This is a genomic window from Williamsia sp. z34 (assembly GCF_059553395.1).
In genome coordinates, this window is sequence record NZ_JCANWW010000001.1 from 1 (window position 1) to 56,697 (window position 56,697).

Below are 56,697 nucleotides of genomic sequence, written 5' to 3' on the forward strand. Positions count from 1 at the left end.
CGCCAAAAGTTGCTCCTATGTCAAGCGGCGGCGGTCTGAATGGCTCGTGGTTGGGGCGCAGTGTCGGTGATCAGGCGTTGATAGACGGTGCGGACCAGGCGGCGTCGGAGTGCTCGGAGGGCTGCGGTGGTGGAGTCGCCGGCGGCGCGGCGTTTGCGGTAGTAGGTGTAGCCGTCGCTGTCTTCGAGTCGGGTTTGGGTCAGGGCGATGCGGTGCAGGGCGGTGGTGAGTTGTCGGTTGCCGCAGCGCGGTAGCCGGACGCGGCCGGCGGTGTTGCCGGACCAGACCGGGATGGGGGCGGTGCCGGCGTAGTTGGCGTAGGCGTCGGCCGAGTGGAAGCGGGCGATGCCGGCGGTTTCGCCGACGATTTTGGCTGCGGTGAGTTCCCCGCAGCCGGGTAGCTGTAGTAGCGAGGGAACCAGTTCGCGGACTCGTTTGCCGATCTCGGTGGCCGTGGTGTTGATCCGGGTGGTCAGGGAGATGATCTCGTCGAGTTCTTCGCGGGCGATGTCGGCCAGCAGTCCGGTCTCGGTGGCCAGCTGTGCGGCGAGGATCTGTTGGTGTTTGTGCATGCTCAGCGAGCGTGGTTTGGGGGCGTAGGCGGGGTTGATTTCATGGACTCGCCACAGCAGTCGGTTGATTGTTGAGGTGCGTTGTGCGACAAACACTTCGCGTCGATCGACTAGTAGACGTATCTCGCGGGATCGGGGGTCGGCGCCGGCGGCGGGCAGGTTCGGTTCGCGCAGCACTGCCCGCGCGACGGCCAGAGCGTCGATGGGATCTGATTTGCCGCGGGTACGTGCCGAGGCACGGGTGTGGGCCATCATTTTGGTGGGTACCCGCACGGCGGTCTGGCCGGCGGTGAGTAGGTCGCGTTCGAGGCGGGTCGACATCTGTCGGCAGTCTTCGATGCCCCAGAGCAGGTCGGTACCGAACTGGGTGTGGGCCCATCGCATCGCGGCATGATGGCCGGCGGTGGTGGCCGGGGCGGTGAGTTGGCCTAGCTTTTTGCCGACGGGATCGACGGCAACAAATGTGTGTGAGCTCTTGTGTACATCGACTCCAACTACAACCATGGTGGTTGCCTCCTGATTTCAGAAACAGGGACCAGGGACGGTTGGGCCGGTCGGTGGGCAATCCTCAGTTGGGGGCGTTGCCACGCTCCTATCAAGCCACATCGGCCGGTCCTTCCCACCTGGTGTTGGCATAACTTTTGCAAGACCAGACATGCGCATCAATGCGATGCCGGCAGGCACATCAAGAGCCAAACACCAGGTGACCAGGACCCAACCACCGCTCAGGCGGCAACACAAGAGTCACACTGAGGGCACATCATCGGGGGGCGGGGTCAGGATGTGTAGTACGGGTCGCCGCGTCGCATCGTGGTGGACGGGAAATCATCGGCCACGGTCGCAGCCATCTCCACCAGTGCGCGACGGGTGTCCTTGCCCAGGAGGTCGAGATCGACCTCAGCGCCCTCGGCGAGGTGATCGTCGAACGGGATCTGCTGTACTGCACGGCATCTGGTGAGGAAGTGGGCGCTGAGCTGATCGGTGTCGATGGTCGACGCGCCGGGTCGTGCCGAGCTCAGCACCACCACCGCCCCCGACACCAGGTGCCCGAATCCGTGGGCACCGAGCCAGTCCAGTGTCGCTGCCGCGCTGCGTGCCCCGTCGATGGCGGGGGAGGTGACCAGGATCAGCGAGTTGGCCATGTCGAGCACACCGTTCATCGCCGAATGGCTCAGTCCGGTTCCACAATCGGTGATGATGATGTTGTAGAAACGCTGCAGCACCGTCATCACGCCGCGGTAGTCCGCTTCGCTGAACGCCTCGGCCTTGGCCGGATCCCTTTCGGATGCAAGGACTTCCAGGCGACTCGGCGCCTGCGAGGTATGTGCCCGGACATCGGAGTAGCGATAGATGGATTCATCGGCGAGCAGGTCGCGAACCGTCGATCGTGTCTGCTGCGGAATGCGCTGCGCGAGAGTGCCCAGGTCGGGATTGGCGTCGACGGCGATGACCCGATCGCCGCGTAGTGATGCGAACGTGGAGCCCAAACCGACTGTGGCCGTGGTCTTTCCGACGCCACCCTTGAGGGACAGGACGGCGATTCGGTAGTCGCCGCGGACGGGCTGATTCACGCGTTCGAGAAGTTGCTTGTACACCAGGTCGTCAGGCGACTCGCCGGGATTGATGGTCCCCGCCGACAGCTTGTGTACCGTCCGTCGCCATCCGCTGGCCGGTGCGCGACGGGCCTTCCGGAGCAGTGCCACCTCGTCGAGGCTGGACGGTGCGGGTGCCGGCGGTTGCGCGGGGGCGTACTGCTGGTGCGCGGGCATCGGCTGCTGACCCGGGAAATATCCGGGCGGTGGCATCTGGTTGCCCTGCGGTGGGATTCCGGCAGGCGGAAAGCCCTGGGGCGGAATCGATTCACCGTACGGATTGGTACCCCCGTAGGGGCCCGGTCCGGTCGGATGGCCGGGTGTGGGCGGTTGTTGATGCGGCGCCGGGGGCGGATGACCTCCGGCAGCGGGGGCCCAGAACTGCGGCTCGACCGGATGCTGTTGGCCGACCGTGGCCGCCGGTGTGGGTGGGGGCTGTGGTGGTTCGGTGTCGAAGGAAGCGGGGGCGTGGCCGTGACGGCCGGTGTGCGCCGGTGCCCTGTCGGGGTCCGGTGCGTTCTCCGGTGGCGTCGCAGCCTCGGGTGGTGCCGGTCGCTGAGGTGGCGGTGTCTCGGAGACCGATGGCGTCGGCGGTGTGTCCGGAGACGTGGGCGCCGTTGGTGTTTGATTCGGGCGCTCGAAAGATGCGACGTCGACGTCCGCCGCGGTCTGAAGCCACGGTGGTGCCGCCGGCACGTCGGCATTGTTGTAGCTCACAGAACAGCCCCCCGTTGTTGCACTTCGTCTGACCGGTTGCAGGTGGTCTTGCCAGTGGTTGACGCCCCAGGTGTTTCCCTTATCGAACCACCCCGCCACCCCCGAATACGGCGATGATAGACCACCATGATCGCCCGTGGTCGGGTGGAGCGGATGTCGACTCCGGTGCTGCGACCCCGCAGTGTCGCAAGTTGTGGGTACTATCTGTCGCCAAGGGGAGTTCTTGAGGGGGAACCATGGCCACTGCTGCATCTCGCACCGGAGGCCTGTCCGTCGTCACGACGGAACAGGGCCTACCGCTCTCTGTACGGATCGAACCCGCCGAATTGCACAAAGATCCGGCTGTTCTCGCCGCCGAGATACTCCGGTTGTGTCGGCAGGCGGCGATGCACGCCGGGGTCGCGCGCCGGGAGGAGTTGCGCGCTGCGGGGGTCGGCGCGGACATCATCGAACAGATGAATCTGCCGCGGCCCGATGATCTGGCCCGGGCGGAATACGAGGACGACGTCGCTGCGGGCGCACCGGGCAGCTGGATGAGGTCGGTATGAGCTCGGCGATGGATGAACTCGAGGCCAGGGCCCGGACTCAGCTCGACCGGTTGCGCGAGGTCAACGAACGATTGGCCGCCGTCTCGGCGCGCGAGACCTCACCAGGCGACCACGTCACCGCGGAAGTGAACGGTGTCGGCGAGCTCACCGGATTGTGGTTGGCCCCAACGGCTCCCCGCCTCGGGGCCGGTCCGCTCTCGGATCTGATCGTCACGACGGCCGGCGTCGCGGCCGGCCGCGCATTTGCACGCCGCGGTGAGATCGTCGCGGAATTCAACGAATCTTTTGCCGATCTGGTGAACAGCCGGCCGACATGACCATGTCGTCGGCCGGTTCTCCGCAACCGGAGGGAACCATCTCCCTGCGATAGGCGTCCTATCGTCGGACCGGGGGAGTGACGGGGTTGCCAGGGTCGGCTACCCGAGGTTTGGGGCTGTACGCATGTTTTCGAACAAACGGGGGAAAAATGTCTGAGGTCACAGCGGTACCGGCGGCTATCGAGGCGTACGGCGACACGGCCGCATTGATGTCGGCGGCGGTTGCCAGTGCCGGTTCCATCAACGCCGCCGCGAACATCGCTCAGATGGTGCCGGTATTCGGGTTGATCGGCCAAGAGTTCCTGCTGGCCTTCGCCCAGGCGCAGGCAAGTCATCTGTTCGGGGTCGGGCAACTCGCCGCGGTCCACGCCGGCAGTGCGGCAGCCGCGTTCGCCACGGCGGCCCAGCTCGCCGAGGCAGACGATGGCAGCGGCCGAGGTTTTGCCGCCGTGCAGGCCGCGCTGTAGTCACCGGCAGCCCAGCCACGTGAGTTTTCCGACGATGCCATCGGCCGCGCCACCGCCGCTCGATCCCACCATTCGGCAACTGGTCGAATCGAGTCCGCTCGGGCCGATTCTCGACACCCCGGTCAGCCAGGTCCTCAAAGACCTTGGCCTACCCGGGCTGCCGGCTCTCCCGGGCATGCCGCCCTTGCCCGATCTGCCGCCACTACCGCCACTGGATCTCGACCTCCTGCTCAAACCGCTGACCGATCTGCTGGGTGGTTTCGGATCGGGCAATCTGGGTGGCGGTGACTTCGACCCCACCATGATATTTGAGGCGCTCTCGCAGATTCTGGACACATCGATGTCGATGGGTTCGGGTGCGTTGAAGGTTCTCGATCAGGTGTGGAGCGGGCAGTCCGCCACGGCGGCGACCGTCAAAGGTGTTCAGGCGGGCACCGATACCGCGGCCCTGTCGACGCAGGGCACGACGATGTCGGCCGACACACAAGGGGCTGCGGCGATCGTTGGCGTCGGTCTCGGACTGGTCCAGGGGATCATCGCGAAAACCGTCGGCATCATCACCGCCTCGGCGCCATTCCTCGTGACACCACCCGGACAGGCCGTTGCGTTGGCTGCGGCCGCCGATGGTCTGGCCGAGGCGACCGCGGTGGTTGCGGCCACCCGAGCACAGTTGCTGGCACCGACAACACACATGATGGCGACCGGACAACCGGTCCCGGTGACAGGTGCCCCCGCGGCGGGCGCATCCCCGTTCTCGATCGCCAGTACGGTGCTCGACTCGGTGGGCAAACCGATGCTGACGGGTGTCGGCCAGCTCGGCACGATGTCGTCCAAGGCCGCGACCGAACTCATGAAAACGCATCAGGCCCAACTACAAACCGCATACGAGGGCGAAGACATCGATGACGCCAAGACCGTGCCGGCCGCACTCGGTGGTGCGATGGCCGCGGGCCGTGGGGGCGGCGGCGCAGGAGGGGGCGGCGGTGGCGGAGGAGGCAGCGGCCCGAGCCCGCTGAGCGCGCGGACAACGCCGGGACTGCTCGGCGGAACAGCTCCGGAGTCAGGCGGTGGACCGGTCAACAGGAATCAGAACACGGTGGTCCCGGCAGGCATGACCGGACCGATGGCACCGATGGGCGGGGCGGGGATGGGAGCCGGACGGGGCGCCGGCGCGTCTGATGATCAGCACGAAGCGGCCGACTACCTCGTCACCGAGCTCAACGGAACCCGGATCATCGGCGAGATGCCGGCGGTGGCCCCGGCAGTCCTGGGTGAAACCCCGACCCCGGAGGCGACCCCGACACCGGACGTCCGTCTGCGGTTGGGTCCGCCCGACCGTGATCAGCCCGACCACAATCTACAAGCCTGACGCGAACATGGGGGAAACGATGTCCACAGGAGAGTTGAACGTCGACGCGGGCGAATTACTGCGTGCCGCAGATGGTCTCGACCGGTTGGCGAATGATCTGGAACAGGGTGTGGCCGTCCATCGCCCCACTCTCGTGGTGCAGGCAGCCGGTCGAGACGAGGTCTCGACGACCGCTGCCGCCACATTCGGTGCCGTCGCCGAGACGTTCACCGATACGGCGGCGGCCGGCGTGCACGAGCTTCGCAAGATCGCTGCGGTGCTTCGTGCCCAGGCCCGCAATTTCGGTACAGCCGAGGACAACATCGAGGAGACATTCCGGCTCTGACGCCGGGGACACGATCATGACCGGATTCACGAACGTGGTGTGGCAGGCCCGCCCCGCCAAGCAGCTGGCAACTGATCTGTGCGCCGGTGCCGGTGACGGTCCGCTGATCGCTGCTGCGCTCGGCTGGACGCAGGTCTCGGCGCTGCTCACCGATGCCGGAATCGACTACGTTCGCATCCTGGCCAGGCTCGGCATCTCCTGGGAATCGGTGGCGGGCGATGAGGCTTTCGGGAAGCTGGCTTCGTTCGCCGACTGGTTCTCCGATGCCGCCGCGTCCGCGGCGGACAGCGCGGCTCGAGCGGGGGCGCAGGCTGCGGCCACCACAGTGGCCAGGATCAGCATGCCGGGACTGCCGGAAATGCAGATCACCGAGGACATCCACACCGCGGCCGTGGCAGTCGGGGCCGCGACGGGTGCCCCCATCGGCGGCGTGGCAGCCGACGCCGAACGTGCCGCCCTTGATCAGAAGCAACGTGCGGCACGGGTGATGGAAAGCTATGAAGCGGCCACCGAACCCGTCGCCCGCGGGTGGTCGCCACCGCGCCCGGCCGAGATCGTCTCGTCCGATGCGCTCGCTGCCGAACAGGCGGTTCGCCAGGCAGCCCGGGCGATCCCGGCTCATCCTGAACCCGCGGCCGGGGCAGTGCCTGGTGGTATCGGTGGATACGCGCCGGTTTCCGGTGCACTCCGGCAGACGCGTTTTGCCACCACCATTCTGGCCGGGTCGTCGGCTTCGGCCGGGGCGGCGCAACCGGTGTCGCCGTCGGCAGGGGCCCGGCCGTCTGTCCCCGCGGCGCCGATGGCCCCCATGATCGGGGCTCCCGGTCAGGGTGGGGATTCCGTCGCACGGAGAAGCCCGGCCAATGCCGGGGCCGGCATCGACCCTGCATCCGCATCCGCGTCGGGCGTCGAGAGTTTTGATGACGTGCCGGTCGCTGCCGCGGTCGCCCTCGGCGATCATCCCGATCCGCGGTACCGGAGCGGAACTCTCGACCTGCCCCACGCAACGTCGGTGCCGGCTGTACTCGGCGCCACGGAACACGAAGGGTGAACGCGATGTGGGCAACCCCGATGGAATGCGAGTTCGACCTCTCGGATGACCAGATCGATTATCTGGCAGTTCTTCTCGATCTTCAGACGTGGCCGGCGGTACTCGCCGGCGGACCTCGCCACGAGTTCGTCGATGAGCGTGAGAATGCGTGCGCCGCCGCAGCGGCGGAGTTGAGCACTGCCGGGTGGCTGTCCGACGACCCGCACTCGGCTGCCGGGGTGGGTGTCACCGAGGCCCTGGCCGAGGCGCTGGTCATCCTGTCCGCACCCGATGTGGTACTCGAGATCCGCTGTCACCGTGAAGCTTCCACCGACCGGATCTGTCTTGCGCGGCGCGGTGATCACCATGTGCTGGCGACCAGGACCGAATCCGGACTGGTGCTCCGCGACATCGCGATCGGCAGCGACCTGGAGGTGGGTCAGCTCGTTGCCCGTCTGCTCGAACCCGCCGACGCCACGCATGCTGTGCCGTTGAGCGTTTCGTCGGTCAGTGTGCCCGCCGGTGAACTGCAGAACCGGCTCGATGGGGCGCATTCGGCAGCCGACTACGCAGATGCACTGCACGCGATGGGGGTGGCGTCGGCCGACGCGGCGACCTATGCCGTTGCGTTTGATGCCTGCTGTGGGCACACGGAGATCGTTGCCATCGAATGTGTCCCGGGGCGGTTGCGGCGCTCGGAAGGCGCGGTGGCGGTCTACGACACAGCCAGGGGCCGGATTGTCGCCGGCCCCAGTATGTCTCCCGATGGCAGGGTCTGGTCGACGTTGTCGCCGGGCACCGGTCATCGGATCTCCCAGGCCGTCACGCTCCTGATGGAGACGTTGCCGGCCCGGAGGTGGTTGCCGTGATTCGGCCAACCGGAGGGGGCCCACCCGGCGACACGCCGGCGTGGTACCGGAGCAGATTACAGAACCCGCGGACATCATCCGATATCGCGGCAATCGCACAAGAAGGGGGATCGCCATGACCGACGGCGGTAACAGTGGCTTGAAACTCGACGTCCCAGACGCGCTGATCACGACCAAATCGGTGGGACAGATCATCGAGGACATGGGTGTTGTCTTGCAGCGCCTGAACAAGAATGCCGAAGACGCGCAAGCGATGTGGCAGGGCACTGCCAGCAAGGCATTCCAGGATGCGGCGGCGGCGTGGCAGGCCGAAGGCGCTGCGCTCAAGGTGGCTCTCGATGGATTGAAGGCGTCGTTGGAGAGTGGTTTCACCGGTTACGACAACGAAGACCAGGACCTCGCGGGGACCATCGGCTCCGTCATGGGTGGCGGATCCGGTCTGAGTCTCTGAGCCTGCGCCCTCCACCACCAACCAGAAAGGTCACATCGCAATGATCAAGTACAACTTTGCCGCGATCGAAGAGCTCTCGGCCCAGCTCGATTCCGATTTCAGACAGCTCGAGGAACTGGCCGGAACGCTCAAGTCCGAAGTCGTTCGGCTGCACTCGAACTGGGAATCACCCCAGGGTGCCGAGGCCTACGCGGTGGCGCAGCAGCGATGGGATACGAGCTTCTCGGATTCCCGTCTGTTGCTGAACAACCTGTCGACGAAGGTACGTGAAGCAGGATCGACGATGCAGGGCGCCGACAAGCGCACCGCAGGCTACTTCAGCTAGATCGCGCAGCCCGCGATCTGTCGACCCCGAAACCCGCCGGACGAACGGACCGGCGGGTTTCGGCGTTTCAGAGGGTTCGGGAGGATCACCCTGGCCTGCATCTTTCGCCAGGCAAACAAACTGATCGCGCCATCCCGGGTGGATTAACCAGTGTTGGCTGGGTTGGTCGGATAGTTTCTCAGGCAGGCTGCATTCGCCGCAATGCACGCAAGTCACTTGAGGAGCTGTGATGGGCAATCCGCTGACACGGACAAAATCCGTGGAGCAATCGATGGCTGACACCGAAGAACCCGGTTCGCAGCTGAAAAAGAGTTTGACCTGGTGGGACCTGACCATCTTCGGTGTCTCGGTGGTCATCGGCGCCGGTATCTTCACCATCACCGCGTCGACGGCCGGGGACAAGGCCGGGCCGGCCATCTCGCTGTCCTTTGTGATGGCTGCGGTGGCCTGCGCGCTGGCTGCACTCTGCTACGCCGAGTTCGCCTCGACCGTTCCGGTGGCGGGATCTGCTTACACCTTCGGCTACGCCACCTTCGGTGAGTTCCTGGCCTGGATCCTGGGCTGGGATCTGATCCTCGAATTCGCGGTCGGTGCGGCCGTTGTCTCGAAGGGCTGGTCGAGTTATCTGGGCACCGTCTTCGGATTCTCCGGTGGCACAACCGAAATCGCAGGTCTCGACGTCGACTGGGGTGCGCTGGTCGTGGTCGCCACGATCACGGTGTTGCTGGTCATCGGCACCAAGTTGTCCTCCCGGTTCAGTGCTGTGGTCACGGCCGTCAAGGTCGCGGTTGTGCTGTTGGTGATCGTTGTCGGCTTCTTCTACATCGACACCGACAACTGGAAGCCGTTTGTGCCGGAATCGCAGCCGTCGGAGTCCGGCGGCAGGTCCGTCGAGTCGACGCTGTTCTCGCTCATGACCGGCGGCGGTGACTCCAGTTACGGTTGGTACGGCATCCTGGCCGCGGCCTCGATCGTCTTCTTCGCCTTCATCGGATTCGACGTGGTGGCAACCACTGCCGAGGAGACCAAGAACCCGAAAAAGGACGTCCCGCGAGGCATTCTCGGCTCATTGGCCATCGTCACGGTGCTCTACATCCTGGTCACGATCGTTGTCACCGGCATGGTCAGTTACAAGGACCTGGCGACGTCCGCCGGCGACGGGGAGCCCAAGAACCTCGCGTACGCGTTCGGTCTGAACGGCGTGACCTGGGCCGAGAAGGCGATTTCGATCGGTGCTCTGGCCGGTCTGACCACGGTGGTCATGGTGCTGATGCTCGGTCAGTCGCGAGTGCTGTTCGCGATGTCCCGAGACGGTCTGTTGCCCCGGTCGTTTGCGAAGACCAGCCGGTTCGGGACCCCGGCGCGAATCCAGATCCTGGTGGGTGTGGTCGTCGCGGTGGTGGCCGCATTCTTCCCGATCACCAAACTGGAAGAAATGGTCAATGTGGGCACGCTGTTCGCGTTCGTGGTCGTCGCGGCCGGTGTCATTGTGCTGCGGAAGACCCGACCGGATCTGCCACGTGGATTCAAGGTTCCCTGGATGCCGGTGATCCCGATCCTGGCGATCATTGCCTGCGTGTGGCTGATGCTGAACCTGTCGGCGCTGACCTGGCTGCGATTCCTGGTCTGGATGGTGATCGGTGTCGCCTTCTACTTCCTGTACAGCCAGCGCCATTCGCTGGTCGGGAAGCGGGCCCGGGGCGAGATGCCCGATCAGGTCGGCGACGAAATCCGCGCCGGTGCCGCCAAGGACCGCACCGCGCCGGAATGAGTTGTCACGCGGCGCCCGTTCGCGACCGCTGACCCAATTCTCCAGACGACGACCCCGGTCCGGGACTTCCCGGACCGGGGTTTTGTCGCTCCACAGCCGCTTTACAAATTCATTGTTATGTATAGACACGTGACGTAGATCGCAGTAGTGTCAACAACCAGGTTCCAGTTTGAAGATCAGCCAGGAGGACGATGATGAGCACTGCGGAATCGCCGACCGACGAACAGTCGGTGGCGCAATGGCGCGACAAGAAACGGCACCTGTGGCTGCTCGGTCTCATCCCGCCCACGGCACTGTTTCTCGCGACCGGAATGGTGGCCGGCTTCAATTGGCTGGGCGCGGGCGCCGTTGCGCCGGTCTGGTGGTGGATCGGTCCGCTGCTCGTCTACGGACTGCTGCCGATCCTGGACCTGTTCTTCGGGCCCGACGGGCAGAACCCGCCCGAGGAATTGATGGAAGAGCTCGAGAACGACAAGTACTACCGCTATTGCACCTATGCGTTCATCCCCTTCCAGCTCGCGAGCGTGGTCTTCGCCTGCTACCTGTGGACCGCAAACGACCTGAGCTGGCTGGGAATCGATGGTGGCCTGGGACTGGTCTCGAAGCTGGGCATCGCCCTGACCGTCGGTGTGATGGGTGGAATCGGTATCAACACCGCCCACGAGCTCGGACACAAAAAGGACTCGCTCGAACGGTGGCTCTCGAAGGTCACTCTGGCGCAGACCTTTTACGGACACTTCTACATAGAGCACAATCGCGGTCACCACGTGCGGGTGGCCACTCCGGAGGACCCGGCCAGCGCCAAATACGGCGAGAGTTTCTGGGCATTCCTCCCACGGAGTGTGTGGGGGAGTCTGAAGTCGGCGTGGAATCTCGAACGCACCCGCATGGGGCGGTTGGAGCGCTCGGTCTGGGACATCCGCAACGACGTGCTCAATGCCTGGCTGATGTCGGTGGTCGGCTGGGGCATCCTGACCGCGATCTTCGGCTGGCAGATCCTGCCGTTCATGGTGATCCAGGCGGTGTACGGATTCGGTCTGCTGGAGACGGTCAACTACCTCGAGCACTACGGACTGCAGCGGCAGAAGACGGCCAGTGGTCGATATGAGCGTGCCCGTCCGGAACACAGCTGGAACTCGGATCACATCTGCACCAACATCTTCCTGTACCACCTGCAGCGGCACAGCGATCACCACGCCAATCCGACCCGCCGCTACCAGGTGCTGCGCAGTTTCGACGACGCACCCAACCTGCCCAGCGGTTATGCCAGCATGATCACGCTGGCCTACTTCCCGCCGCTGTGGCGAAAGGTGATGGACCACAGGGTGACCGAGCACTATGAGGGCGACCTGTCGTTGGCCAACATCGTGCCCCGCCGCCGCGAGAACATACTTGCCGCGCACCGGCTGTCGATGCTCGGCGAAGCGAAGGGCGCCGCGAAATGAGCGCATACCGTTGCCCGGTCTGCAGCTTCGTCTACGACGAGACGACCGGTGCCCCGCGCGAAGGATTCCCCGCCGGGACCGCGTGGGCCGATATCCCGGACGACTGGCCATGTCCCGACTGTGGCGTCCGGGAGAAGATCGACTTCGAGGAGGCGGTGTCGTCATGAACTTCAAGTTGTACGTCTGCATGCAGTGCGGATTCGAATACGACGAGGAGAAGGGCTGGCCCGAGGACGGGATCGCCCCGGGGACGCGCTGGGAGGACATTCCCGACGACTGGAGTTGCCCGGATTGTGGGGCGGCCAAGTCGGACTTCTATATGGAGGAAGTGACCCGCACGTGATCCCGGTGGCCGGCGCGACCGATACCCTGGCCGACATGTCAGAGGTTTCGGAACCCGCGCCGGCCACCGTGGGCGTGGGCTCGCCGGTTCCGTACGCGCAGGCCACCAAACGTCTACTCCGGGGCAGCCTGCTCGACGGAATGCGGGAGTTGTTGCGGTCGAAGGACTGGTCGGCGGTCACGATGGCCGACGTTGGGGCTGCCGCGGGGGTCAGTCGGCAGACCGTCTACAACGAGTTCGGTTCTCGGCAGGGGCTCGCCACGGCATATGCACTCCGCTTGGCCGATGAGTTGGTGGATTTGATCTCAGAGGCCATCGCCGCTCGCGAGGGTCAGGTCAAAATCGCTCTGGCGGAGGGGTTTTCGGACTTCTTCGCCTCTGTCGCCACCGATCCGCTGATCCAGTCCTTGCTGACCGGGCAGGCGAAGCCGGATCTGCTGCGGCTGATCACCACCGATGCCGGGCCGTTGATCGATCAGGCCAGCAGTCGGATCAGCGAACTCCTGCAGCACAGCTGGGTCGGAGCCGACGAGGCGGCCGCGATACGGATCGCTCGCGCAATGGTCCGGATGGCGCTGAGCTACGTCTCGATGCCGCCGGAAACCGATCGCGATGTCGCCGATGATCTGGCCGAGATCTTCGGACCGGTTGTCGATGCCGCGGCCGGGGGTGGCGCTCCTTCGTCCAGGGGTTAGCCTGGTAGGCAATATCCAGTGGGACTTTGAGGAGTGGTATATGACATCGGTCCAGAACGGCCCGCTCACCGCGGACAGCCGCAACGGCATCGACTTCAAGGTGGCGGATCTTTCGCTGGCCGAATACGGACGCAAGGAGATCGGGCTCGCCGAGCACGAGATGCCGGGTCTGATGGCGCTGCGTCGGGAATATGCGGATGTGTTGCCGCTCAAGGGTGCTCGTATTTCGGGCTCGCTGCACATGACGGTGCAGACCGCGGTGCTGATCGAGACCCTGGTGGCCCTCGGCGCCGAGGTGCGCTGGGCGTCGTGCAACATCTTCTCCACCCAGGACGAGGCCGCCGCGGCCATCGTCGTGGGACCTCACGGCACCGTCGAGGAGCCCAGGGGTGTGCCGGTTTTCGCCTGGAAGGGTGAGAGCCTCGAAGAGTACTGGTGGGCCGCCGAGCAGATGCTCACCTGGCCCGGTGAACCGGCCAACATGATCCTCGACGACGGTGGCGACGCGACCATGCTGGTTCTGCGCGGCGCGCAGTTCGAGAAGGCCGGCGTCGTGCCTCCGGTCGACGAGAACGACTCGGCCGAATACAAGGTGTTCCTCTCGCTGCTGCGCGAGCGTTTCGAGACCGACAACAGCAAGTGGTCGAAGATCGCCGAATCGGTCCAGGGTGTCACCGAGGAGACCACCACCGGTGTGCTCCGGCTGTACCAGTTCGCCGCAGCCGGCGAACTCGTGTTCCCGGCGATCAACGTCAACGACTCGGTCACCAAGAGCAAGTTCGACAACAAGTACGGCACCCGTCACTCGCTGATCGACGGGATCAACCGCGGCACCGACGTACTCATCGGTGGCAAGAAGGTCCTGATCTGCGGCTACGGCGACGTCGGCAAGGGTTGTGCTGAGTCGTTGGCCGGCCAGGGTGCACGTGTGCAGGTCACCGAGATCGATCCGATCAACGCACTGCAGGCACTGATGGACGGCTATGACGTCGTCACCGTCGAGGAGGCGATCGGCAATGCCGACATCGTCATCACGTCCACCGGCAACAAGGACATCATCACCTTCGAGCACATGAAGCAGATGAAGCACCAGGCGATCCTCGGCAACATCGGTCATTTCGACAACGAGATCGACATGGCCGGCCTCGAGTCGTCGAAAGAGGTCAAGCGGATCAACATCAAGCCGCAGGTCGATCAGTGGATCTTCCCGAATGGCCGTTCGATCATCGTGCTGTCGGAAGGACGTCTGCTGAACCTGGGCAACGCCACCGGACACCCATCGTTCGTGATGAGCAACAGTTTCTCCAACCAGGTGATCGCCCAGATCGAGCTGTGGACCAAGAAAGACGAGTACGACAACGAGGTCTACCGCCTGCCCAAGGCACTCGACGAGAAGGTCGCCAAGATCCACGTCGAGGCGCTCGGTGGCACCCTGACCAAGCTCACCAAGGAGCAGGCGGAGTACCTCGGCGTCGACGTCGAGGGCCCGTACAAGCCCGAGCACTACCGCTACTGATACATCTGCGGCCGTGAGGTCGGCGAACAACTGACAACGGTGGGTACGGGCATTTGCCCGTACCCACCGTTGTGCGTTCTGGCGTCGTGGTTCAGCCGGTGATGATGTCGTCGTCGCCACCGCTGCCCGACGACGGACTCTGGGACAGGCTGGGGCAGAACCGCCACTCGCCGTCCTCTTTCTTGAACGGCCACGTGACGTCCCCGCTGTCCCGATCGATCGACATCACACCGGCGACCGTGCCGACGGGTCCGGTGACCACCACGTCCCGGACGTCGATGGATGCCGAGACCGGCCCGTTCTCGTCGAACAGGCTCTGATAGCCGGCGGTGGATTCTGTGCGGGAGTCGGCCTCGCAGGCCATCCGGTGCAGGCCCACCGCATCCTGGGTGTTGATCAACTCGACGCGTTTCTCGGCGGCGGCCCGGACGTCACCCTCGTCCGCGGACGCGCGGGGACTGCTCGCGGTCGAGGGGGCCGTGGAGGTTTCGGCCACCACCTCGTCGTCGGTGTTGCCGGAGTTCGACAGCACGGCCACCGAGATCACCACACCGACGACGACCACGACAACAGCGACAAGCGCGCCGATGATCAGCCCGGTCGGGTTCCGATTCGGCGGCGGGGGAGGCGGTGCACCCCACGACCCGGATGGACCGGGCTGCGTCCACTGCTGGGCTCGCTGACCCGGACCCCACGGTCCCGGTTGGGGATGCGGCGGTTGCGATCGCTGATACGGCGGTTGCCTGGGCTGCGGACCGTGACGTGGGTCGGGGCTGCCCCACCCCGATGGGCCGGTCGGCGGATAACTCAAGAATTCCCTCCCCTGGGGGGTTTGCGGTGTAGATCCTGGTGGGTCAGATCTCTCGGGTGTCGCAGATCTTCCAGGTGCCGGATCGATTCTCCATGGTGAAGGTGAAGCGACTGGTCTCGACCGGACTCTGATCGGCCGGGTCGACGTATGTCAGGGACACCGTGGCCTGCGCGGTGATGCCGTCGACCTCGATGGCGGTCACCGAGTTCAGCTTCATCCCGTTCAATTCGACATCGGTGTCCGACTGGAGATCCCGGATGATGTCCTGCTCGGCGCCGCAGGTCACCGACAGTGCGGTCTCCCAATCGCCGTCCGTGAAAGCGGTTGTGTACGTCCGGATCGATTCCTCGATCTGTTCTTCGGCCGCTGTGGCCGACGACTGCGACGACGTCGTGGTCAGCGGTCCGGGGTCCACGATCGGGTCGTTGTCATCGTCGCCACCGAGGGTCATGAACAGCACCACCGCGAGCACCACAACCACCACTGCGGCGGCTGCGATCCCGGCGATCCACGGTGTCTTACCCGGTGGTTTGGGACCCTGCGGTGGGGGACCGTATCCGGGCGATCCCGCCGGCGGCGGCGTCGCACCCCACGTCTGTTCCGGCCATGCCTGCCCGCCCCAGGTGGGTTCGGACGGAGATCGATCGCCGCGACCGGGCTGATTCGCCCCGTCGCCCGGCCCCCGGCCCCAACCGGAGTCGTCCCGGTCGTCGCCGGATCCGTACGGACCGCTGGGTGGTTGCGTCATCGAGGCCTCCGGTCGGATCACGGGCAGACGGATTCACGGGCAGGCAACATCGGCGCATGTGCATCGGGACGATTGCTGACTTGGAACTCTACGGCGCAAGGCCCAGGTCGAACAGCATCCCGAGCCCCCCTGAGGGTGGTACCGGGGTCGTCGGCCATCTGTATCGGCGAGGGTGCTCAGGCGATCAAAGATGTCGTGTGACCTGTTGCAGATCGTTCTGCCGGCACACCTTCCAGCCGGTTTTCTCGCGTTTGAAGTACGAGAGGTCCCCCGGCGAGGTGGTCAACGCCGCGTTTTCATTGCCCACGACGGTCAGGGTGATGTGCGCGGTCGCCAGATCGGCCGGCGGTGAACCGATGAATCGAATGTCGGTTATCTGGGCGACAGCGATCGTGCTGCGGGCGTCGGCGGGACCGAGGCCCTCGACGATCCGGGCGGCGATCGGTCCGCTCTCGGCGCAGTAGGTGAGCTGCAGCGCGGCCACGTCGCGGTCGTTCAGTGCGGTGATCTGTCGATGGACGAGTTCTTCGATCTTCTCGGCATCGGTCGTCGGGCCGGAGCGCAGACCGAAGGCAAGCCAGAGAAGAGCGATGTTGACCACCAGCACACCCGCCGCGATCGCGGCGGTGGGACGCACGGGTATCGGCGGGATGGTGTGTGAGCCACCGTGGGGACCGACATGCATCGGGAGATGAATCATCAAAAACCTCCCATCCACGTGACTGCACCTGACGTTAGTGAGGTGTGATGGTCTAACCGCGCACGTCACGGTGAGCGTTACGCTCTCTTGATGGGGTTGTGACCAAAACCCGGTGGATCTCAGAGGGAGATGAGCCGATCGGCCAGAGTGGGGTCGGGTTCGGAACCCTGGCGTGACCACGGGGACATCCAGCCTCGCTCGGCGAGTCCGCGGTACACCTGCGCGGTACGTTCCTGCAGATCGTGATCGCGTTCGTAGTGGTCCCTGGTGCGGGAGACGTCGGCCTCGGCGCGGGACTTCGCCCGGCCGATCGCGAGCTCGGTGGGGACGTCGAGCAGCAGGTGGTGGTCGGGCACGGCCAGACCGAACCGCCCGAACTCGAGAGTGCTCACCCATTCGACCACGTCGCCGTCGGCACCTTGACCGAGTCGTGCCGCGCTGTATGCGGCGTTGGAGGCAACATAACGGTCGAGGATCACTGCGTCGTTGGCGGACAACAACTTCCGCAACTCGGCATCGGCGTCACGGCGATCGAGCGCAAACAGCAACGCCATTGCGTTGACGCTGGATCGCAGATCACCGTGTTCGCCGTGCAATGCCTCCGCGGCGATGTCGGCGGTCACTGATTCGGAATACCTTGGGAAGGTCATTGTTGCCACGCGATATCCCTCTGTGGCCCAACGGTTTACGAGACCGGTGACCAGAGTGTTCTTACCGGCGCCATCCAAGCCCTCAACTGCTATCAATACGCCCACGCCACCGAGCCTAACCGTCGGGGGACGTCGTGTGGCGCAGCCGGGCCGTTGAAAATCGGCGCGTCAACCACACATTGCAACGATTCGGTGACACGATATGCCAATGAAACCCAGGATTCTGGTTGTGGACGATGATGCGGCATTGGCGGAGATGCTCACCATCGTGTTGCGCGGAGAGGGGTTCGAGCCTTTTGTCGTCGGCGACGGCACCCAGGCCCTCACCGCGGTCCGAGAGATCCGGCCCGATCTGGTGTTGCTCGACCTGATGCTGCCCGGGATGAACGGCATCGATGTGTGCCGGGTGTTGCGCGCGGATTCCGGTGTTCCGATCGTGATGCTGACGGCGAAGTCCGACACCGTGGACGTTGTCCTCGGGCTCGAATCCGGCGCCGACGACTACATGATCAAACCGTTCAAGCCCAAGGAGCTCGTCGCCCGGGTCCGCGCGCGGTTGCGGCGCACAGAGGACGAACCCGCCGAGTTGCTGTCCATCGGTCCCATCGAGATCGACGTGCCCGCGCACAAGGTGACCCGCGACGGTGTGCCCATCTCCCTGACCCCGCTCGAGTTCGACCTACTCGTGGCGCTGGCGCGTAAACCGCGGCAGGTCTTCACCCGTGACGTGCTGCTCGAGCAGGTGTGGGGCTACCGGCATCCGGCCGACACTAGGCTGGTCAACGTGCACGTGCAGCGCCTACGGGCCAAAGTTGAAACAGATCCGGAGAACCCTGAGGTCGTCCTGACCGTGAGGGGGGTCGGCTACAAGGCCGGACCGCCGTGATCGGACGCCCGCGGCGTCGCATCAACGGGACCTTCGGACCGGCGATGCGCCGGGTGGGCTCGGTCGGCAAGTTCGTCGGTCAGCTGTGGCGCCGATCGCTGCAGCTGCGGGTGGTCGTGTCGACCCTCGTGCTGTCGTTTGTCGTGGTGTTGATCCTGGCCTTCGTGCTGACCAGCCAGATCACCGATCGCCTGCTCGACCTCAAGCTCCAGGCCGCGACTGAAGAACTCGAACGCACCCGGCTGGCCGTCGAGCGTGATCTCTCGGGAGCCGACAGCGATGCGTCGTTGCTCAACCGTCTGCGCCAGACCCGATCCATCCTGACCGACCGGGGTATCGACTCCGGGGACAGCTCCGGGGTCGTCGGTACCTTCGACACGGTGTTGCTGGTGCCCAGTTCGGGTCCGACCGGTCCGACCGGTGTCGGGCCGATCGGTGAGATACCCGAGAACCTTCGCCAGATGGTCCAGGGTGGCCAGATGGCGTACCGGTATTCGTCGGTCACCGGGTCTGACGGACAGCAGAATCCCGCGCTGATCATCGGTACCCCGACCAATACCGACATCCCCGGCCTCGAGCTCTATCTGGTCTTTCCGCTGACCAACGAGGAGAGCACCGTCTCCCTGGTCCGGGGCACGATCTTCACCGGATTCATGGTGTTGCTCGGTCTGCTGGCCGCCATCGCCATCCTGGTCTCCCGCCAGGTGGTGATCCCGGTCCGGTCCGCGTCGCGGATCGCGGTTCGTTTCGCCGACGGCCGCCTCAAGGAACGGATGCCGGTGCGGGGTGAGGACGACATGGCCCGGTTGGCGATGTCGTTCAACGACATGGCCGAGAGCCTGTCGAAACAGATCTCCCACCTCGAAGAGTTCGGCGGATTGCAGCGGCAGTTCACCTCCGACGTCTCCCACGAACTCCGGACGCCGCTGACCACGGTCCGGATGGCCGCCGACGTCCTGTTCGAGAGCCGTGAGGAACTCGAACCGGTACTGAAACGATCCGTCGAGTTGCTCGACATGGAGCTCGAACGGTTCGAGACCCTGCTCGGCGAACTGCTGGAGATCTCCCGCCACGACGCCGGTGTCGCGGAGCTGTCCGCCGACCGCCTGAACATGACCATCCCGATCGATGCGGCGGTGAAGACCGTTCGGCATCTGGCCGAGGAGACCAACACCGAACTGATCCTGGATCTCCCGGACGAACCGGTCATCGCCGAGGTCGACCCGCGTCGTGTCGAGCGGATCCTCCGTAATCTGCTGGCCAACGCCATCGATCACGGCGACCAGAAACCGGTGACGCTGACCATGCGAACCGACGGCGACGCGGTGGCGATCACGGTGCGTGACGGTGGCATCGGTCTGCGGCCGGGGGAGGAGAAGCTCGTGTTCAACCGATTCTGGCGGTCCGATCCCTCCCGGTTCCGTCGGTCCGGCGGCACCGGACTGGGGCTGGCCATCAGCGTCGAGGACGCGCGGCTGCACCAGGGCCGTCTCGAGGCGTGGGGCGAGCCGGGTAAGGGCGCGTGCTTCCGGTTGACCCTGCCCCTGGTCCGCGGACACAAAGTCTTGGGGAGTCCATTGCCGCTCAAACCGCCGGGCTCTCGCCGCGCACCACGCGATCCGGGGCCCACCGATGAGTGAGGTTCAGCCAGATGTGGCAGCCGGAGGAACAAGGCGAGGTGGGGTGTCGATGAGTGGTGTGGCCCGTCACCGCGCCGGTCGGGCAAGACTGTGCGCCGGTGTGGTGGCGGTGATCCTGGTCGCCCTGCTGTCGGCCTGCGTGTCGATCCCGAACAACTCCAGCCCGCAACCGCTCGGTTCGCTCGAACGCACGCCACTGAGCACCAACATCCCGACCCCGAGCCCCGGGATGGACCCCGAGTCGCTGGTCCGGAGCTTCCTCAAGGCGTCCGCGCAGCCGGGGTCGGGTCACCTCGCGGCCCGGCAGTTCCTGACGCAGGACGCCTCGGACTCCTGGGACGACCAGGGTGGGGCCCTGTTGCTCGACGAGATCAACGTCCTGAGCGACAAGCGCACCGACGACACGATCACGGTCCGCGTCAACGGGGAGGACACCGGCGAACTGCAACCGAGCGGTCAGCTGATCCCGAGTTCGGGTCGCATCGAGATCCAGTTGTCGCTGACGCGGGTCGACGGCGAATGGCGGATCAACGGGCCGTTGCCTGCCGGTGTCCTGATGGACCGCGAGCAGTTCGAGCTGTCGTATCGGCCACACGCGCTCTACTACCCGAGTTACGACGACCAGCATCTGGTCGTCGATCCGCGCTGGTTCTACACCGGCGGGGACCAGTTGGCCGACCAGCTGATCGGTTTGCTGATCGCCGGACCCGTCGACGATCTACGCGGTGCGGTCATCAACGAGTTCCCGGCCCGGTCGTCGTTGCGCGGGTCGATCGAACCGCTCAGCGGCGGCGGTATCCGGATCGATCTGGTGGGCCTCAGTGGCCTCGGCGGTGCCGAACGCAACCGCTTGGCAGCGCAGATCATCTGGACACTCAGCGACGCCGACATCAGCGGCCCGTACGTGATCGACGCCGATGGTGCACCGCTGAACGAACGTCACGCGGGCGGATGGCAGACCACCGATGTGGAGTCACTCAATCCGAATCCGCCGACCAGCCCGGTCGGTCTGCACGTCGTCGAGGGCGGTTCGTTGCAGGTGGTCGCCGACAACGCGCTGACCCCGGTTCCCGGCACGCTGGGCGAGACCCGCAATCTCGTCTCGGCGGATCTCTCGGCGGACGGTGGCCGGGTGGCGGCGGTGTCGCAGAACCCCGCGCCGGGTCCGGCGCCGGCGTTGGCGCTCTCGATCGGTGACTACGGTGCCGGGGTGACCCCGGTCATCGAGGGCGGCAAGATCACGCGGCCGTCGTTTGCCGGCGACTCCCAGACGGTGTGGGCGGTGGTCGACGACACCCGGGTCACTCAGGTCACGCAGATGTCGGGCAACAGCCAGGTCACCGAACGGGAAGTGGATTCGTCGGCGATCCGGGCGGTGGCGCAGGGCCCGATCACCGAATTGCAGGTCTCGCAGGACGGCGCCCGTGCGGCGTTGATCGTCGGCGGGCAGGTGGTGCTCGCGATCATCGAGGACCGCACCGACGGACGGTTGCTGTTGTCCAACCCGCTCGGCGCCGCGGCCCTGAACATCGTAGGTGCGGTGTCGCTGGATTGGCTGAGCAGCGAGATGCTGGTGGTCGGACGCAGCTCGGCCGAAGGCCCGGTGGTGCAGCTGCGGATCGACGGGATGCCACCGGGAGCGTTGCCCAGCGGCAACCTCACCCCGCCGGTGACGGCGGTGGTGGCCAGTCCGTCGACGATTTATGCGGCCGACAGTCGCGGCATTCTGCGACTCGGCGGCACCAGCGACGAGCCCGACCAGTACTGGAGCGAAGTCGCCCCGACGATGGGTACGTCCGCGATACCCGTTCTGCCGCACTAGATCCTGCGTCAGGAACCCCCCCGGCGCACCTGTGGATCGCGCCGTGGACTGTGGATGAATCCGCGGCAGGCGGCCATCGCGCATCGGCGGCCGATCTCCGGTGCGGGCATCATCTCCGACCATGGTCGAGCGTGTGTGGCCGGCCCTGGTGGATCTGGTGGTCCCGTTGCACTGCGGCGGATGCGCCAGACCGGGGACCCGGTGGTGCCGGGCGTGCGCCGGCCAGATCTCCGATGCTCCGATCGAGGTCCGGACCCGTGTCGCCCTGTCGGTTCCCGCGTACGCGCTTGGCCGGTACACCGGCGTGCGCCGACAGGCGATTCTCGAGTTCAAGGAGCGTGGTCGCAGTGACCTATCCGTCCCGTTGGGCCGGGCCGTGGCCGCCGCCCTGCTCTGCCTCGACCGCTGGTCGGAACTACCTGGCGCCGATCGCCTGGTGCTGATCCCGGCGCCGACCCGATCGATGTCGGCCCGTCGGCGCGGCGGCGACCCGGTGACGGCGATCGCCGTTGCCACCGCAGGGGCGCTCGGTGGTGGCACCGCGGTGATGCCGGCGCTCGTCACGTCGATGTGGGCGCGTGACTCGGCGCGCCTGTCGGCGGGGCAGCGAGGTGACAACCTGGCCGGCGCGATCAGGCTCCGTCGGGGCGTCGATCCGCACACCATGGCGGCGCGCACTGAGGGCGCCGCGGTTGTCCTGCTCGACGACGTGCTGACGACGGGCGCGACCGCGTCCGGGTCCGTGGCGGTCCTGCGTCGCGCCGGGGTCGAGGTGCACCTCGTCCTCGTGGTCGCCGCGGCGTGAGTCGCACGTGGTCGTTGCCGGACATGACCGCCGAAACAAATTGGTGGCCAAAGCCATTCGGGTCGACACAAAGCGGTCGAACCGGATCAAGCGGTCAACACGCCGATGAATGGTCGGGGGTCGATATGTGGCGAACAAGTGGCCGGAGGACTACGGTCGAAGGTGCGTCAGTTAGCCGTACAAAGGTTGCCGAAGCAATTGGTGGCCGGGGGGAGGTGAGAGCCCAACTCAAAGACCGGTTGCCTGAGCGCATGCGCTGCCGGTGGCCGGGATCTCTAGTTCACCGATCCAGGAGGTATCGCAAGTGACGACAAGCGTCGGCAAAGTAGCCGTTTCCGAATCTGGCGAAAGCACAGATTCCAGCACGAGTCCCGACACCCGAACCGACCCATTTGATCCGGGCATATACGTCCGAACCGATTCGTCCGATGAACTGTCCCGCCCTGACGCCGAAGTACAGGTCAGCGGCCGCAACGTCGAAATCCCCGACCACTTCCGCATACACGTGATGGACAAGTTGTCCCGTGTGGAACGGTTCGATCCGACGATCTTCCGGTTTGACGTCGAACTTCACCACGAGCGAAATCGCCGTCAGTCCAAGATCTGTCAGCGGCTCGAGATCACCGCAGTGGGCAAAGGCCCGGTGGTGCGAGGCGAGGCCTGCGCAGACAACTTCTACGCCGCGCTCGATGCCGCGCTTGCGAAACTCCAGTCGCGGCTTCGCCGGACCAAGGACCGTCGCAAGGTCCACCACGGACTGCGAACACCCATATCCGTCGCCGAGGCGACCGCTGCGTCCGATCCGACGCTGAACGGCCAGGCCTCGGAGCAACAGAGCGAGGAAGACCGCTGGGCCGCGGAGAATCCCGAGGTAGCCGGTCCAGGACAGGTCGTCCGCGTCAAGGAGCACCCCGCCGTGCCGATGACGGTCGATGACGCGCTCTATGAAATGGAACTGGTCGGGCACGACTTCTTTCTCTTCCACGACAAGGAGACCGACAAGCCGACCGTCGTCTACCGCAGGCATGCGTTCGACTACGGCTTGATCCGCCTGTCCTCCTGAAGCTCGGCGGTGGGGGCCTGATCCACCTCACCGAAAGCACCGCGGGGCGGGCCCGGATCACCTGCTCTGAAAGCGTGACGGAATGCTCTGATTCGCCTCGCGTGAGTCAGGTGGCCGAGGCGCTCGCTACCATGGAGTCCGACCTGCGGGAATCTGCAGGTCGGATTTCGTGTGTATTCGACCGGATCGAGGGAATTACCAGTGCTCAACAAGCTGCTGCGCGTCGGCGAAGGCCGGATGGTCAAACGCCTGGATGCAATCGCTACGCATGTGGAGACGCTCGACAAAGCGACCGAGGCCTTGTCAGACGCCGAACTCCGGGCAAAAACCGATGAGTTCAAGGAACGTCTTGCCGACGGTGAGACCCTCGATGACCTGCTGCCGGAGGCCTTCGCCGTCGCTCGCGAAGCCGCATGGCGGGTGTTGTCCCAGAAACACTTCCACGTTCAGATCATGGGTGGTGCCGCTCTGCACTTCGGCAACATCGCCGAGATGAAGACCGGTGAGGGCAAAACCCTGACCTGTGTTCTGCCCGCATATCTCAATGCCCTGGCGGGCGAGGGCGTCCACGTCGTCACCGTCAACGACTACCTGGCCAAACGCGACTCCGAATGGATGGGCCGCGTCCACCGCTTCCTGGGTCTGGACACCGCGGTGATCCTGACCGGGATGACCCCGGCCGCGCGTCGTGAGGCCTATGCCGCCGACATCACCTACGGCACCAACAACGAGTTCGGGTTCGACTACCTGCGCGACAACATGGCCCATTCGCTCGGCGATCTGGTCCAGCGGGGCCACTCCTTTGCGGTCGTCGACGAGGTCGACTCGATCCTGATCGACGAGGCCCGGACCCCGCTGATCATCTCGGGTCCGGCCGATTCGTCGAGCAAGTGGTATGCCGAATTCGCCCGCATCGCACCGCTTTTGAAGAAAGACGTCCATTACGAGGTGGACATCCGCAAGCGCACGATCGGTGTGCATGAAGCGGGTGTCGAGTTCGTCGAGGACCAGTTGGGCATCGACAACCTGTACGAGGCCGCCAACTCGCCGCTGGTGAGTTACCTGAACAATGCGATCAAGGTCAAGGAACTCTTCGAGCGCGACAAGGACTACATCGTCCGTAACGGTGAGGTCCTGATCGTCGACGAGTTCACCGGCCGCGTGCTCGAGGGTCGGCGCTTCAACGAGGGACTGCACCAGGCCATCGAGGCCAAGGAGCGCGTCGAGATCAAGGCCGAGAACCAGACCCTGGCCACGATCACCCTGCAGAACTACTTCCGGATGTACGAGAAGCTCTCGGGCATGACCGGTACGGCCCAGACCGAGGCCGCAGAGCTCGACCAGATCTACAAGTTGGGTGTGCTGCCGATCCCGACGAACAAGCCCATGCTCCGGGTGGATCAGACCGACCTGATCTACAAGACCGAAGAGGCGAAGTTCGACGCGGTGGTCGACGACATCACCGAGCGCCACCAAAAGGGTCAGCCCGTCCTGATCGGTACCACCAGCGTGGAACGGTCGGAGTATCTGGCCCGCCAGCTCAAGAAGCGTGGCATCCCACACAACGTGCTCAACGCCAAGTTCCACGAACAAGAAGCCCAGATCATCGCCGAGGCCGGCCGCAGTGGTGCGGTCACCGTCGCCACCAACATGGCAGGCCGTGGTACCGACGTCGTGCTCGGCGGTAACCCCGACATCCTCGCCGACATCCGCCTGCGCAAGGCCGGTCTGGATCCGGTGGAGACCCCGGACGAGTACGAGGCCGCCTGGGACGAGGTGCTCGCAGCGGTCAAGGCCGAGGTCGCCGAGGACGCGGAGAAGGTGAAGGCAGCCGGCGGCCTGTACGTGCTGGGCACCGAGCGCCACGAATCACGGCGTATCGACGATCAGCTCCGTGGCCGCTCCGGCCGTCAGGGCGATGCCGGCGAGTCCCGGTTCTATCTCTCGCTCGGTGACAGCCTGATGCGCCGGTTCAACGGCGCCGCCCTCGAATCGATCATGAACCGGGTGAACCTGCCCGACGACGTCCCGATCGAGGCGAAGATGGTCACCAAGGCCATCCGCAGCGCGCAGACCCAGGTCGAGCAGCAGAACTTCGAGATCCGCAAGAACGTCCTCAAGTACGACGAGGTGATGAACCAGCAGCGCAAGGTCATCTACGCCGAGCGTCGCACGATCCTCGAGGGTGAGGATCACAGCGAACAGGTCAAACGGATGATCGAAGACGTTGTGGGAGCCTACGTCGTCGGCGCCACGTCCGAGGGTTACACCGAGGACTGGGATCTCGATCAGCTCTGGACCGCCATGCGGACGCTCTACCCGATCGAGCTGGACTACAAGGTCCTGTTCGAGGAGAACGAGTTCGGTGAACGCAAGGACATCACCTCCGAGGAACTGCGCGAGATCCTGGTGACCGACGCCCTGGAGGCGTACGCGAGGCGCGAGAAGGAAATCGAATCGATCGCCGGTCCCACGGCGATGCGTCAGCTCGAACGCACCATCCTGCTCAGCGTTCTGGACCGCAAGTGGCGTGACCACCTCTACGAGATGGACTACCTGCGGGAAGGTATCCACCTGCGGTCGATGGCGCAGCGCGACCCGGTGGTGGAGTACCAGCGCGAAGGGTACGACATGTTCATCGGCATGCTCGACGGACTGAAGGAGGAGTCGGTCGGATTCCTGTTCAACGTCAGCGTCGAAGCCACCCCGGCACAGCCGGCGGCGGCCGCGGCCGCGGCTCCGCCGTCGATGTCGAAGGCACCGGCCGCCCCGGCGCCGTTGCCCACCGAGCAGGCCGCTCCGGCTCGCCCGGTCGCACCGGCGGCCCCGGCAGCGTTGCGGGCCAAGGGAATCGACGACGGCTCGGCCAATGCCGGTCTGACGTTCAGCGGTCCGTCCGAAACCGGTGGCACCACGGTGCGCCGGTCCAGCGGAACCGCCGGCGGTTCCACCGATGGACAGGCCGGTACCCGCAAGGAACGCCGCGCAGCTGCGCGGTCGGGATCCAAGGGTGGCGCGAAGCCGCCCAAGACCCGCAAGAAGCACTGACACCCGCCAACAACGCGCGGAACGACCAGCGCTGGGCGTGAACGCCCCGTAGAACCCGGATACCCCCGTTCCGGTTCCGAAGGAACCAGGAACGCGCAGTGCACGTCGTACTGCTGGTATCCGGGTTCTCCGGTTATCGGGCCGGGTTGTCGCCGGTCGCAGACACGGCCCGGGGGGCGCCATGACAACAACCGATATCGCCGAGACCGACGAGGACGCGGTCGGGGGGATCGGTGGTCTGCGGATCACCCGGGTGCCCTTCAGCGAGACGCCGCCGCTGGGTCTCGGGCCTGGTCCGGTGGTGCCGGAATCGGGTTCCGGAGTCGAAGTCCTCGCGGCCCGGCGCACCGCGGTACCGCCGCCCGAACCCGTCGACGTCGAGCTGCGGCGCTTCGCCATCCACGCCACCACGGTCCTGCTGGAGGTCTTGGGCGGCAGGCGGCCGTTCGCTCATCTGGCGGAGGTGGCGGTACCGAAGATCGCCGATCAATTCCGGGTGTTGCTCGCCGATCAGGCGAGGGGACCGGCCTGCACGCTGCTGCGCCTGCACACCCAGCACACCAGCCCGGACATCGCCGAGATCACCGTCGTGTACCGCCGGGGAGAGCGTGTCCAGGCGATGGGCGCTCGCGTCGAGCGTCGACTGATGCCCATCCGTGCGTCGACGCCCGGCGGCCCGCGGCGTAAGGCGCGACGATGCGTCCTGGTGTCGGTGAGTGTCGGATGAGGCCGGTCCGGGCCCGGGAGGTTCGATGACCGGCGCTCGGCAAGCGGTTCGCGGAGAGCGGGCGCGGACCCGCCGGTTACGATTGGCGCTGTGAACCGGCTCTCGCCTCAGGATTCGATGTACTACTACCTCGATGACCGCGGTTCGACCACGCAGGTGGGTTCTCTGCTGATCCTCGAGCGCCGGCCGGATGGCCTGGACTACCAGGGATTGCTGCGTACCGTCGAGAGCCGATTGCAGCTCGTCCCGCGGTATCGGAAGAAGATTCGTGAGGTCACGCTCGGTCTGGCCCGCCCGGTGTGGGTCGACGACCACGAGTTCGACATCACCTACCACGTCCGCCGCTCCGCACTGCCGAGTCCGGGCGCCGACGACCAGCTCCACGATCTGGTCGCCAGGCTGATGTCGCGCCCGCTGGAGCGCACCCGGCCGCTGTGGGAGATGTACCTGGTCGAGGGATTGTCCGATGACCGGATGGCGGTCCTGACCAAGACCCATCGCTCCCTGGTCGACGGATCCGAGGCCTTCGAGATCAATCAGATCATCGTCGACGACACCCGCGAGCCACCACCGATGCCCGAGGACCTGTGGCTGCCCGACCGTGCGCCGGGTTCTCGCGAACTGGTGGTCGGTGCGATCACCGACGTCCTGACCCGGCCCTGGGAGATGGTCGACCAGGTGCGGGCGGCGTCCAATCAGCTGGCCTCGGCCGGCCAAGCGCTAGCCGGTGCGTTCCGCCGCGTCGAATCGGTGATGAAGATGGCCACCACCTCCGCCCCGTCGAGCCCACTGAACGGTGCCACGGCCCCCACCCGCCGGTTCACCGTCGCGTCCTGTTCCGCCGAGGACTGTGTGGACATCGCCGAGCGTCACGGTTGTACCCCCAACGATGTGCTCCTCGCGGCTATCGCGGGTGCGATCCGGCGCTGGCTGCTCTCGCGGTCACTGGCCGTCGATCAAGTGGAGACCGTGCGTGTCATGGTGCCGTTGTCGGCGTACCCGGCGGGGGCGGACGAACCCGAGTTCGATTCCGATCTCGATGCGCAGGGGGAGTCCTCGTCCGCATCGTGGATGGTCGGCGGACTACACGGGTTCGTCACGGATCTGCCGGTGGGAGAACCGAATCCGGCGGTTCGGCTCTCACAGGTCGCGCAACTGGCGGAGCGGCACTCACACTCGGGCCGCAACTGGTCGGCGGCGGTCGAACCGTGGATCCCGGAGATCGGGCCTGCCACGTTCCATGCGATGAGCGCGCGGGCGGCGGCGTCGTTGTCGCGCCGATCCTTCAATGTTCCGGTCACCATCGCCCGCGGTCCGCGCTCGGCACAGTACCTCGGTGGCAACGAGATCCTGGCCATCTATCCCGTCCCGTCCCTGGTCCGCCGGCGTGCGCTGGCCATCGGGCTCACGTCGTACAACGGCCGGATCTTCTTCGGTTTCAACGCCGATCGCCGGGTGATGTGGGATCTCGGCGCGATGGCCGAGTACCTCACCGACTCGTTCGAAGAATTGCTCCCACAACGGTGACATCCCCACCGCGTTCCCTCCCTGGAAAGGCCCGATGAGAATCTATCTGCCCGCCACCCTGTCGATGCTGACAGAACTGAACACCACCGGTGAGTTCCTGCCGGTCGGCGGAACGGCGTTTGCGCTCACACCTGCGCTGCGTGAGTCGTACCTCGACGGTGACGACGAGGAGCTCGCCGAGGCGGCGATCCGGGAGGCCGCGCGTGCCTCGCTCCGGCTTCTGGCCGCCGAACAGGACGAGGACGGCGACAAGGACGACGACTCCGAGGGCGCCACGCCGCTGCCGCCCCGGCGGGTGGTGATCGCCGCCGACGTCGACGAGGTGAAGCTTCGTCCCGATCTCGATGTCGCGGTGGTGAAAACTTCTCGGGTGGTTCCGCTTTCGGCGGTCGCATCCCTGCTGGTCGATGGCAGCGACGCGGAGGAGAAGGTGCTGCGGGCCATGGAGATCGTCGATGCCGCAGATCTCGGTGACGAGGATGCCGAACTCGCCATCGGCGATGTCGAAGATTTCGACCTGGGCTGGTACGCCACCCAGGAGCTCCCTTTCTTGCTGGAACTGCTCTGAACGGAATGCTCGTCCGCGCAGTGATGCGAGCCTCTCGCGCTGTGTTCGGACCCTAACCTACGGTAGCGTAAGTTAGCAGCAAAATGGAGCCGAGACGAAGCCGAAGGCGGAGCTCGCAACAGCTTGTCGAATGGAGATATCTGATGGGTTGGCGTGAACGATTCGAGGAGCCGGTTCGCGATATCGCGAGCCGTAGCCGAGCGGTGAATCTGGTTCGTGCCGCAGCGGCGCGGGTCACCACACCGCTGCTGCCCGACGACTACCTGCATCTGGCCAATCCGTTGTGGTCGGCGCGGGAACTGCGCGGCAAGATCGTCGAGGTCCGGCCCGAAACCGATGATTCGGCAACACTTGTCATCAAGCCGGGCTGGGGATTCTCGTTCGACTACCAGCCCGGCCAGTACATGGGTATCGGTGTCCTGGTCGAGGGCCGCTGGACCTGGCGGTCGTACTCGCTGACATCGGTACCGCAGACCACCTCCGACACCCATGGCAAGGTCGTGTCGATCACGGTGAAGGCGATGGCCGAGGGTTTCCTGTCCGGACACCTGGTGAACGGTCTCGCGCCGGGCACCGTGGTGCGGCTGGCCCCGCCCCAGGGGGAGTTCGTCCTTCCGGCGGAGCTCCCGGAGAAACTGTTGTTCGTCACCGCGGGCAGCGGCATCACGCCGATCATGTCGATGCTGCGGACGATGGCATCACGCAAACAGCACACCGACGTCCAACTGATCCATTCGGTTCCGACCGACAAGGACCTGATGTTCGCCGATGAGCTCAAGCAGTTCGAGGCCGACGGTCTGCTGCGGGTGCACATCCAGCGGACGCGTGCCGAGGGCAAGATCGATCCGGCGGCGCTCGACACACTGTGCCCCGATTGGGCGCAGCGACAGACGTGGGCATGTGGTCCGGCGGCGTTGCTGGATTCGCTGACCCAGAAGTGGACACAGGCCGGCCTGCGTGACCATCTGCACATCGAGCGATTTGCTCTCGAGCGCGGTGAGGTCGGTGCCGAAGGCGGCACGGTCACCTTCTCGAGGACCGGGCGTACCGCGAGTGTCGACGGTGCGACCACATTGATGACCGCCGGTGAGGACGCCGGTGTCCAGATGCCGTTCGGATGCCGGATGGGTATTTGTCAGAGCTGTGTGGTGATGCTCGACAAGGGCGTCGTCCGGGACCTGCGCAGCGGTGCGGAACATGTTGCCGGAGAACGAATCCAGACGTGTATCAGTGTTGCGGCCGGGGATTGCACCCTCGAGGTCTGACCTGACACCGACAAAAAAGTGGGGCCCGAGTTCTTCAACTCGGGCCCCACTTCTTTGAGATTTTCCGAAAGACTAGCGGGCGCTGCTCGAATGCGGCTGGCTGCGACGAGCGCCGCCACCCTGCGACGATCCGCGGCTACGGCCACCTTCTGAATGACCTGCTGCTGCGCGGCCGGCCTGCGAGCGGGCGCTCTGGCCGCGGCCGCGGCCCTCGTACGGTGCCGATCCGTCGGCGGTGGGACGCGGGCGGCGACCGGCGGTGCTGCGGCTGCCCGGCGACTTCACCGAACGGTTGGGAACCGAGGTGACCGCAGGCGGGGCGATCAGATCGGCGGTCTCGCCGACCAGGGTCTTGAGCTCTGCCGACTCGGCGGTCACCCGGATCGGGGTCGCCTTGATGGCGGCCTTGCGCAGCAGCTGCGACATGTCGCGACGCTGCTCCGGCAGGGTCAGGGTGACGACGTCACCGGCGCTGCCCGCACGAGCGGTACGGCCCGAACGGTGCAGGTACGCCTTGTGCTCGGCCGGCGGGTCGACGTGGACGACGAGTTCGACGTCATCGACGTGCACGCCACGGGCGGCAACGTCGGTGGCGACCAGGACGCGTGCCTTGCCGCTGGAGAACGCGAGAAGGTTGCGGTCGCGGGCACCCTGCGAGAGGTTGCCGTGCAGGTCGACGCTGGGGATGCCGGCGTCGGTCAGCTGCTTGGCCAGCTTGCGGGCCTGGTGCTTGGTGCGCATGAACAGGATGCGACGGCCGCGGCCGGAGGCGAGTGCGAAGACGACGCCCTTCTTGGCATCGGCACCGGCGACCTCATAGATGTGGTGCGTCATCGCCGAGACGTGCGAGGTGGCCTCGTCGACCGAGTGCATGACCGGCTGGTTCAGGAAACGCTTGACCAGCTTGTCGACGCCGTTGTCGAGGGTCGCCGAGAACAGCAGCCGCTGGCCGCCTTCGGGGGTGGCGGTCAGGATGCGGGTGACGCCGGGCAAAAAGCCCAGGTCGGCCATGTGGTCCGCCTCGTCGAGGATGGAGATCTCGACGCGGTCCAGACGCACGAGGCGCTGGCGCATGAGGTCTTCGAGGCGACCGGGGCAGGCCACGACGATGTCGACACCGGCGCGCAGTGCCGAAGCCTGGCGTCCCTGGGGGACGCCACCAAAGATGGTGGTCACGGTCAGGCCGAGGGCCTGGGCCATCGGCTGGACCACGGCGGTGATCTGGGTGGCGAGCTCGCGGGTCGGGGCCAGGATCAGGCCGCGGGGGCGGCCGGCGCCGGCGGGTGCTCCGGCGGAGAGCCGGGCCACGAGCGGGATGGAGAAGGCGAGCGTCTTGCCACTGCCGGTCTTTCCGCGGCCGAGGACGTCGCGTCCGGCCAAGCTGTCGGGAAGGGTGTCGGCCTGGATCGGGAACGGGGCGGTGATGCCACCGGCGGTCAGTGCCTTGACCAGGCGCGGGGGAACACCGAGCTCCGCGAAAGTTGTTGTGGCAGGACTGGATACAGAATTCAAAGAATCACGTTTCTGATTTACGCGGCGTCTCGAGCACGATTCACCGCTGGGTGGCGCGACTGCCCTGATCTGCTGGCCGACGGATGTCGGACACCGCAGGCCGGTGGGCAGTAACGATCGCCGTGTGAATAGCTCAGTGGGGTTGATCAACTCGCGATTGAGTGTGGTCCGGGTTTCCCTGGGGGCCACATCGCGAGGAAGCAGTTCCACGACGGTTCCGCGCATCTTGCGCGAAGTACTCAGTCAGCATAGCCCGGATGCCCGGTTTCTTGCCCACCCGGGGACAGGTGAGATCAGTCTCACCTACCTCTGGACACCTCCCGGACCGTAACCTACGATTGCGTAAGTTACCAGTCCGTAGGTTCGTTGCCATAAGCACTGACCTCGGATTATTACCCCCGACGAGAGGTTCGAAGCGGTGGCAATTACCGACATTCCGGAGTACGCGCACCTGACCGAGGCCGACGTGGAGGCACTTGGTCGTGAGCTCGACGCCATCCGCCGCGACATCGAGAACGAGCGCGGTGAGCGTGACGCCACCTATATCCGCAATGCCATCCGCTTCCAGCGCGGACTCGAGCTGTCCGGCCGTGCGCTGCTGTTCGGCGCCGCCAACCGTAAGGTCTGGGCCCTGGGCGCCGGCGTGCTCGGCGTCTCCAAGATCGTGGAGAACATGGAGCTCGGCCACAACGTCATGCACGGGCAGTGGGATTGGATGAACGATCCGGAGGTGCACTCCACCGGATGGGAATGGGACAACACCGGTCCGTCCGCGCACTGGAAGCACACCCACAACTACATCCATCACAAGTACACCAACGTGCTCGGGATGGACGACGATGTGGGCTACGGCCTGATCCGGGTCACCCGCGACCAGCGTTGGAAGCCCTTCAATCTCGGCAACATCGCCTACAACACCCTGCTGATGCTGTTCTTCCAGTACGGCGTTGCGGTGCAGCATCTCGAGCTCGGCCGGGTGGCCGCGGGCAAGCACCCGGACAAAGAAGCCTTCAAGAAGGATCTGCGCGACGTCGGGATCAAGGTCGGCCGTCAGGTCGGCAAGGACTACGTGGTCTACCCGGCCATGGTGGGTGCGGTGACGCGTTCGCGCAAGAGCTGGGTCCGGGCGATCACTGCGACGTTTGCTGCCAACACGATTCGCAACATCTGGACCAACGCGGTCATCTTCTGTGGACATTTTCCCGACGGGGCCGAGAAGTTCACCAAGCAGGATCTCGAAGACGAGTCGCAGGCCCACTGGTACCTGCGGCAGATGCTGGGCAGCGCGAACTTCAACTGCGGCAAGCCGTTGGCGTTCATGAGCGGAAACCTCAGCTACCAGATCGAGCACCACCTGTTCCCCGACCTGCCGTCCAACCGGTACGCAGAGATCGCCGTCCGGGTTCGGGCCCTGTGCGACAAATATGATCTCCCGTACACCACCGGCCCGTTCCTGCTGCAGTACGCGAAGTCCTGGCGGACGATCGCGAAGCTGTCGCTGCCGAACAAGTACCTGAAGGGCACCGTCGACGACGCCCCCGAGACGGCATCGGAGCTCCGGTTCAAGACCGACCCCGAGCAGCGGCTTGCTGCGACGATCGACCCGAGCACGGGTCGTCGGAAGGGACTGCGCACCGCGATGGACAGGCTGCGTCGGCGTCGCTCACCGGTGGCGGGCATCATCGGTCAGGGCCGGCCGAAGGATGCGCGGGCTGCCTGATCGGCCTGCCGCGTCCGAAGGCCGTACGCTGAAGAAGAACTATGGCGGATGGCCGTGAGCGCGATGCTCACCCGGCCCGGGGATCAACGCCAGCAAGGAGTTACCAGGCACGATGGCAATCAGTGATATCAACGAATACACACATCTGACCGAATCGGATGTGGAGGCGCTCGGCGCCGAACTGGACGCCCTGCGACGGGAGATCGAATCCGATCGCGGCGTTCGGGATGCGACATATCTGCGGCGCACCATCATGGCCCAGCGTGTGCTCGAGGTGAGTGGCCGGATTGCGTTGTTGGGCAGCCGGAACCGGTTCTTCTGGTGGTCGGGCACGGCGCTTCTCTCGGCTGCGAAGATCATCGAGAACATGGAGCTCGGCCACAACGTCATGCACGGCCAGTGGGATTGGATGAACGATCCCGAGGTCCACTCCACGTCCTGGGAATGGGACATGGTCTGTTACTCGGGTCACTGGAAGCACTCCCACAACTACATTCATCACAAGTACACCAACGTGATGGACATGGATCACGACATCGGCTATCGACTGCTGCGGGTGACCCGCGACGAGGAATGGCAGTGGAAGCACTCCTACCAGGTGCTCGCGAACCTGTTCCTGGCCGCCACCTTCGAGTGGGGCATCGGGCTGCACGACATCGAGCTGAAGGACTATCTCGAGGGCAAGAAGCCGGCGGAGATCGCGGTCCCGCAGATCAAGGACTTCAGCAAGAAGATCATCCGGCAGATGGCCAAGGATTTTGTGATCTTCCCCTTGCTGTCGGGCAAGGCGGCGCGAAAGACTCTGACGGCCAACCTGACCGCCAATCTCGCCCGCAACCTATGGGCCTATCTGGTCATCTTCTGTGGGCATTTCCCCGATGGTGCGGAGAAGTTCACCGAGGAGTCACTGGTCGACGAGACGCAGGGCCAGTGGTACCTGCGGCAGATGCTGGGATCGGCGAACTTCAATGCGGGCCCGGCGATGGCGTTCATGAGTGGCAATCTCTGCTACCAGATCGAACACCATCTCTTTCCCGACCTGCCGTCCAACCGGTACGCCGACATCTCGGTGCGGGTGCGCCAGTTGTGCGAGAAGTACGATCTGCCGTACACCACGGGTCCGATCCTGGTGCAGTACTGGCAGACATTCCGGACGATCGCGAAGCTGTCGCTGCCGGACAAGTACCTGATCGCCACCGCTGATGACGCGCCGGAAACGGCCTCGGAGAAGAGGTTTGCCGGTCTCCGGGCGGCTGCGGCCGACCGTGGAAAGCGGATCGTGGCGGCCGGCGAAGGCAGACGTGAGGGCCTCAAGACCGCTATCGCCGAGGTCAAGGCGCGTCGAAAGACATTGCGCGCCAGTTAGTCTCCGCGAACCCACCTGTTCCGGTCCCATCCACCTGTCATGACAGGTGGGTAGGGCCGGAACAGGTGGGTTTGTGCGTTGTGGGAGCCGGTCAATCCCAGTGGTTGGCCACGCTCAGTGCGCTGATGAGTTCGCGAACTGCCATGGCCCGGCGATGGTGTTGGCCGGTCAGGGAGTCGAGGGCGCACTCGGGGTCGGCGGGCGGTCCGAGATGCGTGCAGCCGCGCGGGCAGTCTTTGATCGTCTCGCTCAGATCGTCGAACGCCTTGATCACGTCCTCGGGGCCGATGTGCGCCAGGCCGAACGAGCGGATGCCGGGGGTGTCCACCACCCAGCCACCGCCGGGCAGTGGCAGGACGACCGACTGGGTGGACGTGTGCCGTCCCTTGCCGACGCCGGACACGACAGCCGTGGCCCGATAGGCGTCGGGCACAAGACGATTCACCAGGGTCGACTTGCCGACCCCACTGTGGCCGATGAGCGCGGTGACCTTACCCGCGAGCAGTTTCTGGGCCGGCTCAAGCGGATCGTCGCGGCCGGCGATCAGTACCGGTAGATCGAGGTCGGCGAAGGACGACCGGAACGATTCCGGGTCGGCCAGGTCGCTCTTCGTCAGACACAGAACCGGCTGCAGTCCGCCGACATAGGCTGCGGCCAGCGCTCGTTCGACAAACCCGGTCCGCGGTGGGGGATCGGCCAGGGCCGTGACGATCAGCAGTTGATCGGCGTTGGCCACCACGATCCGTTCATACGGATCGGTGTCATCGGCGGTGCGCCGCAACACGGTTCGTCGCGGGGCGACCCGCACGATCCGGGCCAGCGTATCGGGGTTTCCCGACAGGTCACCGACCACCGACACGTCGTCGCCGACGACGATCGGGGTGCGGCCGAGCTCTCGGGCGCGCATGCAGACGACCCGGGTGTCCTGGTTGTCTTCGAGCACGACACCCCACCGGCCGCGGTCGACGGAGACCACCATCGCGGTGGCCGCGTCGTCGTGGGTGGGGCGGGTCTTGGTGCGCGGCCGACTACTCCGGCCCGGGCGTATCCGGACGTCGGATTCGTCGTACTCCCGTTTGCTCAAGCGCTGATCATCCTCGCCCACATGGCCGGAAAGTCCGGCAGTGTCTTGGCCGTGGTCTCGATGTCGTCGACGTCGACGCCCTCGGTCACCAACCCGATCAGGGCTCCGGCAGTTGCCATCCGATGATCGGCGTACGAATGCCAGAGGCCACCGTGCAATGGTGCCGGTTCGATGATCAGCCCGTCGTCGGTCTCGCGGCAGGCCCCCCCGAGGCGGTTGATCTCGGTGCGCAGCGCATACAGCCGGTCGGTTTCGTGCCCGCGGAGATGTGCCACGCCGGACAGTGTCGAGGTGCCCTCGGCGAGTGCGCAGAGCGCGGCCACCGTCGGGGTCAACTCTCCGATGGCGCTCATGTCCCAGGTGATGCCTTGCAGCACTTCGGGTCCGGTGACGGTCAGCAGTCCGGCGGCCAGGCCGGTGACACAGCCCATCGCCTCGAGGATGTCGACGATCGCGGCTCCGGGCTGGGTGGTGGCACTGGGCCACCGCGGAACGCTGACGCTGCCGCCGGCCACGGCTGCGGCGGCGAGGAAGGCTGCCGCGTTCGACAGATCCGGTTCGATCTGCCAGTTCACCGCGCGGACCGGACCCGGAGCGATGTGCCAGCGGTCGGGGACCGAGGTGTCCACGACAACCCCGGCCTCCGCCAGCATCTCGATGGTCATCTCGATGTGGGGCATCGACGGAACGGGCGTGCCCGAGTGGGTGATCGTGACGCCTTCGGTGAAGCCCGCGCCGGAGAGGAGCAACCCGGAGACGAACTGCGAAGAGGCGGACGCGTCGATGGTGACCGGACCGCCACGGACTGATCCGGTGGCCTCGATGGTGAACGGCAGGGCATCCCCGTCGACCTTGACACCGAGGTCGCGCAGCGCGTCGAGAATGGTGTGCAGCGGCCGTGACCGGGCCTGCTCGTCGCCGTCGAAGTGCACCGGCCCGCGCGCCGAGGCGGCCAGGGGCGGCACGAAGCGCATGACGGTTCCGGCCAGACCGCAGTCGATCGTCGCGGCGTGCAGCGGGCCGGGTGTGATCCTCACCGTGGTCGGATCATCGGGGTCCGCCTCGACCCCGACCCCGAGGGCGGCCAGTGCGTCGAGCATGAGGTCGGTGTCGCGACTGCGGAGCGTGCCGGAGACGGTGGACGGACCGTCGGCCTGTGCCGCCAGCACCAGGGCACGGTTGGTGATCGACTTGCTCCCGGGCAGGGTCACCGTCGCGTGCAACGGGCCCGGTGCCAGTGGTGCGTTCCATGAAGTCACCCGACCAGTCTTTCATGTTGTCCGCGACCCGTTGTTTCCCCTGTTCACGGAGGGTGTTTCCGGGCCACCCGTGCGGTCGGTCATTCAACGGACATCCGGTGTCCGGGGCCATTTCGGTCGCTATGTTCGATCCATGAACCTCAGACTTTCCCACGGCGGAGCAGCGGTGACGCTTTGCGCGGCAGCGCTTTTGACACTCTCGGCATGCACGGACGACTCGAACGGCGACGCGGAATCGTCCACCGGTGCCGCGGAGTCGTCCGCTGTCGAAGCCACCCCCGCGCAGCCCGATGTCCGCGTCGAGGATCTGATGCTCTCGGAATCGGACTTCCCGGGCACCGGTGAGTACGTCATCCTCGACAAGGCCGCCATCGACGCCGACCAGTCGAGCGATCCCGAGGTCACCCCGGCCAACTGTGCGGCGATCGTCGAGGAAGAGGACGGCACAGACGAGTACGACCGCGCTCGGGTCGAGTACGAGATGGAGGACGGCACCTCGATCGAGACCCAGGTGATCATGGGTGAGACCAGTGACCTGGAGACGGTGGCGGGCCAGGTCGAGACCTGCCCGGCGATGACCATGCGGGGTCCGATCGAGGACGGCACCGAGCTCGTTGCCGAGATGGAGAACTCGGTGCAGGACGTCGAAGGTTCCACCGTGCAGGCCAAGACCATCATCAGCACGGGTACGGCGACGGTGGGAGAGCAGACGGTTCCGATCACCATCCGGTCCACCGGCGCGTACGTCGACGGCACCACCGTGAGCGTTCAGATCACCCTCACCGGTGAGAACGCCGCGAACTGGAACAACTCGGACGAGGCGGTCATGGTCGAGCTGCTCAACAAGCAGATCGCGCTGGTGCAGGACGCTGCGGCGTAGTCGGCGGGCACGGTCAGCCCGCCGCGCCCGGTGGATGACCAGGAGGCCGGTCCGATTGCTGCCGGCTCGCGGCCGTCGATGGGTGATAATGACCGCCATGTGTGGGCGATATGCGACAACGGCGAGTACCTCGGATCTGGTTGCGGCGTTCGACGCTGCGCTGGCGGAGGATGATGCGAGCAAACTGCAGAGCCCTTCCTACAACGTGGCCCCCACCCAGACGGTGCCGGTCATCCTGGAACGGCCGTCCCGCCGTGACCCCGACAGCCAGGAAGACGCCCAACCCGAGCTCGTCCGTCAGCTACGGGCCGTGCGGTGGGGACTCGTTCCGAGTTGGGCCAAAGATCCGGGTATCGGCAGCCGGATGATCAATGCGCGCTCGGAGACCCTGACGGACAAGCCGTCCTTCAAGGTCGCCGCGGCCCGGCGGAGGTGCATCCTGCCCGCTGCCGGATTCTTCGAATGGACGAAGGACCCGGAGGGAAAGAAGCTGCCGTACTTCCTGCACGACCCCGACACCCCGATCCTGGGATTTGCCGGCCTCTACGAACTGTGGCCCGACCCGGCCAAGGCCAAAGACGATCCGGATCGCTGGCTGTGGACCACCACGGTGATCACCCGTTCGGCAACCGACGCGCTCGGCCACATCCACGACCGCACCCCGGTGATCGTGACCCCGGACCTGCGGGACGACTGGCTCGACTGCACCAGCGGAAAGCCCTCGGTGGCAAAGGATCTGCTCGAAGCCCTGCCGGAGCCCCATTTGGTGCCGTATCGCGTGTCGACCGAGGTCAACAGCGTTCGCAACAACCGCGCCGATCTCATCGAGCCGGTGTGAGCGGCGACGAGAGCCGGGCTCGCCCCAACCTTTTCGAGGTGATCAAGTACCTGCTCGGCCGGCCGTTGCCGGAATCGATGCGGGACTGGGTGATCCGGGACGTGACCGGTCCCCGGATGTATGCGCCGCTACATCATCCGCGGGGTCGTGCCGTTCCTGCCGATCTTCGTCGCCTTCTCGTTCGTGCCCGGGCCGGTGGCGTATCGACTCGGAATGATTGCGCTGTTGCTCATCCCGCTGGTGTACTTCGAGATCGCGCTGATGAGCATCTACCGACGGCACCTGCTGACCACCAACGGCATCGACGGTGACTTGATCGGCGTCAAACATCGAGCCCGGCAAGAGATCACAAAAACCGAATACGAGGCGAAATACCCGCGAACGCCCAACTGAACGGGACGCAATGGCACAAGAACACCAGAAGTCCGAGCCGCAGATCGACACCGAGAGCCGTCGGCGGCAATGGCTGGCGCGGGCCGCGCTCGCGGCCGTGTTCGCCGCGATCATCGTGCTGGTGGTGTTCGCCGGCTTCAAGACCCTGCTCGTGTTCCTGGCGACGGTGGGTGCGCTGGTGATCGGCCTCGCCTCGGTCTTCTGGTTTCTCACCGTGCGCGGCCGGGTCCGGTGGCTTGCGCTGGCGATGTCGGTCGTGATCCCCATCGCCCTGCTGTTCTTCCTCGTCAACGAGCATCTGCTGTGGGTGGTGCTGGTGGTCGTGGCACTGGCGATGCTGGCCACCGCCTGTGCCCGCGCCGCGCTGGTGCGCGACCGCGACGACTGGATGATGCCCGAGCGTGACGTGCCACCGCCCGAGCACCCATTCGTGGTGATGAACCCCCGCTCGGGTGGCGGAAAGGTGGAGAAGTTCGACTTGCGTAGGCGCGCCGAGGCATTGGGCGTGGAGGTGGCCGTGCTCGACGGCCCCGAGATCGTCGACATCGCGGCCCTGACCCGGCAGGCGGTCGAGCGCGGCGCCGACCTGCTGGGGGTGGCGGGCGGCGACGGTACCCAGGCATTGGTGGCCGGGATCGCCGCCGAACACGACCTGCCGTTCCTGGTGATCAGCGCCGGAACCCGCAATCACTTCGCGCTCGACCTGGGCCTGGACCGCGAGGACCCGGCCTCGTGCCTCGACGCGCTCACCGACGGGGTGGAGGTCAGGGTGGATCTCGGCTCGGTCAATGACCGGACGTTTGTCAACAATGCGTCCTTCGGTGCCTACGCGGAGGTCGTGCAGAGCCCGGCCTACCGCGATGACAAGACCGGCACGATGCTGGCGATGCTCCCGGACCTGATCGCCGGCACCCGTGGCCCCCGGCTGTTCGTCCGCACCGGGGAGGTGACCATCACCGAGCCGCAGGCCGTATTGGTGAGCAACGGCGCCTACGAGATGCACGACCTGGCCGGGCTGGGCCGACGGCCGCGACTGGACACCGGAACCCTCGGGATCGTGGTCGTGTCGGTGAGCACCACCCTGCAGGCGGTCGGCCTGCTGCGCCGGACCCGGCAGCACGGTCTGACCCAGTACACCGGACCGGAAGTGGTCATCGATGCCGACCAGCCCCAGATCCCCGTCGGGGTCGACGGGGAGGCGCTGATCCTCTCGACCCCGGTGCAATGCACGATCCGCCCACAGGCGTTGCGGGTCCGGGTGCCCCGGAATCGGCCCGGTGTCAGGCCGCCCAAGCGTCCGCTGGACTGGGTGCGGCTGCGACAGCTGGTGTGGCTCTGACGATCAGGGCCTGATCAGCCACCGGCCGGGCGCCGCCTTGTCCTCGAACGCGCGGTGCGCCTTGGCCGCCTCATCGAGCGGGACGTCGCCGGCGATGCGCGACGGGAGTCGACCCGCTGCCACGTCGCCGAGGAGTTCGGCCAGTTCGGCACCGTCGGCCTGCACCTCGATCCAGCCGCTGGTGATCCCGCGGGTGGGTGCGGGTGCATTGCGTGGAGCGGTGCCCAGATACCGGCCTCCCTCGACGATCAGGTCGAGCAACGGGGCACCGACCCCGGCCGGGTCGAAGACGGCATCGAAAAGCGTGTCGCCCAGATCGGCGACGGTCGTCGTGACGGTCGCGGCGCCGCGGTCGCGTAGGTCATCGACATCGTCGGGTTTGCCGACGGCCGTGACGGTGGCGCCGCTGCGGGCGGCCAGTGGGACGGCCGCGTTGCCGACCCCGCCGGACGCCCCGACGATCAGCAGACGCCGCCCACCGGGATCGAGCAGTGAGATCGACTGGGACGCGGTCAGGGAGACCAGCGGCACCGCGGCGGCGGCCACCGGATCGAGCCCGTTCGGCAGCGCAGCGACGGCGCCGGCGGGCAGCACCACGTACTCGCCGTAGGTCCCGATGTCCGGGCCGATCCCGACCCGCAGTCCGGCGACCGCTGTCCCAACGGCCGGTTCGGTGACGTCCGGTCCGAGCGCCTCGACAACCCCGGAGACGTCCCAGCCGAGCCCCACCGCGGCGCCCGGGGGAATGATCCCGAGGCGGTGGAAGACGCCGTGTGCCGCGCCGATGTCGACCGGGTTGACCGATGCCGCGCCCACCCGGATCCGGACTTCGCCCCGGCCCGGTTCGGGCGTGCGCCGGTCGGCGATCGTGAGGTCGTCTGTGCCTGTGGTGATGATCGTTCGCATGAGCTCGTCCCATCTCGTGTCGGCGGTTGTCTGAAGAGCACCTTGCGATCTCCACGATGCCGATGCCACTCTCTAATGGGAAGTAGGCACCTGAAAGTGCGTAACAACCCAGGAGGTGGGCTCCGATGCCGACGACGACAGCCGCCGATCGCCGCGGACAGGCCAAGCAGGAATACGACGTGTACGTCGCGAACTGTCCGAGCCGCATGCTGCTCGATCGGATGAGTGATAAATGGGTGGCGTTGATCCTGGTCGCGCTGGGGGACCGGACGATGCGGTATTCAGAGCTGTCCCGTGCGGTGGCCGGCGTCAGTCAGAAGATGTTGACCCAGACACTGCGGACCCTCGAGCGAGACGGTCTCCTCACCCGTGAGGTGACGGTGAGTGTTCCGGTGCGGGTCGACTATTCGCTGACGCCGCTGGGACTCTCGCTCCGAGAGCTGATGCGCGGGGTGAAGGACTGGGCCGAGTCACACATGGACGAGGTCTTCGAGGCCCGCGAAGATTACGACCACAGGCAGCACGAGGGACGGTAGGCCGGGCGGTCCTCAGGCGAGGACGTCCGCGACCACCGCGCCGGTGACCGCGACCAGGTCGGCCGGGGCCAGTTCGATCTCCAGACCCCGTTTGCCGCCGCTGCAGAACACCGAATCCCACAGATCGACCGTCTCGTCGATCACGGTGGGCAGTGGCTTCTTCTGGCCGACCGGCGACACCCCACCGAGCACATAGCCGGTGACCCGCATGACCGCCGCCGGATCGGCCATCACGGCCTTGCCGCTCATACCCAGCGCACCGGCCGCGGCCTTGGGGGACAGGCGCTCGGGAACCGGGATCACCGCCACCGCCAGGGTGCCGCCGACATCGATCACCAACGTCTTGAAGATCTGTTCCGGCTCGGCGCCGATCGAGCGCCGCAGGTGTTCGGCGGCCTCCGGCCCCCAGTCGCCGTCGGAGCGGGTCTCGTACTTGTGGACCTGGTGCCGGACCCCGGCCTTTTCCAGAACGCTGATCGCCGCGGTCGCTGCCATGGCTGTCGATTCTCTCAGGTCGGTCCGATCTCGGGCCGACCAGACCGCGGTCGACGTGGCAAGCATCGACCCAGGGTGGGTGTAAGTGAGGCGCCGGCGGAACAAGTCGCTCAGAGTCGTTGTTGACTCCACCTGAAGGAGGTGTGGTGTGTACAGCAACTCGCAGCAGCGCGGGTCGGTAGGCTTGCTCGACAGACCTGATTTTCCCGCAGGTCTCGAAGGGATTGTCGTGACCGAAGCCGAAACACCCGAAGTCAACCCAGAGACCTCGGAAGAGCGATTCGCGCGGTTCGAGCGTGATGCATTGCCGTTACTCGATCAGTTGTACGGCGGCGCACTACGCATGACGCGGAATCCAGCCGATGCCGAGGACCTCGTCCAGGAGACGTACGTGAAGGCCTTCTCGGCCTTCAAGTCGTTCAAGGAGGGGACCAACCTCAAGGCGTGGCTCTACCGGATCCTGACCAACACATACATCAACGGATACCGGAAAAAACAGCGTCAACCTGCGCAATATCCGACGGATGAGATCACCGACTGGCAGCTGGCCGCCACGGCCGAACACACGTCGCAGGGTCTGCGGTCCGCGGAGATCGAGGCGCTCGACGCACTGCCCGATGACGAGATCAAGGCGGCGCTGCAGGCGTTGCCCGAAGATTTCCGGATGGCGGTCTACTACGCGGACGTCGAGGGACTGCCGTACAAAGAAATCGCGGAGATCATGGACACCCCGATCGGGACCGTGATGTCGCGACTGCACCGTGGCCGCAAACAGCTGCGGGAACTGCTCGGCGACGTGGCGCGCGAGCGTGGATTCAACAGAGGAACTCCCGGCCAGTCGGCCGATGGCCAGTCCGGCCACAAACAGGAGGTTGCCGGATGAGTACCGGAGAAGTAGCCGGCGGGACCAACGCCGAACGAGAATTCGACGAAGCCGATCGGCTCGATTGTTCGGCCGTCATCGCCGATGTGTGGCTGTTGCTGGACAACGAGTGTGATGCACATGCTCGTGCTCGTCTGCAGTCACATCTCGATGGGTGCACGCCCTGTCTCGAGCACTACGGCATCGAGCAGCAATTGAAGTCTTTGGTCAACCGCAAATGCGGTGGAGATCAGGCGCCCAAGGGATTACGGGAGCGGTTGACCCTGGAGATCCGGAAGACGGTCATCGTCCGCGACACGCACGGATAAACCACACTTTCGAATCCGCCAGGGATCCAAACCCCGGTAAGGGCCTCAACGCTCAGGCGTTGGGGCGCTTGCCGTGGTTGGCCGCATTCTTCTTGCGAGCCCGCTTCTTGCGTCCACGCTTTCCCATGGCAGTCTCCTTTCGACAGCGCTCCATTGTGACACGAAGCCTGCCGTTGGTCAGAATCGCCCGGGCGCAAGGTGCTGCGCTAGGTTGATAGCCGGCGTAACCGAACACCTGGAGGATGGCGATGGCAGAAGAAGTTGTGGCGGAAATCGTTGCAAGCGTTCTCGAGGTGGTTGTCAGCACCGGTCAGACGGTGGACGTCGGTGACACGCTCGTCCTGCTGGAATCCATGAAGATGGAGATCCCGGTGCTGGCCGAAGAAGCCGGCACGATCACCGAGGTCAAGGTCAACGTCGGGGACGTGATCCAGGCCGGTGACCTCATCGCGGTCATCGACAACTGATCCTGGGACAATCGGCCGGTAGACGGGCTCGGCGCTGATGTCGACTCTTTCGGAGTTGCTCGCAGAACACACGGAATTGTCAGGCGCTGCCGGCGGCCACCTGCAACGTGTGGTGGCCGAATGGCAACTGCTCGCCGACCTGTCGTTCGCTGATTTCCAGATGTGGGTGCAGTCGCAGCACACAGTTGACGGCGACTCCGGTGTAACCGGCTCCCAGATGGTCTGTGTGGCCCAATGTCGGCCGAATACCGCACCTACAGTCTTTCCAGTCGACGGCGTCGGCACGTTGATCTCAGAGGCGGATAATCCCCAGGTCTTCGGCGCCCTTGCGCAGGGCCGGATCCTTCGGGAGGAAGATCCGACGTGGGTCGGATCGGTGGCCATCAGACGTGAAGCCATCCCGGTTCGCTTCGAAGGTGAAGTGGTGGCGGTCCTGGCCCGCGCGATCAACCTCACCCAGCCGCGGATGCCATCACCGCTGGAACTCGCGTACCAGGATTGCGCATACGACCTGTGCCAGATGGTGTCCGAGGGGACATTCCCGCAGAACGAGGGCAATCCGCGAGGTCTGTCGACGCCTCGGGCGGGCGACGGATTCATCCGGGTCGACGAGCACGGCACCGTGCAATACGCGAGTCCCAACGCGCTGTCGGCGTATCACCGCATGGGCTGGACGTCGGAGCTCAGCGGCAACGATCTCGCCGAGGTGACGGTGAGCCTTCTCAGTGACCCGTTCGAGTCGGAGGAAGCCGCTGCGATGCTGCGGGCCGCGGTCGCGGGTGAAGCGGGGATGCGCATCGAGGCCGACGCCCGCCGGGCGACCGTGCTGATCCGGGCGGTGCCGCTGCGGCCCCGCGGTGAGCTGGTCGGCGCCATAATCCTGGTGCGCGACGTGACCGAGGTGAAACGTCGTGATCTGGCGTTGATAAGCAAGGACGCGACCATCCGCGAAATCCATCACCGGGTCAAGAACAACCTGCAGAGTGTGTCCGCGCTGCTGCGACTGCAGGCGCGGCGAACCACCAATGACGAAGCCCGGCATGCGCTGGGGGAGGCGGTCCGGCGGGTTGCGGCCATCGCCCTTGTGCACGAACTGCTTTCGGGCAGTGTCGATGAGGAAGTCGATCTCGACGTGGTCATCGACCAATTGGTCCCCGTGATGGCCGACGTGGCATCGGGTGGGACCGCGGTCACGGTACGGCGGGTCGGCACAATCGGTGTACTCAAGTCTGATTTGGCGATGCCGGTGGTGATGGTGCTCACCGAATTGATACAGAACGCCGTCGAACATGGTTTTGCGCCAGAAGAATCCGGCCGGGTGTTGATCGACACGTCCAGGAGCACAAGGGAACTCGTGATCACGGTGCATGACAACGGCATCGGCATCGACCCGGACTTCGATCCGAAGCAGTCCGACCGGCTGGGTCTGCAGATCGTCCACACGCTGGTGCGGATCGAGCTGGCGGGCGAACTGGAACTACGCCCGGGTGCCACCGGTGGCACCGACGCGATCCTGACCGTCCCGCTGAGCTGACGCCGAAATTCTTGCGCCGCAGCGAAATTCGTGACGACCGCCACCTTGTGTCCTCAGTCACCAACTGCCCCTTGACAACACAAACCCGGTGGCAGATGCCACCGGGTTGGTTTGTCGTCGAGGTGGTCGCCGGGAGTGACCGCCTTGATTTCTGGGGTCTTAGACCGAGCTGCGAGTGCGGCTGCGGGCATTTCGCCGCTTGAGGGCGCGTCGCTCGTCTTCGCTCATTCCGCCCCAGACGCCTGCATCCTGTCCCGACTCCAGTGCCCACGTGAGGCAATCTGCTGTAACCGGGCAGCGGTTGCAGACGAGCTTCGCATCAGCAATCTGCGCGATGGCCGGTCCACTGTTTCCCACCGGGAAAAACAGCTCCGGATCCTCGTCGCGACAAATTGCGTTGTGACGCCAGTCCATCCCACTGCTCCTTCAGGCGCTTCACTGCGCCACTCGTAACCGTTTGTTCATATGTGCGTAGGTATTGTTTCCGCACTGTTGCTTGTGAATACTTTCACGAATCCAGATGATGTCAATGATGTTCCCTTAACACGTGGGCAACATCACTGTGTAGGGGGTGCCTATGTATGCCCCTACACCGTTGTACTACTCTGCGGCCAACTTATCCTGAGAATCACATGCGAATGTCGATGTGACCTGGATCTCTCGTGTTCGTGGGACTGAAATCTACGATTTGGGAGAAATGACCTCTAGTACGGCGGGACGGCAACCGAACTGCAATGCCGTCCGGGTGCCAAGGTATTCGCCATCCATCTGCATGTCGATGGGTTCGGAGCTGAGAATCTCGACATATGCGACATCGTCGGCGCGCAACAAGTGTTTCGCCTGCGGCTTTGCTTTTGCCGACAGCAATTGGCGGACCAGCGGCAGATTGCGGAGCGGGGCCATCGACGTCGAGGCGAACACACCGAGCCGGCCATCGAAACTGGTGTCGGGATTGGTCTCGATCGGACGGGCACCCAGATATGTCCACGGGCTGGCGTTCGAGATGAAGGCGAAGTGTGCGCCTTCGAGGGGTTCGGCGTCAGGGATGGTGACGGTCAACGTTGGTTTGCTCCGTGCTGCGCCGATGAACGTCCGTACCGCGGTCCACAGATAGCGGGTGGCGGTCGCCCGGTGTCCGGCACGGCGCTGCTCCTCGATGGACTTGACCACCTGAGCGTCGACCCCCAACCCGGCATTGAACAGGAACCATCGATTGTCGGTGTGCCCCAAGCTGACTCGGCGACGCTGGCCGGTCGCGAGAAGGTCGACGAGTTGTCCGGTCGCCTTGAGGGGATCAGGATCGATACCCAGTGCGCGCGCGAAGACGTTGGCGCTGCCACCGGGGACCACCGCCAGTGCCGGCGAAGGGAAGCCGCTCTCCGGCGCGGACGGGGGGTCGAGCAGACCATTGACCACCTCGTTGACGCTGCCGTCGCCGCCGTGGACCACCACCACGTCGTATCGCTCCGCGCGGGCCTGTGCGGCGAGCTCTCCGGCATGTCCGCGGTGGGTGGTGTGCTCGACCCGGACATCTACATACTCAGGCCGAACTCCGCTGCGCTTCGTATTCGCCTGATCTGGTCGAGCTCCGCTGCGCTTCGTCTCCGCGTCCCCAGTGCCTTCGGGGCGGCGAAGTGACACAGAGAGGGTGTTCAGCAGCGCGTCCCGGCCGGCCTCGGTGGTCGAGGTGGCAAAGGGATTGACGATCAGCATCGCGCGCACGAGAACTGAGCCTAGCGTCAGAAGGGCCGATGTCGCCCTTTGAGCCGGTCACCGGGGCGTGGGAAGGACCTGGCAGAGACTCGGCGCGGGCGACCATTAGGCTGGCCGGGTGTCTGAATCCTCTCCACCGATCAATGTTCGTCGAGCCGGCGCGATAGTCGCACTCGAGGGCGCACTGGGCGTCGCGGCCGCGATCTACATGGTGATCCGGGGGTTGATGGGTCACGAAGACGGTGACTTCATCAGTGGCTACGGCACCGCGGCATGGTTTGCGATCCTCGGCGGCGGTGTCCTGGCCGGAGGTGTGGCGCTGATTGTCGGTCGTCGGTGGGGCCGGTCGATCGCGGTGATGACCCAGGTGCTTTTGGTTCCGGTGGCTTTTGCCTTGATCACAGACAGCGAGCTCCCGATCATCGGTACGCCGGTGCTGGTCATCCTGGTGATCGCGCTGTATTTCCTGTTCAGCCCGTCGTCGATGAAGTGGTTCGCCAAGGCCTACGAGATCAACCCGGGTGAGGAAGACGAAGCGGACGTCGAACCCAAGCCGGTGGCCAAGACCTTCGAGCGGCGTAAGAAGAAGCGTCGCTGAGCGCATCGCTGCCGGCCACCGAGGACCCGGATCAGTCCCCGGTGCGAACGTGCGCGGGACGGCCGGCGTCGACGTAGTCGGCGCTGCGGTATCCGGTGATGCCCAGGGATTGGATCTGCCGGGTCTCACCGTCGAAACCGAGCACCGCGATGGAGGCGGGCAGCATCGAGAAATGCGCCCCGAACTGTATGGGAGCACCGATCCAACGGGCCAGCAACGACCTCGACAGGTGACCGTGTCCGATGAGAACCACCGATCGGCTGCGCAGCTCGCCCAATAACTCGGCGATCACCGTATCGATCCGGTCGCTCATCTGCTGGGACGATTCGCCGCCGCGCCCGCCCTGGGCCCACACCGTCCAGCCCGGTTCGGTCTCCCGGATCTGGGGTTTAGTCAAACCCTCGTACAGGCCGTAGTCCCATTCGGCGAACTGTTCATCGGTGTGCGCGATGGGCAGTCCGGCCAGTTCTGCGGTGTGAATGGCCCGGATACGTGGTGACGACAGCACCAGGGGGTCGGTCAGCAGCAGGTCATCGAGCGGTTTGCGCAGTCCGGCCGCCTGCTTCTCGCCGAAGGGTGTCAATGGGATGTCACTGACGCCGGTGTGTCTTCCCGTCTTCGACCACTCGGTTTCGCCGTGCCGGATGAGGATCAATCGGTGGATTGCCGAGTTCGTGGTGCGCACCCCAGACATTCTGCACTGCCTGCGCATAGGGTCAATGGCAAGCGAACTGCGGTAGAGCGTTCTGCATGCTCGACTTGGAGGGAGTCAGCGATGAGCAAGGTTCTTGCGGTGGCCAATCAAAAGGGGGGCGTCGCGAAGACGACAACGGTCGTCTCTCTGGGCGCGGCGTTGGCGGCCAAAGGGTTGTCGGTTCTGGTGGTGGATCTCGATCCGCAAGGCTGCCTTACCTTTTCGATGGGCCACGACCCGGACAAGCTGACGCTTTCCATCCACGATGTCCTGCTGGGGGAGGGGACTCTGGCCGAAGTGCTGCTCAACACCGACGACAACGTGACGTTGCTTCCGGCCACCATCGACCTCGCCGGGGCCGAAGCATTGCTACTCATGCGCCCGGGTCGCGAGTACGCGCTCAAACGGGCCCTCAAGACCGTCGAGGAGGACTACGACGTCATCATCGTCGACTGCCCGCCCTCGCTCGGGGTTCTCACGCTCAACGGGCTGACCGCCGCCGACGAGGTGGTGGTGCCACTGCAGTGCGAGACGCTGGCCCATCGGGGGGTGGGGCAGTTGCTGCGCACGGTCACGGAGGTGCAGCAGATCACCAATCCCGATCTCAAGCTGCTCGGCGCCCTGCCCACGCTCTATGACGCCCGCACGACCCACAGTCGCGACGTCATCGCCGATGTCGCCGACCGTTACGACCTGCCCGTGCTGTCGCCACCGATCCCGCGCACCGTCCGTTTCGCAGAGGCGTCGGCGTCCGGTGCGAGTCTGCTTGCCGGTCGAAAGAGCAAGGGCGCGCAGGCATATCGGGATCTCGCCGACAACCTGTGGAACCATTGGAACGACGGCTCCGAACTGAAAACATTCGAGGCGATCTGAGGCTTACTGCGTCGGTGCGAGCACCGACACGGTGGAACCCCACTGCTGCACAATGTGATCGCCGATGTCGGCCAGTGTGATGATGCCGCCGATGTAGCCGGCGCGCTCCACCGGAATCGATGCGATCGGCTGGCCGTCGGCGAGATTGTGCACGCTGATGCCCGTGACGCTCGGCAGCAACAGTGATCCGGCCATCACGACCCCGGGACCGAGTGTCTCGGGGACCTGGAAGCGGGCGGCGAGGTTGGTGGGATCGATGACCACCGTGGACTTGCCCGTCCAGAACGTGATCACGTCGCCGCTGGCGATGGGCTTGCTCTCGATGCCGACCGCGTCACCGAGCACGGTGGTCCGGTTCTTGATCGTGCCGTCGATGCCGTAGGTCTCGAGCACGGGAGCGGGCGACGACAGATAGATCGCCACGCCGGTTTGATCGACGGCAACGATCCGCGGCGGAGTGCCCAGCTCGCCGGTGATGATCGTCGAGGCGAACTCCTCGAGCTTCTCTTCGCTGTCGAGGGTTGCGCCGAGAATGGTCAGACGATAACCGGGTTCGATGCCGCAGCGTTCGATGATCGCGACCCGGGAGTCGCCGATCCCGCTGGAGACGAACTCGCAACCCGATCTGGGTTGGGTCCCGGGATTCACCGGGGCGTCGACACGGCCGTACTCGATCGTGCGGACGAGATCGGTGCGCCACACTTCCAGGCGGGTATCGCCTTGTGCGAGAGCGTAATCCCGGCCGGTGCTGATCTCGAGGGAATTGTCGGCATCGCTGGTCCGCGACGACGCTCGCGTGCCGTCGGCGGCGTTGAGTGCGGTCACCTCGCTGCAGCCACGGTCGTTGCGATAGATCGCGAGTGCGTAGTTGCGACCCCCGGCATCCCATCCGGTGACGGTGCACAGCGGCAGGTCCCGGGTATAGGACCAGAGCGCTACGCCGGTGGCCGCATCGTGACCGACCACGGCTCCGCCGTCCCCGGTCACCACCACCCCGCCGATCGCAACCGGCGACGTGGTGGCCGAACTGGTGGCGCGCCAGGCCTCGGTGACCTCGCGCGGAACCTCGGTGGCGCCGGCGATCGGCTTTGCGGGCACCGCTGCCGGGTCCGACTCGGTGTTCTTTGCCGAACTGGTTGCCCAGATGGCCACGGCCGAAACCGCGACCACCACAACCAGGACGACGACCACCACGATGTCGAGCGGTGTCCGCCGCTCTGGCCTGAGCACCGTCAGTTACTCCGAAGCGGTACCCGTGGTGTCGGTGCCGCTGCCCGCGTTCGACCGGCGACGACGTCGACGACGGGGACGATCGCTGCTCTCTGCACCGTTGGGTGCCGGAGCCGGGCTCTCGGTTGCCGAGGTGACGGTGGCGTCGTCGGTGGTGCTCGCGGTGGCGGTGGATACGCTCGCGTCGACAGTTGCTCCGTCGCCTTCTCCGGCGCGGGTTCGACGACGCTGGCGGGACGGACGTTTGGCCGTATCCCGGCGTCCTGCGACCACGCGCGTCTCATCGTCGGAGGAACGTCCGCCCGAACGCGGTGCGCGCTCTTCGCGGTCCGGCTTGGCCGAACCGATACGTCCGGTCTTCGACTCGGAGATGCTCAGCTGCTCGCGCAGATGCGGTGAGCTGGAATAGGTTTCGACCGGTTCGTCCATGCCCAGGTCGAGTGCCTTGCTGATCATCTCCCAGCGGTGGAGTTCGTCCCAGTCGACGAGGGTGATCGCGATACCGGTGCGTCCGGCGCGGCCGGTGCGACCGATCCGGTGCACATAGGTCTTCTCGTCGTCGGGGCACTGGTAGTTGATCACGTGGGTGACGTCATCGATGTCGATGCCGCGGGCGGCGACGTCGGTGGCGACCAGGACATCGACGCGACCCTCGCGGAAGGCTGTGAGCGCCTTCTCGCGGGCCACCTGACCGAGGTCGCCGTGGACGGCGCCGACAGCGAATCCGCGCTCGGCGAGATCGTCGGCGACCTTCTGGGCGGTCCGCTTGGTCCGCGTGAAAATCATGGTGGCGCCGCGACCTTCGGCCTGCAGGATGCGGGCGACGAGTTCGGCCTTGTCCATCGCATGGGCGCGGTAGACGTACTGGGTGGTGCGGTCGTGGATGGCCGAGTCGTTCGCGTGCTCGGCCCGGATGTGGGTCGGCTTCGTGAGGAACGTGCGGGCCAGGGTGACGATCGGTCCGGGCATGGTGGCCGAGAACAGCATCGTCTGGCGGGCGTCGGGCAGCGAACTCATGATGCGTTCGATGTCGGGCAGGAAGCCGAGGTCGAGCATCTCGTCGGCCTCGTCGAGGACGAGTACCTGCACCTTGCCCAGGATCAGATGGCCCTGGCGGGCGAGGTCGAGCAGGCGGCCGGGGGTACCGACAACGACATCGATACCGATCTTCAGTTCGCTGATCTGATGTTCGAACGGGCGTCCGCCGAAGATCGAGAGCAGCCGAAGCGGCCGGTTCTGGCCGTCGACGGTGTCGACGTGCAGGCCTTTGGCGGCGATCTCGAGGTCGTCGGTGACCTGGATGCAGAGTTCGCGCGTCGGCACGATGATGAGTGCGCGAGGGGTTCCGTCGGGCTTGCGGATCCCGGGTTCGCCGGGTCCGGCAGTCGCCTGGGATACCCGCTGCAGCAGCGGGACGCCGAAGCCGAGGGTCTTGCCCATGCCGGTTCTGGCCTGGCCGATGAGGTCCTCACCGGCCATCGCCAGCGGCAAGGTCAGTTCCTGGATCGCGAACGTATTGACTTTTCCGTCGGCGGCAAGCGCGTCGACGATCTCCTTGCGGACGCCGAGTTCGGCGAACGTGGGGGAGACGTGGTCCTCCGCGACGATGACGTGCGCTTCTTCAGCGACGTCCAGTACGGGGTTCTGGGTGTCATTTTCGATGTTCAGTTGATTGCCTTTCGCAATGTGCTCCCGCGCGCACTGCAAGGGTCAACCAAACAGGTCAGCATCCATCCTCGAACAACCGAGGACTCGGGCAACCGGTATCTGGCCGAATCGGGTCCGATCGATATCGGGCCGCCGTCCGTGCGCGCACAAATTCTGTGCAGGTCAGCGTCTGAGCATGACCCACCCCTGGCAGTGTACGTGTCGTTTGACAGTCTCGAAGAATCGACCTCTCGCGGAATGCGCCGGCGAAGCGCCGATGGGCGGGCGCACTACACTCGACCGCATGTCTTCTGGTTCACAAACCGAACCGCCTGCGGCCGCGGTCTCGACCTCGGTGTCGGCCGATCATCCCGGGATCACCGAGCTCTTCGGTGTGCTGGCGTGCGGCGAGTTGGCCGCGTTCTATCGCCTGACGTCCGAGGCGCTGATGGCTCCGGACGTCCGCGGCCGGGTGGCCATGGCGAGCATGGCCGCGGCGGAGATGTCGCACTTCGAAACCCTGCAGGAAGAGTTGCAGCGCCGCGGGGCCGATGTCTATCGGTTGATCGCCGCGTACGAGGAGGTGCTCGACCGCTATCACGCGTCGACGGTGCCCAGTACGTGGGAGGAATCGCTGGTCAAGGTGTATGTCGGCGACGGGCTGGCCGCAGATTTCTACCTCGAGATCGCCGGGACGTTGCCGCCGGGTTCCGAGGCCGTCGTCCGCACTGTGATGGCCGAGACCGGACATTCGGACTTTGCCGTGGCGGCGATCCGCGACGCCGTTGCCGCCGATCCGAACCTGAGGTCGCCGCTGACGTTGTGGGGACGCCGTCTGCTCGGCGAGGCGATCACCCAGACCCAGTACGTCCTGGCCGGACAAGAGGATCTGACGGAGCTGCTCTTCTCCGTCGAGACCGACCTCAACGGAATCGCCGGATTCTTCGATTCGATCCAGGAACGTCATGCCCGCCGGATGGCGGACATGGGGCTGGCGTAAACCCCGTTCGGCCTGAATGCAGGTCCGGCCGGACCGGCGGATAGATTCACACCTGTATGAAGTACACCGCTATCTATGGAGGATTCTGTGGCCGTTGATGTGAAGATCGGGATCACCGACAGCACGCGCGAGCTGGTTGTGCACATCGACCAGGACAGCGACGAAGCCCATGCCGCGGTCGAGGCCGCCCTGTCGGGGAGCGATCAGATTCTGCGTCTGCAGGACGACAAAGGTGCGCGGTATCTGATCCCGGTCACCAGGATCGCCTATGTCGAGGTCGGCACCTCCGAATCCCGCAAGGTCGGGTTCGGCGCCATCTAGATCAGATTTGTTTCAGCCCTCTGGGTCGAGTTCGGAGTCGTTCGCGTGCTGCATCGGCACGCGGGCGAGTCCGCCCCAGAGCATGGTGACAGTGATGTCGATCGCTTCTTCTTTGGTCATCGGCCGCTTGGCGTCGAGCCAGTGACGGGCATTGACCTGGCTCAGGCCCACCAGTCCTGCGGCGAGCATGCGGGATCGGTGCGGATCGAGTCCCGAATCGTGCATCACCAGGCCGTATACGGCGTCGACACACGCCTCGGTGGCACCTTCGACACGACGGATCGCCGCCGGATCAAGAGCATCGGACTGGAAGATCAGCCGGTATCCCTGATTGTCCTCATCGATGAAGTCGAAGAACGCCTCCACTGCCGAGCGGACACGGTGCCGGTTGTTGGTGGAGGTCAGCAACGCTGAGGTGACCCGGTTGACCATGGACTCGGCATGCAGGTCCAGGACCGCGAGATAGAGGTCCAGTTTGCTCGGAAAATGTTGGTAGAGAACGGGTTTGCTGACGCCTGCATGTACCGCGATCTCGTCCATGCCGGCCGAGTGATAACCGCGTTCGACGAAGATCTCGCTGGCCGCATCCATCAACTGCAGGCGGCGTGCGCTGCGTGGCATCCGGACGCTCCGGCGTCCGGCATTGGCTGAGCTCGCCTTCACCCCTGTGCCCGCTGCGACCGTTTCATCCATGGATCGAGGGTATATCTGTCTTGACAGGCCGCCACCGGTGGTTGCCTACAGCTGATTCACCGATGGCTGTGAGAAGGTTGAGCCGTGACTGATGCGGGAGGCTCGGGGACCAGAGGGACGCGACGTTCGCCGCGGGTGACCTCGGACCGCTCCGGCCGTGCAGACGAGACGCCCAGTCGTCGCTCATCTGGTCGTCGAACGTCCGTCGCAGGCGGAAATGAACACTCCGACCAGGCGCGACGTGCCGCCGAGAGGGCCCGCCGGCTTGCCCGCGCCGAGGCCGAGGCCCAGGCACGACTGGCCAATCAGCGCACCGACATCCATCCTCCCGTGTCGTCGGGACGTCCCGCACCGGACCAACCGCTCCGGGCCCGCTGGGATCCCACCGGTGACCCCGGCCGGCAGCGGGCCGAACGGGACACCGAACGCAAGAAGCAGACCGCGGTGGGCCGCTTTGTCACCACCTATGGCTGGCGCGCGTACGCGATCCCGGTTCTGGTGGTGCTCACGATCGTGATGATCGTGTCGACGGTGCAATCGGAGCAGGGGAACTCGCCCGGCACGACCGCCGCCGACTCCGATCCCGATGCGGCCCGCAACACCGACGTCAAGAACGTCACCACCGCGATCGGTGCGCCACCGGCCGAGGTGCAGGCCGACCAGCTGCCCGCCGGCACCCTGCCGCAAGGGGGCCCGTTCACCGAGAACGGCGACCGCACCTACCGGATCGTCCCCGGAACCACGCCGCCGATCGGTGGCGGTGGCCAGGAGTACACGTACACCATCGAGGTGGAGAACGGGCTGACCTCAGGCGATTACGGTGGCGACCCGACGTACGCCAAATTGGTCGACGCCACCCTGTCGAATCCGAAGAGCTGGATCGGCGACGGGCAGTTCTCGTTCCGGCGGATCGACGAGGGCACGCCGGACTTCCGCGTCACACTCACCTCCCCGGGGACCACGCGCGAGCTGTGTGGTTATGAGATCCAGCTCGAATCGTCCTGTTACTACCCGCCGGAGGGCCGGGTGACACTCAACGAGGCCCGCTGGATCCGGGGGGCGCTCTCGTATCAGGGTGATGACCTCGGTTACCGGCAGTACCTGATCAACCATGAGATCGGTCACGCGATCGGATTCGTCGGCCACGAGCCGTGCAAGGTCAACGGGGGACTGGCCCCGGTCATGATGCAGCAGACCTTCGGTACCGCCAACAGCGAGATCATGGCACTGGATCCGGAAATGAAGGCCGACCGGAGCTATGTGTGCCGGCCCAACCCCTGGCCGTTCCCCGAGCGATGAGGCGGATCCGCCGTACCGATGCCCACGGTGATCCTCGGTGGTGAATCGCCGGCGGTGGAATCTTCGTCCCCGCCTGCTCGTTGCAGGGAGAGCAACAAAGGCCGATGGCCGCCGCAGGGCCGTCGCGTGTTGCGCTGATCGTGAGGAGAGTTCGTGTCACATTTGCCGCCGTTGGTCGAGCCCGCCGCAGAGCTGACCCGCGAAGAGGTGGCCCGCTACAGCAGGCACCTGATCATTCCCGACATCGGTGTCGACGGGCAAAAACGTCTGAAGAACGCGAAGGTGCTGGTCATCGGGGCCGGCGGTCTGGGATCGCCCACGCTGCTGTACCTGGCGGCCGCCGGGGTCGGGACCATCGGGATCGTCGAGTTCGATGAGGTCGACGAATCCAACCTGCAGCGTCAGGTCATCCATGGACAGTCGGACGTGGGTCGTCCAAAGGCCGACTCGGCGAAGGATTCGATCCTCGAGATCAATCCCCATGTCACGGTGCACAC

The 56,697-nt window shown here is 65.5% G+C and carries 60 protein-coding genes (1 of these 60 only partly in view); 42 read left to right on the forward strand and 18 right to left on the reverse strand.

All coding sequences use genetic code 11. The annotated features are described in order from the left end of the window. Positions 1–20 precede the first annotated feature (20 nt). Positions 21–1,076 carry an IS110 family RNA-guided transposase gene (locus AC51GT_RS00005; protein ID WP_496323328.1) on the reverse strand — a complete coding sequence of 352 codons (1,056 nt, stop codon included), beginning with the start codon at positions 1,074–1,076 and terminating at the stop codon, positions 21–23. A gap of 272 nt (positions 1,077–1,348) precedes the next feature. Beyond that, the gene (locus AC51GT_RS00010; protein ID WP_496327471.1) at positions 1,349–2,881 is read right to left on the reverse strand and encodes a MinD/ParA family ATP-binding protein; all 1,533 of its coding nucleotides are present in this window, start codon (positions 2,879–2,881) and stop codon (positions 1,349–1,351) included. A 236-nt stretch (positions 2,882–3,117) separates the two neighbouring features. Here AC51GT_RS00010 and AC51GT_RS00015 point away from each other — a divergent pair, with 236 nt between their 5' ends. The 15 genes from AC51GT_RS00015 (at position 3,118) to ahcY (ending at position 14,352) form a co-directional block, all read left to right on the forward strand. Continuing rightward, positions 3,118–3,429, forward strand: coding sequence for a hypothetical protein (locus AC51GT_RS00015; protein WP_496323354.1), 312 nt, complete (start codon positions 3,118–3,120; stop codon positions 3,427–3,429). Continuing rightward, a complete protein-coding gene (locus tag AC51GT_RS00020; protein ID WP_496323355.1) occupies positions 3,426–3,746 on the forward strand; it encodes a YbaB/EbfC family nucleoid-associated protein in 321 nt (106 codons plus the stop codon). Before AC51GT_RS00015 ends, AC51GT_RS00020 begins: the two co-directional genes overlap by 4 nt. Before the next feature lie 149 nt (positions 3,747–3,895). Next, positions 3,896–4,213 (forward strand): hypothetical protein, encoded by a 318-nt coding sequence (locus AC51GT_RS00025; RefSeq protein ID WP_496323356.1) that lies wholly within the window; start codon positions 3,896–3,898, stop codon positions 4,211–4,213. Between the two features lie 19 nt (positions 4,214–4,232). Then, a complete protein-coding gene (locus tag AC51GT_RS00030; RefSeq protein WP_496327472.1) occupies positions 4,233–5,582 on the forward strand; it encodes a hypothetical protein in 1,350 nt (449 codons plus the stop codon). A gap of 19 nt (positions 5,583–5,601) precedes the next feature. Then, the gene (locus AC51GT_RS00035; RefSeq protein ID WP_496327473.1) at positions 5,602–5,907 is read left to right on the forward strand and encodes a PE family protein; all 306 of its coding nucleotides are present in this window, start codon (positions 5,602–5,604) and stop codon (positions 5,905–5,907) included. A 16-nt stretch (positions 5,908–5,923) separates the two neighbouring features. Beyond that, positions 5,924–6,958, forward strand: coding sequence for a PPE domain-containing protein (locus AC51GT_RS00040; protein ID WP_496327474.1), 1,035 nt, complete (start codon positions 5,924–5,926; stop codon positions 6,956–6,958). A 5-nt stretch (positions 6,959–6,963) separates the two neighbouring features. Next, positions 6,964–7,806: an ESX secretion-associated protein EspG gene (locus tag AC51GT_RS00045; protein WP_496327475.1), complete on the forward strand. Its 843-nt coding sequence runs from the start codon at positions 6,964–6,966 to the stop codon at positions 7,804–7,806. A 115-nt stretch (positions 7,807–7,921) separates the two neighbouring features. Further along, the gene (locus AC51GT_RS00050; protein WP_496327476.1) at positions 7,922–8,257 is read left to right on the forward strand and encodes a WXG100 family type VII secretion target; all 336 of its coding nucleotides are present in this window, start codon (positions 7,922–7,924) and stop codon (positions 8,255–8,257) included. A gap of 40 nt (positions 8,258–8,297) precedes the next feature. Beyond that, positions 8,298–8,582, forward strand: coding sequence for a WXG100 family type VII secretion target (locus AC51GT_RS00055; RefSeq protein WP_496323361.1), 285 nt, complete (start codon positions 8,298–8,300; stop codon positions 8,580–8,582). A 229-nt stretch (positions 8,583–8,811) separates the two neighbouring features. Continuing rightward, on the forward strand, positions 8,812–10,353 hold the full coding sequence (locus AC51GT_RS00060) for an APC family permease (RefSeq protein WP_496327477.1): 1,542 nt from the start codon (positions 8,812–8,814) through the stop codon (positions 10,351–10,353). A 194-nt stretch (positions 10,354–10,547) separates the two neighbouring features. Beyond that, the gene (locus AC51GT_RS00065) at positions 10,548–11,798 is read left to right on the forward strand and encodes an alkane 1-monooxygenase (protein WP_496327478.1); all 1,251 of its coding nucleotides are present in this window, start codon (positions 10,548–10,550) and stop codon (positions 11,796–11,798) included. After that, positions 11,795–11,965 carry a rubredoxin gene (locus AC51GT_RS00070; protein ID WP_496323364.1) on the forward strand — a complete coding sequence of 57 codons (171 nt, stop codon included), beginning with the start codon at positions 11,795–11,797 and terminating at the stop codon, positions 11,963–11,965. Before AC51GT_RS00065 ends, AC51GT_RS00070 begins: the two co-directional genes overlap by 4 nt. Beyond that, complete coding sequence (locus AC51GT_RS00075) at positions 11,962–12,141, forward strand: rubredoxin (RefSeq protein WP_496323365.1); 180 nt, start codon at positions 11,962–11,964, stop codon at positions 12,139–12,141. Before AC51GT_RS00070 ends, AC51GT_RS00075 begins: the two co-directional genes overlap by 4 nt. 35 nt (positions 12,142–12,176) lie before the next feature. Next, positions 12,177–12,836 carry a TetR/AcrR family transcriptional regulator gene (locus tag AC51GT_RS00080; protein WP_496327479.1) on the forward strand — a complete coding sequence of 220 codons (660 nt, stop codon included), beginning with the start codon at positions 12,177–12,179 and terminating at the stop codon, positions 12,834–12,836. 40 nt (positions 12,837–12,876) lie between these two features. After that, on the forward strand, positions 12,877–14,352 hold the full coding sequence (gene ahcY / locus AC51GT_RS00085) for an adenosylhomocysteinase (protein ID WP_496327480.1): 1,476 nt from the start codon (positions 12,877–12,879) through the stop codon (positions 14,350–14,352). A 91-nt stretch (positions 14,353–14,443) separates the two neighbouring features. Here ahcY and AC51GT_RS00090 read toward each other — a convergent pair whose 3' ends face one another. The 4 genes from AC51GT_RS00090 to AC51GT_RS00105 form a co-directional block, all read right to left on the reverse strand. After that, positions 14,444–15,163 (reverse strand): hypothetical protein, encoded by a 720-nt coding sequence (locus tag AC51GT_RS00090; protein WP_496327481.1) that lies wholly within the window; start codon positions 15,161–15,163, stop codon positions 14,444–14,446. Positions 15,164–15,206: 43 nt separating this feature from the next. Then, positions 15,207–15,911, reverse strand: coding sequence for an Rv0361 family membrane protein (locus tag AC51GT_RS00095; RefSeq protein WP_496327482.1), 705 nt, complete (start codon positions 15,909–15,911; stop codon positions 15,207–15,209). A gap of 184 nt (positions 15,912–16,095) precedes the next feature. Beyond that, a complete protein-coding gene (locus AC51GT_RS00100) occupies positions 16,096–16,611 on the reverse strand; it encodes a nuclear transport factor 2 family protein (protein ID WP_496327483.1) in 516 nt (171 codons plus the stop codon). 119 nt (positions 16,612–16,730) lie between these two features. Further along, complete coding sequence (locus AC51GT_RS00105; RefSeq protein ID WP_496327484.1) at positions 16,731–17,366, reverse strand: dTMP kinase; 636 nt, start codon at positions 17,364–17,366, stop codon at positions 16,731–16,733. Positions 17,367–17,469: 103 nt separating this feature from the next. On the opposite strand from AC51GT_RS00105, the gene mtrA reads away from it, so the two are divergent. From mtrA to AC51GT_RS00155, 10 genes are all read left to right on the forward strand, one after another. Further along, positions 17,470–18,147 (forward strand): MtrAB system response regulator MtrA, encoded by a 678-nt coding sequence (mtrA, locus tag AC51GT_RS00110; RefSeq protein WP_496323372.1) that lies wholly within the window; start codon positions 17,470–17,472, stop codon positions 18,145–18,147. Next, positions 18,144–19,787 carry an MtrAB system histidine kinase MtrB gene (gene mtrB, locus AC51GT_RS00115; protein WP_496323373.1) on the forward strand — a complete coding sequence of 548 codons (1,644 nt, stop codon included), beginning with the start codon at positions 18,144–18,146 and terminating at the stop codon, positions 19,785–19,787. Before mtrA ends, mtrB begins: the two co-directional genes overlap by 4 nt. A gap of 49 nt (positions 19,788–19,836) precedes the next feature. Further along, the gene (gene lpqB, locus AC51GT_RS00120) at positions 19,837–21,609 is read left to right on the forward strand and encodes an MtrAB system accessory lipoprotein LpqB (RefSeq protein WP_496323374.1); all 1,773 of its coding nucleotides are present in this window, start codon (positions 19,837–19,839) and stop codon (positions 21,607–21,609) included. A gap of 121 nt (positions 21,610–21,730) precedes the next feature. Next, entirely contained in the window at positions 21,731–22,414 is a 684-nt protein-coding gene (locus tag AC51GT_RS00125) for a ComF family protein (RefSeq protein ID WP_496327485.1), read from the forward strand. A gap of 403 nt (positions 22,415–22,817) precedes the next feature. Continuing rightward, the gene (hpf, locus tag AC51GT_RS00130; RefSeq protein ID WP_496324074.1) at positions 22,818–23,477 is read left to right on the forward strand and encodes a ribosome hibernation-promoting factor, HPF/YfiA family; all 660 of its coding nucleotides are present in this window, start codon (positions 22,818–22,820) and stop codon (positions 23,475–23,477) included. 201 nt (positions 23,478–23,678) lie between these two features. After that, positions 23,679–26,525 (forward strand): preprotein translocase subunit SecA, encoded by a 2,847-nt coding sequence (gene secA / locus AC51GT_RS00135; RefSeq protein WP_496323376.1) that lies wholly within the window; start codon positions 23,679–23,681, stop codon positions 26,523–26,525. 181 nt (positions 26,526–26,706) lie between these two features. Further along, positions 26,707–27,252 carry an Rv3235 family protein gene (locus AC51GT_RS00140; RefSeq protein WP_496327486.1) on the forward strand — a complete coding sequence of 182 codons (546 nt, stop codon included), beginning with the start codon at positions 26,707–26,709 and terminating at the stop codon, positions 27,250–27,252. A 90-nt stretch (positions 27,253–27,342) separates the two neighbouring features. Then, positions 27,343–28,779, forward strand: a complete 1,437-nt coding sequence (locus tag AC51GT_RS00145; RefSeq protein ID WP_496327487.1) for a wax ester/triacylglycerol synthase family O-acyltransferase — start codon at positions 27,343–27,345, stop codon at positions 28,777–28,779. Between the two features lie 34 nt (positions 28,780–28,813). Beyond that, positions 28,814–29,347 carry a DUF6912 family protein gene (locus AC51GT_RS00150; protein WP_496327488.1) on the forward strand — a complete coding sequence of 178 codons (534 nt, stop codon included), beginning with the start codon at positions 28,814–28,816 and terminating at the stop codon, positions 29,345–29,347. Positions 29,348–29,490: 143 nt separating this feature from the next. Next, complete coding sequence (locus AC51GT_RS00155) at positions 29,491–30,612, forward strand: ferredoxin reductase (RefSeq protein WP_496327489.1); 1,122 nt, start codon at positions 29,491–29,493, stop codon at positions 30,610–30,612. Between the two features lie 72 nt (positions 30,613–30,684). Here AC51GT_RS00155 and AC51GT_RS00160 read toward each other — a convergent pair whose 3' ends face one another. Further along, a complete protein-coding gene (locus AC51GT_RS00160) occupies positions 30,685–32,124 on the reverse strand; it encodes a DEAD/DEAH box helicase (protein WP_496327490.1) in 1,440 nt (479 codons plus the stop codon). Positions 32,125–32,542: 418 nt separating this feature from the next. Between AC51GT_RS00160 and AC51GT_RS00165 the strand changes: the two genes are divergently transcribed. Both AC51GT_RS00165 and AC51GT_RS00170 read left to right on the forward strand, forming a co-directional pair. Next, positions 32,543–33,844 carry a fatty acid desaturase family protein gene (locus AC51GT_RS00165; RefSeq protein ID WP_496323382.1) on the forward strand — a complete coding sequence of 434 codons (1,302 nt, stop codon included), beginning with the start codon at positions 32,543–32,545 and terminating at the stop codon, positions 33,842–33,844. A 112-nt stretch (positions 33,845–33,956) separates the two neighbouring features. Next, positions 33,957–35,210, forward strand: coding sequence for a fatty acid desaturase family protein (locus AC51GT_RS00170; RefSeq protein ID WP_496323383.1), 1,254 nt, complete (start codon positions 33,957–33,959; stop codon positions 35,208–35,210). A 91-nt stretch (positions 35,211–35,301) separates the two neighbouring features. Here the strand turns inward: AC51GT_RS00170 and rsgA are convergent, their stop codons facing one another. Both rsgA and aroA read right to left on the reverse strand, forming a co-directional pair. Continuing rightward, positions 35,302–36,294, reverse strand: coding sequence for a ribosome small subunit-dependent GTPase A (gene rsgA, locus AC51GT_RS00175; RefSeq protein ID WP_496327491.1), 993 nt, complete (start codon positions 36,292–36,294; stop codon positions 35,302–35,304). After that, positions 36,291–37,553, reverse strand: coding sequence for a 3-phosphoshikimate 1-carboxyvinyltransferase (gene aroA, locus AC51GT_RS00180; protein WP_496327492.1), 1,263 nt, complete (start codon positions 37,551–37,553; stop codon positions 36,291–36,293). The genes rsgA and aroA overlap by 4 nt, the downstream gene beginning before the upstream one ends. 133 nt (positions 37,554–37,686) lie before the next feature. On the opposite strand from aroA, the gene AC51GT_RS00185 reads away from it, so the two are divergent. The 4 genes from AC51GT_RS00185 (at position 37,687) to AC51GT_RS00200 (ending at position 41,003) form a co-directional block, all read left to right on the forward strand. Beyond that, positions 37,687–38,433: a hypothetical protein gene (locus tag AC51GT_RS00185; RefSeq protein WP_496327493.1), complete on the forward strand. Its 747-nt coding sequence runs from the start codon at positions 37,687–37,689 to the stop codon at positions 38,431–38,433. Positions 38,434–38,530: 97 nt separating this feature from the next. After that, positions 38,531–39,271: an SOS response-associated peptidase gene (locus tag AC51GT_RS00190; RefSeq protein ID WP_496327983.1), complete on the forward strand. Its 741-nt coding sequence runs from the start codon at positions 38,531–38,533 to the stop codon at positions 39,269–39,271. Positions 39,272–39,391: 120 nt separating this feature from the next. Then, entirely contained in the window at positions 39,392–39,664 is a 273-nt protein-coding gene (locus tag AC51GT_RS00195) for a DUF5313 family protein (protein ID WP_496327494.1), read from the forward strand. 10 nt (positions 39,665–39,674) lie between these two features. After that, positions 39,675–41,003 carry a diacylglycerol/lipid kinase family protein gene (locus AC51GT_RS00200; RefSeq protein ID WP_496327495.1) on the forward strand — a complete coding sequence of 443 codons (1,329 nt, stop codon included), beginning with the start codon at positions 39,675–39,677 and terminating at the stop codon, positions 41,001–41,003. Between the two features lie 3 nt (positions 41,004–41,006). On the opposite strand, the gene AC51GT_RS00205 is transcribed toward AC51GT_RS00200, so the two are convergent. Further along, complete coding sequence (locus AC51GT_RS00205) at positions 41,007–41,909, reverse strand: NADP-dependent oxidoreductase (protein ID WP_496327496.1); 903 nt, start codon at positions 41,907–41,909, stop codon at positions 41,007–41,009. Between the two features lie 125 nt (positions 41,910–42,034). Here AC51GT_RS00205 and AC51GT_RS00210 point away from each other — a divergent pair, with 125 nt between their 5' ends. Further along, the gene (locus AC51GT_RS00210; RefSeq protein WP_496323390.1) at positions 42,035–42,445 is read left to right on the forward strand and encodes a winged helix-turn-helix transcriptional regulator; all 411 of its coding nucleotides are present in this window, start codon (positions 42,035–42,037) and stop codon (positions 42,443–42,445) included. A gap of 12 nt (positions 42,446–42,457) precedes the next feature. Here AC51GT_RS00210 and AC51GT_RS00215 read toward each other — a convergent pair whose 3' ends face one another. Beyond that, the gene (locus tag AC51GT_RS00215; RefSeq protein ID WP_496327984.1) at positions 42,458–42,940 is read right to left on the reverse strand and encodes an aminoacyl-tRNA deacylase; all 483 of its coding nucleotides are present in this window, start codon (positions 42,938–42,940) and stop codon (positions 42,458–42,460) included. A 148-nt stretch (positions 42,941–43,088) separates the two neighbouring features. Here AC51GT_RS00215 and AC51GT_RS00220 point away from each other — a divergent pair, with 148 nt between their 5' ends. Further along, a complete protein-coding gene (locus AC51GT_RS00220; RefSeq protein WP_496323391.1) occupies positions 43,089–43,823 on the forward strand; it encodes a sigma-70 family RNA polymerase sigma factor in 735 nt (244 codons plus the stop codon). Next, positions 43,820–44,131 carry a mycothiol system anti-sigma-R factor gene (gene rsrA, locus AC51GT_RS00225; protein ID WP_496323392.1) on the forward strand — a complete coding sequence of 104 codons (312 nt, stop codon included), beginning with the start codon at positions 43,820–43,822 and terminating at the stop codon, positions 44,129–44,131. Before AC51GT_RS00220 ends, rsrA begins: the two co-directional genes overlap by 4 nt. Positions 44,132–44,183: 52 nt before the next feature. Here rsrA and AC51GT_RS00230 read toward each other — a convergent pair whose 3' ends face one another. After that, positions 44,184–44,258: a 50S ribosomal protein bL37 gene (locus AC51GT_RS00230; RefSeq protein WP_369758845.1), complete on the reverse strand. Its 75-nt coding sequence runs from the start codon at positions 44,256–44,258 to the stop codon at positions 44,184–44,186. A 121-nt stretch (positions 44,259–44,379) separates the two neighbouring features. On the opposite strand from AC51GT_RS00230, the gene AC51GT_RS00235 reads away from it, so the two are divergent. After that, positions 44,380–44,598, forward strand: a complete 219-nt coding sequence (locus tag AC51GT_RS00235; protein WP_496323393.1) for a biotin/lipoyl-binding carrier protein — start codon at positions 44,380–44,382, stop codon at positions 44,596–44,598. Between the two features lie 37 nt (positions 44,599–44,635). Beyond that, on the forward strand, positions 44,636–46,132 hold the full coding sequence (locus AC51GT_RS00240) for a sensor histidine kinase (protein WP_496327497.1): 1,497 nt from the start codon (positions 44,636–44,638) through the stop codon (positions 46,130–46,132). 159 nt (positions 46,133–46,291) lie between these two features. On the opposite strand, the gene AC51GT_RS00245 is transcribed toward AC51GT_RS00240, so the two are convergent. Continuing rightward, positions 46,292–46,546: a WhiB family transcriptional regulator gene (locus AC51GT_RS00245; protein ID WP_023955875.1), complete on the reverse strand. Its 255-nt coding sequence runs from the start codon at positions 46,544–46,546 to the stop codon at positions 46,292–46,294. Positions 46,547–46,813: 267 nt separating this feature from the next. Continuing rightward, on the reverse strand, positions 46,814–47,845 hold the full coding sequence (locus AC51GT_RS00250) for a diacylglycerol/lipid kinase family protein (RefSeq protein WP_496327985.1): 1,032 nt from the start codon (positions 47,843–47,845) through the stop codon (positions 46,814–46,816). Between the two features lie 118 nt (positions 47,846–47,963). Between AC51GT_RS00250 and AC51GT_RS00255 the strand changes: the two genes are divergently transcribed. Further along, entirely contained in the window at positions 47,964–48,443 is a 480-nt protein-coding gene (locus tag AC51GT_RS00255) for a hypothetical protein (protein WP_496323395.1), read from the forward strand. 31 nt (positions 48,444–48,474) lie between these two features. On the opposite strand, the gene AC51GT_RS00260 is transcribed toward AC51GT_RS00255, so the two are convergent. After that, positions 48,475–49,128 carry an acid phosphatase gene (locus AC51GT_RS00260; protein ID WP_496323396.1) on the reverse strand — a complete coding sequence of 218 codons (654 nt, stop codon included), beginning with the start codon at positions 49,126–49,128 and terminating at the stop codon, positions 48,475–48,477. Between the two features lie 90 nt (positions 49,129–49,218). On the opposite strand from AC51GT_RS00260, the gene AC51GT_RS00265 reads away from it, so the two are divergent. Then, on the forward strand, positions 49,219–50,010 hold the full coding sequence (locus AC51GT_RS00265) for a ParA family protein (protein ID WP_496323397.1): 792 nt from the start codon (positions 49,219–49,221) through the stop codon (positions 50,008–50,010). A 3-nt stretch (positions 50,011–50,013) separates the two neighbouring features. Here AC51GT_RS00265 and AC51GT_RS00270 read toward each other — a convergent pair whose 3' ends face one another. After that, the gene (locus tag AC51GT_RS00270) at positions 50,014–51,240 is read right to left on the reverse strand and encodes an Rv3212 family protein (RefSeq protein WP_496327498.1); all 1,227 of its coding nucleotides are present in this window, start codon (positions 51,238–51,240) and stop codon (positions 50,014–50,016) included. 6 nt (positions 51,241–51,246) lie between these two features. Continuing rightward, entirely contained in the window at positions 51,247–52,875 is a 1,629-nt protein-coding gene (locus tag AC51GT_RS00275; RefSeq protein WP_496324078.1) for a DEAD/DEAH box helicase, read from the reverse strand. Between the two features lie 316 nt (positions 52,876–53,191). Between AC51GT_RS00275 and AC51GT_RS00280 the strand changes: the two genes are divergently transcribed. After that, entirely contained in the window at positions 53,192–53,887 is a 696-nt protein-coding gene (locus AC51GT_RS00280; RefSeq protein ID WP_496323399.1) for a ferritin-like fold-containing protein, read from the forward strand. A gap of 87 nt (positions 53,888–53,974) precedes the next feature. After that, complete coding sequence (locus tag AC51GT_RS00285) at positions 53,975–54,208, forward strand: DUF3107 domain-containing protein (protein WP_496323400.1); 234 nt, start codon at positions 53,975–53,977, stop codon at positions 54,206–54,208. Between the two features lie 12 nt (positions 54,209–54,220). On the opposite strand, the gene fasR is transcribed toward AC51GT_RS00285, so the two are convergent. After that, a complete protein-coding gene (fasR, locus tag AC51GT_RS00290; protein WP_496323401.1) occupies positions 54,221–54,901 on the reverse strand; it encodes an HTH-type transcriptional activator FasR in 681 nt (226 codons plus the stop codon). Positions 54,902–55,198: 297 nt separating this feature from the next. On the opposite strand from fasR, the gene AC51GT_RS00295 reads away from it, so the two are divergent. Both AC51GT_RS00295 and moeZ read left to right on the forward strand, forming a co-directional pair. Beyond that, positions 55,199–56,200: a DUF3152 domain-containing protein gene (locus AC51GT_RS00295; RefSeq protein WP_496324079.1), complete on the forward strand. Its 1,002-nt coding sequence runs from the start codon at positions 55,199–55,201 to the stop codon at positions 56,198–56,200. 162 nt (positions 56,201–56,362) lie between these two features. Beyond that, positions 56,363–56,697, forward strand: the start of a protein-coding gene (moeZ, locus tag AC51GT_RS00300) for an adenylyltransferase/sulfurtransferase MoeZ (RefSeq protein WP_496327986.1). 832 nt of this gene lie beyond the right edge of the window; the window shows 335 of its 1,167 coding nt (coding positions 1–335); its start codon is at positions 56,363–56,365; its stop codon lies beyond the right edge, outside the window.

Bases quoted from the DNA above. Each gene is read 5' to 3' on its own strand.
- AC51GT_RS00140 (WP_496327486.1), top strand. From the start codon at position 26,707: ATGACAACAACCGATATCGCCGAGACCGACGAGGACGCGGTCGGGGGG.
- AC51GT_RS00005 (WP_496323328.1), bottom strand. From the start codon at position 1,076: ATGGTTGTAGTTGGAGTCGATGTACACAAGAGCTCACACACATTTGTT.
- AC51GT_RS00050 (WP_496327476.1), top strand. From the start codon at position 7,922: ATGACCGACGGCGGTAACAGTGGCTTGAAACTCGACGTCCCAGACGCG.
- AC51GT_RS00045 (WP_496327475.1), top strand. From the start codon at position 6,964: ATGTGGGCAACCCCGATGGAATGCGAGTTCGACCTCTCGGATGACCAG.
- ahcY (WP_496327480.1), top strand. From the start codon at position 12,877: ATGACATCGGTCCAGAACGGCCCGCTCACCGCGGACAGCCGCAACGGC.
- AC51GT_RS00150 (WP_496327488.1), top strand. From the start codon at position 28,814: ATGAGAATCTATCTGCCCGCCACCCTGTCGATGCTGACAGAACTGAAC.
- AC51GT_RS00240 (WP_496327497.1), top strand. From the start codon at position 44,636: ATGTCGACTCTTTCGGAGTTGCTCGCAGAACACACGGAATTGTCAGGC.
- AC51GT_RS00205 (WP_496327496.1), bottom strand. From the start codon at position 41,909: ATGCGAACGATCATCACCACAGGCACAGACGACCTCACGATCGCCGAC.
- AC51GT_RS00190 (WP_496327983.1), top strand. From the start codon at position 38,531: ATGTGTGGGCGATATGCGACAACGGCGAGTACCTCGGATCTGGTTGCG.
- AC51GT_RS00245 (WP_023955875.1), bottom strand. From the start codon at position 46,546: ATGGACTGGCGTCACAACGCAATTTGTCGCGACGAGGATCCGGAGCTG.
- AC51GT_RS00025 (WP_496323356.1), top strand. From the start codon at position 3,896: ATGTCTGAGGTCACAGCGGTACCGGCGGCTATCGAGGCGTACGGCGAC.
- AC51GT_RS00080 (WP_496327479.1), top strand. From the start codon at position 12,177: ATGTCAGAGGTTTCGGAACCCGCGCCGGCCACCGTGGGCGTGGGCTCG.
- AC51GT_RS00020 (WP_496323355.1), top strand. From the start codon at position 3,426: ATGAGCTCGGCGATGGATGAACTCGAGGCCAGGGCCCGGACTCAGCTC.
- AC51GT_RS00125 (WP_496327485.1), top strand. From the start codon at position 21,731: ATGGTCGAGCGTGTGTGGCCGGCCCTGGTGGATCTGGTGGTCCCGTTG.
- AC51GT_RS00070 (WP_496323364.1), top strand. From the start codon at position 11,795: ATGAGCGCATACCGTTGCCCGGTCTGCAGCTTCGTCTACGACGAGACG.
- AC51GT_RS00170 (WP_496323383.1), top strand. From the start codon at position 33,957: ATGGCAATCAGTGATATCAACGAATACACACATCTGACCGAATCGGAT.
- AC51GT_RS00065 (WP_496327478.1), top strand. From the start codon at position 10,548: ATGAGCACTGCGGAATCGCCGACCGACGAACAGTCGGTGGCGCAATGG.
- mtrA (WP_496323372.1), top strand. From the start codon at position 17,470: ATGAAACCCAGGATTCTGGTTGTGGACGATGATGCGGCATTGGCGGAG.
- AC51GT_RS00280 (WP_496323399.1), top strand. From the start codon at position 53,192: ATGTCTTCTGGTTCACAAACCGAACCGCCTGCGGCCGCGGTCTCGACC.
- AC51GT_RS00100 (WP_496327483.1), bottom strand. From the start codon at position 16,611: ATGATTCATCTCCCGATGCATGTCGGTCCCCACGGTGGCTCACACACC.
- AC51GT_RS00155 (WP_496327489.1), top strand. From the start codon at position 29,491: ATGGGTTGGCGTGAACGATTCGAGGAGCCGGTTCGCGATATCGCGAGC.
- AC51GT_RS00055 (WP_496323361.1), top strand. From the start codon at position 8,298: ATGATCAAGTACAACTTTGCCGCGATCGAAGAGCTCTCGGCCCAGCTC.
- AC51GT_RS00195 (WP_496327494.1), top strand. From the start codon at position 39,392: ATGCGCCGCTACATCATCCGCGGGGTCGTGCCGTTCCTGCCGATCTTC.
- fasR (WP_496323401.1), bottom strand. From the start codon at position 54,901: ATGGATGAAACGGTCGCAGCGGGCACAGGGGTGAAGGCGAGCTCAGCC.
- AC51GT_RS00095 (WP_496327482.1), bottom strand. From the start codon at position 15,911: ATGACGCAACCACCCAGCGGTCCGTACGGATCCGGCGACGACCGGGAC.
- AC51GT_RS00040 (WP_496327474.1), top strand. From the start codon at position 5,924: ATGACCGGATTCACGAACGTGGTGTGGCAGGCCCGCCCCGCCAAGCAG.
- rsrA (WP_496323392.1), top strand. From the start codon at position 43,820: ATGAGTACCGGAGAAGTAGCCGGCGGGACCAACGCCGAACGAGAATTC.
- AC51GT_RS00075 (WP_496323365.1), top strand. From the start codon at position 11,962: ATGAACTTCAAGTTGTACGTCTGCATGCAGTGCGGATTCGAATACGAC.
- AC51GT_RS00200 (WP_496327495.1), top strand. From the start codon at position 39,675: ATGGCACAAGAACACCAGAAGTCCGAGCCGCAGATCGACACCGAGAGC.
- AC51GT_RS00215 (WP_496327984.1), bottom strand. From the start codon at position 42,940: ATGGCAGCGACCGCGGCGATCAGCGTTCTGGAAAAGGCCGGGGTCCGG.
- AC51GT_RS00210 (WP_496323390.1), top strand. From the start codon at position 42,035: ATGCCGACGACGACAGCCGCCGATCGCCGCGGACAGGCCAAGCAGGAA.
- AC51GT_RS00060 (WP_496327477.1), top strand. From the start codon at position 8,812: ATGGGCAATCCGCTGACACGGACAAAATCCGTGGAGCAATCGATGGCT.
- AC51GT_RS00250 (WP_496327985.1), bottom strand. From the start codon at position 47,845: ATGCTGATCGTCAATCCCTTTGCCACCTCGACCACCGAGGCCGGCCGG.
- AC51GT_RS00035 (WP_496327473.1), top strand. From the start codon at position 5,602: ATGTCCACAGGAGAGTTGAACGTCGACGCGGGCGAATTACTGCGTGCC.
- AC51GT_RS00265 (WP_496323397.1), top strand. From the start codon at position 49,219: ATGAGCAAGGTTCTTGCGGTGGCCAATCAAAAGGGGGGCGTCGCGAAG.
- AC51GT_RS00235 (WP_496323393.1), top strand. From the start codon at position 44,380: ATGGCAGAAGAAGTTGTGGCGGAAATCGTTGCAAGCGTTCTCGAGGTG.
- lpqB (WP_496323374.1), top strand. From the start codon at position 19,837: ATGAGTGGTGTGGCCCGTCACCGCGCCGGTCGGGCAAGACTGTGCGCC.
- AC51GT_RS00015 (WP_496323354.1), top strand. From the start codon at position 3,118: ATGGCCACTGCTGCATCTCGCACCGGAGGCCTGTCCGTCGTCACGACG.
- AC51GT_RS00185 (WP_496327493.1), top strand. From the start codon at position 37,687: ATGAACCTCAGACTTTCCCACGGCGGAGCAGCGGTGACGCTTTGCGCG.